The organism is Streptomyces sp. NPDC055749 (genome assembly GCF_053617235.1).
On sequence record NZ_JBSHFH010000010.1, the window covers coordinates 115,022 to 171,574 of the forward strand.

General features: G+C 71.5%; 48 protein-coding genes (2 of these 48 only partly in view). 18 read left to right on the forward strand and 30 right to left on the reverse strand.

Translation table 11 applies throughout. The features are described from left to right. The 12 genes from ACWGO0_RS10380 to ACWGO0_RS10435 form a co-directional block, all read right to left on the reverse strand. On the reverse strand, positions 1-428 hold the 5' portion of the coding sequence (locus tag ACWGO0_RS10380; protein WP_453530989.1) for a TatD family hydrolase. It extends 421 nt beyond the left edge of the window; 428 of the gene's 849 nt are visible here — the first part of the coding sequence; it begins with the start codon at positions 426-428; the stop codon falls past the left edge of the window. Beyond that, positions 428-1,096 carry an EboA domain-containing protein gene (locus ACWGO0_RS10385; RefSeq protein ID WP_453530992.1) on the reverse strand — a complete coding sequence of 223 codons (669 nt, stop codon included), beginning with the start codon at positions 1,094-1,096 and terminating at the stop codon, positions 428-430. Before ACWGO0_RS10385 ends, ACWGO0_RS10380 begins: the two co-directional genes overlap by 1 nt. Positions 1,097-1,128: 32 nt before the next feature. Next, positions 1,129-1,977 carry a sugar phosphate isomerase/epimerase family protein gene (locus tag ACWGO0_RS10390; RefSeq protein ID WP_453530995.1) on the reverse strand — a complete coding sequence of 283 codons (849 nt, stop codon included), beginning with the start codon at positions 1,975-1,977 and terminating at the stop codon, positions 1,129-1,131. Next, positions 1,974-3,398, reverse strand: coding sequence for a UbiA family prenyltransferase (locus tag ACWGO0_RS10395; RefSeq protein ID WP_453530998.1), 1,425 nt, complete (start codon positions 3,396-3,398; stop codon positions 1,974-1,976). The genes ACWGO0_RS10390 and ACWGO0_RS10395 overlap by 4 nt, the downstream gene beginning before the upstream one ends. After that, positions 3,395-4,519 (reverse strand): inositol-3-phosphate synthase, encoded by a 1,125-nt coding sequence (locus ACWGO0_RS10400; RefSeq protein ID WP_453531001.1) that lies wholly within the window; start codon positions 4,517-4,519, stop codon positions 3,395-3,397. The genes ACWGO0_RS10395 and ACWGO0_RS10400 overlap by 4 nt, the downstream gene beginning before the upstream one ends. 129 nt (positions 4,520-4,648) lie before the next feature. Further along, positions 4,649-8,383: a ThuA domain-containing protein gene (locus ACWGO0_RS10405; protein ID WP_453531004.1), complete on the reverse strand. Its 3,735-nt coding sequence runs from the start codon at positions 8,381-8,383 to the stop codon at positions 4,649-4,651. A gap of 285 nt (positions 8,384-8,668) precedes the next feature. Beyond that, positions 8,669-9,673 carry a sugar phosphate isomerase/epimerase family protein gene (locus tag ACWGO0_RS10410; RefSeq protein ID WP_453531007.1) on the reverse strand — a complete coding sequence of 335 codons (1,005 nt, stop codon included), beginning with the start codon at positions 9,671-9,673 and terminating at the stop codon, positions 8,669-8,671. A 12-nt stretch (positions 9,674-9,685) separates the two neighbouring features. Further along, positions 9,686-10,918 carry a Gfo/Idh/MocA family protein gene (locus ACWGO0_RS10415; protein ID WP_453531010.1) on the reverse strand — a complete coding sequence of 411 codons (1,233 nt, stop codon included), beginning with the start codon at positions 10,916-10,918 and terminating at the stop codon, positions 9,686-9,688. A 71-nt stretch (positions 10,919-10,989) separates the two neighbouring features. After that, the gene (locus ACWGO0_RS10420; RefSeq protein WP_453531012.1) at positions 10,990-12,027 is read right to left on the reverse strand and encodes a substrate-binding domain-containing protein; all 1,038 of its coding nucleotides are present in this window, start codon (positions 12,025-12,027) and stop codon (positions 10,990-10,992) included. Between the two features lie 78 nt (positions 12,028-12,105). Then, on the reverse strand, positions 12,106-13,155 hold the full coding sequence (locus tag ACWGO0_RS10425) for an ABC transporter permease (RefSeq protein WP_453531015.1): 1,050 nt from the start codon (positions 13,153-13,155) through the stop codon (positions 12,106-12,108). Next, positions 13,152-14,648 (reverse strand): sugar ABC transporter ATP-binding protein, encoded by a 1,497-nt coding sequence (locus ACWGO0_RS10430; RefSeq protein WP_453531167.1) that lies wholly within the window; start codon positions 14,646-14,648, stop codon positions 13,152-13,154. Before ACWGO0_RS10430 ends, ACWGO0_RS10425 begins: the two co-directional genes overlap by 4 nt. A gap of 176 nt (positions 14,649-14,824) precedes the next feature. Beyond that, positions 14,825-16,006: an ROK family protein gene (locus ACWGO0_RS10435; protein WP_453531018.1), complete on the reverse strand. Its 1,182-nt coding sequence runs from the start codon at positions 16,004-16,006 to the stop codon at positions 14,825-14,827. 247 nt (positions 16,007-16,253) lie between these two features. Here ACWGO0_RS10435 and ACWGO0_RS10440 point away from each other — a divergent pair, with 247 nt between their 5' ends. Next, complete coding sequence (locus ACWGO0_RS10440; protein WP_453531021.1) at positions 16,254-17,828, forward strand: right-handed parallel beta-helix repeat-containing protein; 1,575 nt, start codon at positions 16,254-16,256, stop codon at positions 17,826-17,828. Positions 17,829-17,915: 87 nt separating this feature from the next. Here the strand turns inward: ACWGO0_RS10440 and ACWGO0_RS10445 are convergent, their stop codons facing one another. Together ACWGO0_RS10445 and ACWGO0_RS10450 are read right to left on the reverse strand one after the other, a co-directional pair. Next, complete coding sequence (locus ACWGO0_RS10445) at positions 17,916-18,593, reverse strand: GntR family transcriptional regulator (protein ID WP_453531024.1); 678 nt, start codon at positions 18,591-18,593, stop codon at positions 17,916-17,918. A gap of 64 nt (positions 18,594-18,657) precedes the next feature. Continuing rightward, positions 18,658-19,608 (reverse strand): beta-ketoacyl-ACP synthase III, encoded by a 951-nt coding sequence (locus tag ACWGO0_RS10450; RefSeq protein ID WP_453531027.1) that lies wholly within the window; start codon positions 19,606-19,608, stop codon positions 18,658-18,660. A gap of 214 nt (positions 19,609-19,822) precedes the next feature. Between ACWGO0_RS10450 and ACWGO0_RS10455 the strand changes: the two genes are divergently transcribed. The 5 genes from ACWGO0_RS10455 to fdhD are packed head-to-tail and all read left to right on the forward strand — an operon-like array spanning position 19,823 to position 26,325. After that, positions 19,823-20,812 carry a 2-dehydropantoate 2-reductase gene (locus ACWGO0_RS10455; protein ID WP_453531030.1) on the forward strand — a complete coding sequence of 330 codons (990 nt, stop codon included), beginning with the start codon at positions 19,823-19,825 and terminating at the stop codon, positions 20,810-20,812. Further along, positions 20,809-22,773: a molybdopterin oxidoreductase family protein gene (locus ACWGO0_RS10460; RefSeq protein ID WP_453531033.1), complete on the forward strand. Its 1,965-nt coding sequence runs from the start codon at positions 20,809-20,811 to the stop codon at positions 22,771-22,773. Before ACWGO0_RS10455 ends, ACWGO0_RS10460 begins: the two co-directional genes overlap by 4 nt. Next, positions 22,764-24,614: an NAD(P)H-dependent oxidoreductase subunit E gene (locus ACWGO0_RS10465; RefSeq protein WP_453531036.1), complete on the forward strand. Its 1,851-nt coding sequence runs from the start codon at positions 22,764-22,766 to the stop codon at positions 24,612-24,614. The genes ACWGO0_RS10460 and ACWGO0_RS10465 overlap by 10 nt, the downstream gene beginning before the upstream one ends. Further along, positions 24,611-25,471: a 2Fe-2S iron-sulfur cluster-binding protein gene (locus ACWGO0_RS10470; protein ID WP_453531039.1), complete on the forward strand. Its 861-nt coding sequence runs from the start codon at positions 24,611-24,613 to the stop codon at positions 25,469-25,471. Before ACWGO0_RS10465 ends, ACWGO0_RS10470 begins: the two co-directional genes overlap by 4 nt. Before the next feature lie 5 nt (positions 25,472-25,476). Further along, positions 25,477-26,325 carry a formate dehydrogenase accessory sulfurtransferase FdhD gene (gene fdhD, locus ACWGO0_RS10475; RefSeq protein WP_453531041.1) on the forward strand — a complete coding sequence of 283 codons (849 nt, stop codon included), beginning with the start codon at positions 25,477-25,479 and terminating at the stop codon, positions 26,323-26,325. 129 nt (positions 26,326-26,454) lie between these two features. Here fdhD and ACWGO0_RS10480 read toward each other — a convergent pair whose 3' ends face one another. Further along, a complete protein-coding gene (locus tag ACWGO0_RS10480; RefSeq protein WP_453531044.1) occupies positions 26,455-27,474 on the reverse strand; it encodes a bile acid:sodium symporter family protein in 1,020 nt (339 codons plus the stop codon). 116 nt (positions 27,475-27,590) lie between these two features. Between ACWGO0_RS10480 and ACWGO0_RS10485 the strand changes: the two genes are divergently transcribed. The 5 genes from ACWGO0_RS10485 (at position 27,591) to ACWGO0_RS10505 (ending at position 32,681) form a co-directional block, all read left to right on the forward strand. Beyond that, positions 27,591-28,478 carry a LysR substrate-binding domain-containing protein gene (locus tag ACWGO0_RS10485; RefSeq protein WP_453531047.1) on the forward strand — a complete coding sequence of 296 codons (888 nt, stop codon included), beginning with the start codon at positions 27,591-27,593 and terminating at the stop codon, positions 28,476-28,478. A 227-nt stretch (positions 28,479-28,705) separates the two neighbouring features. Next, the gene (locus tag ACWGO0_RS10490) at positions 28,706-30,505 is read left to right on the forward strand and encodes an AMP-dependent synthetase/ligase (RefSeq protein WP_453531050.1); all 1,800 of its coding nucleotides are present in this window, start codon (positions 28,706-28,708) and stop codon (positions 30,503-30,505) included. A gap of 89 nt (positions 30,506-30,594) precedes the next feature. After that, positions 30,595-31,431 (forward strand): aldo/keto reductase, encoded by an 837-nt coding sequence (locus ACWGO0_RS10495; protein WP_453531053.1) that lies wholly within the window; start codon positions 30,595-30,597, stop codon positions 31,429-31,431. A gap of 100 nt (positions 31,432-31,531) precedes the next feature. After that, positions 31,532-32,005: an RICIN domain-containing protein gene (locus ACWGO0_RS10500; RefSeq protein WP_453531056.1), complete on the forward strand. Its 474-nt coding sequence runs from the start codon at positions 31,532-31,534 to the stop codon at positions 32,003-32,005. 79 nt (positions 32,006-32,084) lie between these two features. Next, positions 32,085-32,681: a hypothetical protein gene (locus tag ACWGO0_RS10505; RefSeq protein ID WP_453531059.1), complete on the forward strand. Its 597-nt coding sequence runs from the start codon at positions 32,085-32,087 to the stop codon at positions 32,679-32,681. Between the two features lie 34 nt (positions 32,682-32,715). On the opposite strand, the gene ACWGO0_RS10510 is transcribed toward ACWGO0_RS10505, so the two are convergent. Then, positions 32,716-33,615 carry a class I SAM-dependent methyltransferase gene (locus ACWGO0_RS10510; protein WP_453531062.1) on the reverse strand — a complete coding sequence of 300 codons (900 nt, stop codon included), beginning with the start codon at positions 33,613-33,615 and terminating at the stop codon, positions 32,716-32,718. Positions 33,616-33,635: 20 nt separating this feature from the next. After that, on the reverse strand, positions 33,636-34,625 hold the full coding sequence (locus ACWGO0_RS10515) for an AraC family transcriptional regulator (RefSeq protein ID WP_453531065.1): 990 nt from the start codon (positions 34,623-34,625) through the stop codon (positions 33,636-33,638). An 81-nt stretch (positions 34,626-34,706) separates the two neighbouring features. Between ACWGO0_RS10515 and ACWGO0_RS10520 the strand changes: the two genes are divergently transcribed. Then, positions 34,707-35,558: an NmrA family transcriptional regulator gene (locus tag ACWGO0_RS10520; protein ID WP_453531067.1), complete on the forward strand. Its 852-nt coding sequence runs from the start codon at positions 34,707-34,709 to the stop codon at positions 35,556-35,558. 25 nt (positions 35,559-35,583) lie between these two features. Here the strand turns inward: ACWGO0_RS10520 and ACWGO0_RS10525 are convergent, their stop codons facing one another. After that, positions 35,584-36,324 carry a class I SAM-dependent methyltransferase gene (locus tag ACWGO0_RS10525; RefSeq protein WP_453531070.1) on the reverse strand — a complete coding sequence of 247 codons (741 nt, stop codon included), beginning with the start codon at positions 36,322-36,324 and terminating at the stop codon, positions 35,584-35,586. Between the two features lie 91 nt (positions 36,325-36,415). On the opposite strand from ACWGO0_RS10525, the gene ACWGO0_RS10530 reads away from it, so the two are divergent. Continuing rightward, positions 36,416-37,378, forward strand: coding sequence for a LysR family transcriptional regulator (locus ACWGO0_RS10530; RefSeq protein WP_453531073.1), 963 nt, complete (start codon positions 36,416-36,418; stop codon positions 37,376-37,378). Positions 37,379-37,416: 38 nt separating this feature from the next. On the opposite strand, the gene ACWGO0_RS10535 is transcribed toward ACWGO0_RS10530, so the two are convergent. From ACWGO0_RS10535 to ACWGO0_RS10560, 6 genes are all read right to left on the reverse strand, one after another. After that, the gene (locus tag ACWGO0_RS10535) at positions 37,417-37,722 is read right to left on the reverse strand and encodes a 4a-hydroxytetrahydrobiopterin dehydratase (RefSeq protein ID WP_453531076.1); all 306 of its coding nucleotides are present in this window, start codon (positions 37,720-37,722) and stop codon (positions 37,417-37,419) included. A 92-nt stretch (positions 37,723-37,814) separates the two neighbouring features. Further along, on the reverse strand, positions 37,815-40,109 hold the full coding sequence (gene secD, locus ACWGO0_RS10540) for a protein translocase subunit SecD (RefSeq protein WP_453531078.1): 2,295 nt from the start codon (positions 40,107-40,109) through the stop codon (positions 37,815-37,817). A 637-nt stretch (positions 40,110-40,746) separates the two neighbouring features. Next, positions 40,747-41,550, reverse strand: coding sequence for a rod shape-determining protein (locus ACWGO0_RS10545; protein ID WP_453531081.1), 804 nt, complete (start codon positions 41,548-41,550; stop codon positions 40,747-40,749). A 105-nt stretch (positions 41,551-41,655) separates the two neighbouring features. After that, positions 41,656-43,743 (reverse strand): NAD-dependent DNA ligase LigA, encoded by a 2,088-nt coding sequence (gene ligA, locus ACWGO0_RS10550; RefSeq protein ID WP_453531084.1) that lies wholly within the window; start codon positions 43,741-43,743, stop codon positions 41,656-41,658. Between the two features lie 54 nt (positions 43,744-43,797). Continuing rightward, on the reverse strand, positions 43,798-45,849 hold the full coding sequence (locus ACWGO0_RS10555; protein WP_453531170.1) for an alkaline phosphatase family protein: 2,052 nt from the start codon (positions 45,847-45,849) through the stop codon (positions 43,798-43,800). A gap of 149 nt (positions 45,850-45,998) precedes the next feature. Beyond that, the gene (locus tag ACWGO0_RS10560) at positions 45,999-46,403 is read right to left on the reverse strand and encodes a hypothetical protein (protein ID WP_453531087.1); all 405 of its coding nucleotides are present in this window, start codon (positions 46,401-46,403) and stop codon (positions 45,999-46,001) included. A gap of 193 nt (positions 46,404-46,596) precedes the next feature. On the opposite strand from ACWGO0_RS10560, the gene ACWGO0_RS10565 reads away from it, so the two are divergent. Next, complete coding sequence (locus ACWGO0_RS10565) at positions 46,597-47,379, forward strand: MBL fold metallo-hydrolase (protein WP_453531090.1); 783 nt, start codon at positions 46,597-46,599, stop codon at positions 47,377-47,379. Then, positions 47,376-47,996: a DedA family protein gene (locus tag ACWGO0_RS10570; RefSeq protein ID WP_453531173.1), complete on the forward strand. Its 621-nt coding sequence runs from the start codon at positions 47,376-47,378 to the stop codon at positions 47,994-47,996. Before ACWGO0_RS10565 ends, ACWGO0_RS10570 begins: the two co-directional genes overlap by 4 nt. Here ACWGO0_RS10570 and ACWGO0_RS10575 read toward each other — a convergent pair. The 4 genes from ACWGO0_RS10575 to ACWGO0_RS10590 form a co-directional block, all read right to left on the reverse strand. Beyond that, a complete protein-coding gene (locus ACWGO0_RS10575; RefSeq protein ID WP_453531093.1) occupies positions 47,990-49,018 on the reverse strand; it encodes an MBL fold metallo-hydrolase in 1,029 nt (342 codons plus the stop codon). The genes ACWGO0_RS10570 and ACWGO0_RS10575 overlap by 7 nt on opposite strands. 12 nt (positions 49,019-49,030) lie before the next feature. Next, entirely contained in the window at positions 49,031-50,257 is a 1,227-nt protein-coding gene (locus ACWGO0_RS10580; protein ID WP_453531096.1) for an aminotransferase class I/II-fold pyridoxal phosphate-dependent enzyme, read from the reverse strand. 446 nt (positions 50,258-50,703) lie between these two features. Then, positions 50,704-51,552: an SMP-30/gluconolactonase/LRE family protein gene (locus tag ACWGO0_RS10585; protein ID WP_453531099.1), complete on the reverse strand. Its 849-nt coding sequence runs from the start codon at positions 51,550-51,552 to the stop codon at positions 50,704-50,706. Next, a complete protein-coding gene (locus ACWGO0_RS10590) occupies positions 51,549-52,322 on the reverse strand; it encodes an IclR family transcriptional regulator (RefSeq protein ID WP_453531102.1) in 774 nt (257 codons plus the stop codon). The genes ACWGO0_RS10585 and ACWGO0_RS10590 overlap by 4 nt, the downstream gene beginning before the upstream one ends. Before the next feature lie 156 nt (positions 52,323-52,478). Between ACWGO0_RS10590 and ACWGO0_RS10595 the strand changes: the two genes are divergently transcribed. The 3 genes from ACWGO0_RS10595 to ACWGO0_RS10605 all read left to right on the forward strand — a co-directional run bounded on the left by ACWGO0_RS10595 (position 52,479) and on the right by ACWGO0_RS10605 (position 55,279). After that, a complete protein-coding gene (locus tag ACWGO0_RS10595; protein WP_453531105.1) occupies positions 52,479-53,972 on the forward strand; it encodes a phosphatase PAP2 family protein in 1,494 nt (497 codons plus the stop codon). A gap of 93 nt (positions 53,973-54,065) precedes the next feature. After that, complete coding sequence (locus tag ACWGO0_RS10600) at positions 54,066-54,875, forward strand: methyltransferase domain-containing protein (RefSeq protein ID WP_453531108.1); 810 nt, start codon at positions 54,066-54,068, stop codon at positions 54,873-54,875. A 50-nt stretch (positions 54,876-54,925) separates the two neighbouring features. Then, on the forward strand, positions 54,926-55,279 hold the full coding sequence (locus tag ACWGO0_RS10605) for a VOC family protein (RefSeq protein WP_453531111.1): 354 nt from the start codon (positions 54,926-54,928) through the stop codon (positions 55,277-55,279). A 5-nt stretch (positions 55,280-55,284) separates the two neighbouring features. On the opposite strand, the gene ACWGO0_RS10610 is transcribed toward ACWGO0_RS10605, so the two are convergent. Both ACWGO0_RS10610 and ACWGO0_RS10615 read right to left on the reverse strand, forming a co-directional pair. Further along, positions 55,285-55,824, reverse strand: coding sequence for an AAA family ATPase (locus tag ACWGO0_RS10610; RefSeq protein ID WP_453531114.1), 540 nt, complete (start codon positions 55,822-55,824; stop codon positions 55,285-55,287). Continuing rightward, positions 55,821-56,553, reverse strand: the 3' end of a protein-coding gene (locus ACWGO0_RS10615) for a DUF5107 domain-containing protein (RefSeq protein ID WP_453531118.1). The gene runs 1,238 nt beyond the window's last position; the window shows 733 of its 1,971 coding nt (coding positions 1,239-1,971); its start codon lies off the right edge, out of view; the stop codon is at positions 55,821-55,823. Before ACWGO0_RS10615 ends, ACWGO0_RS10610 begins: the two co-directional genes overlap by 4 nt.

Here is a 56,553-nt window from a genome sequence, read left to right on the forward strand (position 1 = left end):
AGCTTGTCGCGGTGCGGGGTGTGGACGAGGGCGGGCAGGCCGTGGTCCGCGGCGAGCTGGAGCTGCGTGGCCAGGGCGATGTCCTCGGCCGGGGTCATGGAGTCGTAGCCGATCTCACCGACGGCGACGACGGAGTCCTTGACGAGGTAGCGGGGCAGGGCGTCCAGGACGGGGAAACAGCGGGGGTCGTTCGCCTCCTTGGGGTTGAGGGCGAGCGTGCAGTGGTGGGCTATGCCGTACTGGGACGCGCGGAAGGGCTCCCAGCCGAGCAGGGCGTCGAAGTAGTCGAAGAAGCTGGCGGGCGAGGTGCGGGGCTGACCGAGCCAGAAGGAGGGTTCGACGAGGGCGCGGACTCCCGCGTCGTACATCGCCCGGTAGTCGTCCGTGGTGCGGGAGGTCATGTGGATGTGGGGGTCGAAGATGCGCATCAGGACTCCTCCGAGGGGACCGTGGGGGCGGGAGCGGTGAAGCTGAGCACGTGCGCGAGACCGGCGGGTACGTCACGCCCGGCCGCGGTGCGTTCGGCGGCGAAGTCGCCGAGCATGCGGGCGAGTTCCGCGTCCCCTCGTGAGCGGCGGGCCAGTGCGTCGACGCAGTCCACGGGGACACCGGTGAACAGACACTTGAGGACGGCGTGGCGCCACTGGTGCGCGTCGAGGTGCGCGGCGGCGTACGGGCCGACGGCGGCTGCGACGAGCCGGGTGTCGTTGGTGCGCAGGGCGTCCTCGACCAGGGGCAGGGCGGCGGAGCCGATATCCAGCCTGTGCAGGGTGCGGAGCACGGCGCGCCGTTCGGCCGCGGTGCCCTGTTCGTAGAGCCTGGTCAGGGCGGGCAGCCCGGCCCGGGCTTCGAGGAGCAGCAGGGCGCGTACGGAGTCGGCGTGGTCGAGCCCGCAGTAGCGGCCGGCGGCGGCGTACCGCAGTTCCCAGGGTGGCACGGCGAAGGCTGTGCCGGTGTCTGCGTGTTCGGCTGCGTGCTCGGCTGCGTGCTGGACCGCGTGCTCGGCTTCGGCGAGGGCTTCGTCGAGCCAGGCGCGTGCGGCTCCGCCGAGCTGTACGTCGAGTTCCTTGCGGGTCAGCAGCGGGGTCATCGGCATGGCGTTGCTCCCTTCGACGGATTCAGCGGGTTTCAGCGGCTCGACGGACTGTGCTTGCGCAGGAACTCGATGGAGGTGCGGGCGAGTTCGGGACCGGCGTGCGAATGGCGGGGCAGTTCGACGACGGTGAGGCCCTGGTAGTCCGCTTCGGCGAGTGCTTCGAGAACGGGCGGGAAGTCGATCTCGCCGTCGCCGAAGGGGAGGTGCTCGTGGACCCCGCGGCGCATGTCCTCGATCTGGACGTGGCGCAGCCAGGGCGCGGCGTCCTTGACGCAGTCGACGGGCGAGGCGGGTTCCAGGCACTGGCAGTGGCCGATGTCGAGAGTGAGGCCGAGTGGTTCCGGGTCTCCCAGGAGGGTGCGGAGGTGGTGGAAGTCGGCGAGCGTGGCGAGGAGATGGCCGGGCTCGGGCTCGATGGCGAGCGGGATGCCGGTGCGGGTGGCGGCTTCGAGGACGGGGGCGAGCGCGTCGCCCAGTCGTTGCCAGGCGGTGTCCGGGGTGGTGCCCGGCGGGGTGATGCCGCTGAAGCAGTGCACGGCGTGCGCACCGAGATCGGCGGCGACGTCGAGGGCCTTCACGAGCAGTCCGGTACGGGTTGCTCGGGCCTCGGGGTCCGGGTCGAGCAGGGACGGGCCGTGCTTGCGGCGCGGGTCGAGGACATAGCGGGCGCCGGTCTCGACGGTCACGCCGAGCCCCAGCTCGGAGAGGCGGTTCGCGACGTGGCGGGTGCAGGCGGCGAGGTCGGGGGCGAGGGGATCGAGGTGCATGTGGTCGAGGGTGAGTCCGACGCCGTCGTAACCGAGGTCGGCGAGGAGACCGAGGGCGTCGTCGAGCCGGAGGTCGGTGAGCCCGTTGGTGCCGTAGCCGAAGTGGAACGTCATGTGGGGCTCACCTTCCGTGCGAGCTTGCGCGCCAGGGGGACGAGCCCCATGAGGACCAGCCCGCTGACGGGCGCGCCTGCGCGGGTGGCGAGGGCGGCCTGGAGCGGGATCATGGCGCGGATCCCGCCGCCGACGGCGCGTTGCGTGAGCGGTGGGGAGGGGTTGAGCGCGGCGTGCAGTTGGGGGCGCGCGGCGGTACGGAGGTAGGCGCCGGCGAAGGCGGTGAGGAGGAGGCGGGCGGGGGCGCCCGCCGTCCGGCGGAGGTATTCCCCTGACCCGCCCCTTCCTGAAGCCGGGGGCAGGCCCCCGGACCCCCGTTTCTCGCTCGCGACGGCGGCACCGAGCGCGACCGTCGCCGCTAGCGCGGCGAGCGGCGCGACGGTGGAGCCGCCCTGCGCCTCGTGCCGGGAGACGGCGGTGACGGCGTAGGTATGGGCGCCCAGCAGCAGGGCCGCGGGGAGCGCGGCGCGGAGGGCGGGGGCGGCGGCCCGGGTTCCGGTGCCCGTGCCGCGACCCGGGCCGGAACCGGCATGGGTACGGGTGCTAGTGCTGGGCCTGGTGCTGGCGCCAAGGCTCCTGCCGGTGCCAGCTCCGCGTTCCGTGCCGGGAGGGGCATGGGTGCTGGTGCTGGTGCTGGTGCTGGTGCTGGTGCCAAGGCTCCTGCCGGTGCCGGGTGCGAAGTCAATGGCGGTGGGCCCGTGGGCCGAGTACAGGTGCGCTCGCCCGCCCGGGCGGCGCGGTGCTGCCGGTGCCGCGGCCGACGCCGCCAGCGTCGCAGTCGCCGTCGCCGCCGCGCCCAGGAGTATGTCCAGCGAGCGGGCCGCGGCCATCGCTGCCGGGCCTGCCTGCGTGTGCTTCAGGTACAGGTCGTAGGACCACACCGTGGCCGCGAGAGCCGAGGCCACCGCGAACGGGCGGCGGCCTGCCCGCGATGCCAGTGTCAGGCCCGCCGCCGTCAGCGCGCCCGCCGCTGCCAGCGCCGCGCCGGGGGTGATCCGGCCCGAGGGAATCGGGCGGTGGGGGCGGTCGACGGCATCCTCTTCGCGGTCCGCCCAGTCGTTGAGCGCCATCCCCGCCTCGTACAGGCAGAGCGAGGCGCCCACGGCCAGGGCGGTGCCGCGGTTGGGCCGGCGGCCCATCGCGGCTGCTCCGGCCAGGGCGTCGCCGGGGACGGTGAAAAGGGCTGACACCCGCAGCAGTTCCGCCCACGCGCCCGCCCGTTCGCGGAGCGCGACCGGGCCCGTCGTAGTGGGAGGCCTGTCCGGTGCGGGCGCAGTCCCGCCCGCACCGGACAGGCCGTCTGTGGGCACAGCGGTGCCGGGCGCGGAACCGGACCGCCCGGCGCGGGCGCCACGCACGGCGCCGGCCGCCGTCAGTGCCAGCAGCAGTCCGGCCACGCCGCCCCAGCGGCGGAGCCTCACCGTTCACCCCGCTCGCGCAGCAGCTCGCCGAAGGCCAGCAGGGCCGCGTACTGCTCGGACAGCGCGGCAGGACCGCCGTCCGGGTCCTTGAAGTAGAAGCCCAGCTCGGGGCGCGGGCCCGTGAGGCCGGTCTCGTGGGCGCGGGCCAGCAGCCGGGCCAGGTCCAGGACCAGCGGGGCGGCCAGCGCCGAGTCGCAGCCCTGCCAGATCGTCTGGAGGATCATGCGCGAGCCGAGGAAGCCGTCGAAGGCGATGTGGTCCCACGCCGTCTTCCAGTCCCCCATCGCCGGGACGTCGTCGATGTGCACCTCGCCCTCGGGGGCGGTGCCCAGCGTGTCGGCCAGTACGCGTTCCTTGCCCGCGTTCTTGGCCGCTGCCGCCGCCGGGTCGGCCAGCGCCGCTCCGTCCCCGCCGCCCAGGAGGTTGGTGCCCGACCATGCCCGTACCGGCAGGGCGCGTTGCACGAACATCGGGGCGAGCACGGAACGGAGCAGCGTCTGACCTGTTTTGCCGTCGCGCCCCGCGTGGGGAAGTCCGCAGGTGGCGGCGGCGTACTGGAGGGCCGGGCTGCGCAGGCCCGTGGAGGGGGTGAAGTTGACGTACGGGCAGCCGGCGCGGAGGGCCGCCGCCGCGTAGAGGGAGCTGGCGGGCAGGCGTGCCTCGCCCTCCTGGGGAAGCGGCTCCGTGGACGCCACGTTGATCACGACCGTGCGGGCCAGCTCGTGGCGGCGGGCGAAGTCGGTGAGGTCCGCGGCGAACGCGCTGATGAGCTCCTCGTCGGTGCGCGTGTCACCGGGCAGGGGCCCACCGGTCCGTATCTCCGCGTCGGCGGCGGTGAGTTCGGAGCGTACCGCCGACGGCAGACCGTAGGGCAGGACCTCCCCCGCCGCGAGCGCCTCGGCCCGCTTCGGCAGGGGGCAGTCGATGGTGTCGTGGCCGCCGAAGACCAGGGAGTTCAGCGGTGGCAGCCCGCTGTCGGCGAAGGGTGGCGTCTCGGTGACCATGCCGGTCGCCGGGTGGAGCCCGGCCGCGATGGCGGCGCACCCCGCGGTGGCGGTGGTGGCGACGGAGCCGCGTGCTCCGATGAACCAGACTCCGGTACGGACGGCTTGTGCGGTCACGGGCTGCCTCCCTGGCTGGGGCTCCTGACGGGGTGGAGCGGGGTGAAGCGAGTGGGTACGAGGTGATGTGGTGGAGGACGGCGGGCGGGGGGCCTCGAACTCCCCCGCCCGCCGTCGGCCGGGGCCGCCCTACGCCGAGGGCAGCTGCTTCAACTGGATGTCACGGAAGGACACCTGGTCGTCGGCTCCGTGGTTCTGGAGACCGATGTAGCCGTTCTTGAGACTGCGTACCGGATCGGTGTTGGTGTAGTCGTTGATCTTCACGCCGTTGAGGTAGACCCGGAGGCGTTCGCCCTCGACCCGGATCTCGTAGCTGTTCCACTCCCCCGGCGGCTTGAGGACCTCGTCACGGGCGGCGAGGTCGGCGGACTTGAAGCCGTAGACGGCTCCCGTGGTCCGGTCGGCCGCGTCGGTGGCGTCGATCTGGACCTCGTAGCCGTTGTTCACGGCGGACCAGGGGTCGTCGGACGCCGGGAAGCCGACGAAGATGCCGGAGTTGTCGTCTCCAGCCATCTTCCAGTCGAGCTTCAGGGAGTAGGACTTCAGCTCCTTGGCCTGGTACCAGAGCATCCCCATGCCGCCCTCGGTGCGCAGCTCGCCGTCGGCGACGGCGAACTTCCCGGGGCCGGCCTGCTTCCAGCCGTCGAGCGTCTTCCCGTTGAAGATGGTCCGGTAACCCGTGTCGGGCGTGCAGTCGGCCGCGGCCTGACCGGTCGTGTAGCGCATTCCGCCCAGGAGGTGCTTGCGGAAGTCCGGTTCGGTGTAGGACTCCTTGGTGTGGCCGAGGCCGGTGTAGAAGGAACGGCCGCCCTGGTAGGTCTGGCACCAGGAGATCGGGTGGTCGCCCTTCATCGTGCCGCCGGTGTAGCTGGTCTCGTCCAGCGTGGCGAGCACCTGGGCCTTGTCCCGGGGGTTGGTGCGGTAGTTGTACCACTCGTCGGTACGGTCCCACGCCTCGCCCAGGTGGGCCGTCGCCGGGTGGTCGTGGTTCTCGACGCGCACGGTGGCGGGCTGGATCTGCGGGTGCGAGGCGAAGTACGCGCCGACGAGTCCGCCGTAGAACTCCCAGTCGTACTCGGTGTCGGCGGCGGCGTGGACGCCCATGTACCCGCCTCCGCCGGCCACGTAGTCCTCGAACGCCTTCTGCTGGTCGCTGTTGAGCACGTCACCGGTCGTGGAGAGGAAGACGACGGAGTCGTAGCGAGCCAGGTTGGCCGGGGTGAACTGTCCGGCAGCCTCGGTGGCGTCGACGGTGATGCCGGTCTCGGCGCCCAGTTCCTTCAGCGCGGTGATGCCCGCCGGGATGGAGTCGTGACGGAATCCGCCGGTCTTGGAGAACACCAGGACCCGCTTGGCGTCCCGGTCGGGGGCCGCGGACGACAGTTCGAAGTCGTCGACGTCGTAGAGCGCTCCGGCCCCGCCCGTGAAGACGAGGAAGAGTTCGGTGGTCCGCCTGGGAACGTTGCGCAGGGACACGTCGACGTTCTGGAAAGTGTCCCAGCTGCCCGTCACCGGGACGGTCGTGGAACCCAGCAGGGTGCCGGTGGGCGAACCGGTCCGTACTTCCAGGGTGCCGCCGGCTCCGCCGGAGGAGACCCGGGCGGTGAGCTTGGTCGCGCCGGTGAGCAGGTAGGGCTTGAAGGAGATCCAGTCGTTGTTGTGGATGTCCCCGACGGTCTTGCCGCCGTGTGCGCTCGTCTTGTTCTGCGGTGCGACCCCGGACTGGGCGGTGTAGTGCTCCGCCTGCCGGTGGCGCGGCTGGAGCTGCGCCTGGTCGCTGCCGGTCAGCGCAGCCTGGCCGCCGCCTCCGCCGTCCGTGTAGGAGGCGTCGACGACTCCGAAGATGTTGGCGTTCGGGTCGTGCCCGCCGTCCGCCTCGGTCTTGATGACGCCGCTGCAGCCGTTGACCGTGGTGACGGGGTGGCCGTGGCTGTCGTGGCCGAGGATGAAGCGGACCGCGACCTTGGAGCAGTCGACGGTGCCGTCCTCGGGATCGGTGACGGTCACCTTGAACGGAATCTCGTCCCCGAAGGAGAACAGCTTGCCCTCGCCGGGGAGTTCGAGCTTCACGGTGGGCGCGGTGTTGCCGACGGTCACATGGACGCTCGCGGAGCCGGTCCGGCCGCTCGGGTCCTTGGCGGTGACGGTGGCGGTGTAGGTGCCGTTCTTCTTGTACGTGTACGTGGGGTTGGCGGCCGTCGACTTTCCGCCGTCGCCGAAGTCCCAGGCATAGGTGAGGGCGTCGCCGTCGGCGTCAGCGGTACCGGCCGAGGAGAAGGCCACCCTGAGCGGTGCGGTGCCGGAGGTCTTGTTCGAGCTCGCCTCGGCGACGGGTGAGCGTCCGCCGGTGGCGTTCTCGATGCGGTAGAGACCGGCGTTCTCGTCCCCGCCGAACCAGGCGGTGCCGTAGTCCAGGACGTACAGCGCCCCGTCCGGCCCGAAGGCCATGTCCATGACCTGGGTGCCGCTCCACGGAATGGAGCTGATCGACTGGACGGCGCCGTTGCTGTCGTGCTCGATGCGCTTGATCCAGCGCCGGCCGAACTCTCCGGCGAAGAAGTCCCCGTCGTACGCCTCGGGGAACTTCACCGGCGAGTCGAGGTTCGGGTCGTAGTCGTAGACGGGCCCGCCCATCGGGGACTCGGAGCCGGTGCCGAACTCGGGCACGGAACCGCCGTCGTACGGAATCCAGGCGGCCTCGGCCGGGGGCAGGTCGACCAGACCGGTGTTGTGCCGCGAGGTGTTCTTCGGTGCGGCGCAGTCGAAGGCGGCGCCGGACGTCTTGGTCGCGAAGTCGTAGTCGATGTACGGGTCGTTGTCGCCCGTGCAGAACGGCCAGCCGAAGTTGCCGGGCTTCGTCACCCGGGCGAACTCGACCTGACCGGCCGGTCCGCGCTTCGGGTCGGCCGCACCCGCGTCGGGGCCGTAGTCACCGACGTAGAGGATTCCGGTCGACTTGTCGACGGAGAAGCGGAACGGGTTGCGGAAGCCCATCGCGTAGACCTCGGGCCGCGTCTTGTCCGTACCGGGTGCGAAGAGGTTGCCCTCGGGCACGGTGTACGAGCCGTCCGCGGCGACCTTGATCCGGAGGATCTTGCCGCGCAGGTCATTGGTGTTGCCGGAGGTGCGCCGGGCGTCGTACGCCGGGTTGCGGTCCGGGCTCTCGTCGATGGGGGTGAAGCCGTCCGAGGAGAACGGGTTCGTGTCGTCGCCCGTCGAAAGGTAGAGGTTGCCCTGCGCGTCGAAGTCGATGTCGCCGCCCACGTGGCAGCAGATCCCGCGGGTGGCGGGAATGTCGATGACCTTCTTCTCGCTGGCGTTGTCGAGGGTGCCGTCCGCCTTGAGCACGAAGCGCGAGAGCCGGTTCACTCCGTCGAACTTGGCGAACTCCGCGGCCGTCCCGTTGGCCGGTGCGTCACCGGCGGGGGTGTCCAGCGGGGGTGCGTAGTAGAGGTAGATCGCGCGGTTCTGGGCGAAGTCGGGGTCGATTCCGACGCCTTGGAGCCCTTCCTCGTCGTGCGAGTAGACGGGGATGGTGCCGGCGATCCTCGTGTTGCCCGCACTGTCGGTGATGCGCAGCTCGCCGTTGCGCGAGGTGTGCAGGACGCTGCGGTCGGGGAGGACTGCCAGCGACATGGGCTCGCCGGTCTCGGCTCCGCCCTTGGCGAGGGTGACCTGCTGGAACTCCTCGGCCAAGGCGGCTTCTTCGGCGGTGGTGTTCTGCGGCCGCGGATCGGCCGAGGCGCCGGGTGCGGCTCCGAGGGCGAGGGTCGTCGCGGTGAGCAGACCACCGGTCAGCAGGGCGAGCGACTTGCGGAATCCGGTATGCCGTCGGCCGCGATATCGGGTTCGGGTTCTGTGCACGAGTGTCCTCCGGAGAGTGCCGGTTGTACGGGCGGGTGGAGCCGTGGCCGTGCAGCGCGGGGACTGCCGCGCACGTCGTCGGGGCCGGACGGGCCCCGCCGACGCGAGTCATGTCGTGTACACCAGTGGGACGGTAGACCTGATCGTCCAGGACGGAAAGCCCTTGCGCAGGAGGGAAGTTGAACTTCTTCCTGCGAGAGGACAAAGGCGGGTTCCGGGCAGCGGTGAGCAACCCGGCGGGGCTCGGGCCCCCTACTCCATTCCTGGGGCGGAGCCCCGTATCGCTCAGTCCGCGTTGCCGAACGCCGCGTCGAAGGACGCGGTGGGCGGGTCGAAATCGAACCGCTTCAGCGCAGCAAGCGCTTCCGGCGCGCCGGTCAGCCGGTCCATCCCCGCGTCCTCCCACTCCACGGAGACCGGACCGTCGTAGCCGATGGACCGCAGCATCCGGAAGACGTCCTCCCACGGGACGTCACCATGACCGGCCGAGACGAAGTCCCAGCCGCGCCGCGGGTCGCCCCACGGCAGGTGGGAGCCGAGCCGGCCGTTGCGGCCGTCGAGGCGCTTGCGTGCCTCCTTGCAGTCCACGTGGTAGATCCGGTCCCGGAAGTCGTACAGGAACCCGACCGGGTCGAGGTCCTGCCACACGAAGTGGCTCGGGTCGAAGTTCAGCCCGAATGCCGCCCGATGGTCAACGGCCTCCAGCGCGCGGTGCGTTGTCCAGTAGTCGTACGCGATCTCGCTGGGGTGCACCTCGTGGGCGAAGCGCACGCCCTCCGCGTCGAAGACGTCGAGGATCGGGTTCCAGCGCTCGGCGAAGTCCTCGTAGCCCCGTTCGATCATGTGCGGCGGGACCGGCGGGAACATCGCGACCAGGTGCCAGATCGACGACCCGGTGAAGCCGATGACGGTCCGCACCCCGAAGGCCGCGGCGGCGCGTGCGGTGTCCTTGATCTCCTCGGCGGCCCGCCTGCGTACCCCTTCCGGCTCGCCGTCGCCCCAGATCCTGCCGGGCAGGATCGCCTGGTGACGCTCGTCGATCGGGTTGTCGCAGACCGCCTGGCCCACCAGGTGGTTGGAGATCGCGTAGCACTTGAGCCCGTACTTCTCGAGCAGCTCGTGCCGCCCGTCCAGATAGCCGGGGTCGGAGAGTGCCTTGTCGACCTCGAAGTGGTCTCCCCAGCAAGCGAGTTCGAGACCGTCGTAACCGAAGTCCCGGGCGTGCTTGCAGACCTCCTCGAGCGGCAGGTCGGCCCACTGGCCGGTGAAGAGCGTGAAGGGACGGGGCATGCGCGGGACCTCCTAGAAGGGGACCGGGGTGTGGACGGAGTTCTTCTCGGCGCTCTCCTCGACGGCGGCGAGCACCCGCTGCACCTGGAGCCCGTCGGCGAACGACGGCATGGGCGCCGCGCCCGCCGCGATCGTGCGGACCACGTCCGCTGCCTGGTGGACGAAGGTGTGCTCGTAGCCGAGGCCGTGGCCCGGCGGCCACCACGCCTCCAGATAGGGGTGCTCGGGTTCGGTGACGAGGATCCGCCGGAACCCGGCGCTGACCGCCGGTTCGGTGTGGTCGTGGAAGGACAGTTCGTTGAGCCGTTCCAGATCGAAGGCGAGCGAGCCGAGCTCCCCGTTGATCTCCAGGCGCAGTGCGTTCTTGCGGCCCGCCGCCATCCGGGTCGCCTCGAAGGAGGCCAGCGCCCCGGAGGCGAGCCGGCCGGTGAACAGGGCCGCGTCGTCGACGGTGACCTCCCCCCGTACGGTGACGTCCCCTGCGCCCGAGAGACCGGCGCCGGGACCGGCGAGCACGGGCCGGCTCCGTACGAAGGTCTCGCTGACCGCCGACACCCCCACCAGCAGCTCCCCCGTCAGGTACTGGGCGAGGTCCACGATGTGCGCCCCGAGATCGCCGAGCGCGCCGGACCCGGCCTGCTCGCGCTTGAGCCGCCAGGTGAGCGGCGATTCGGGGTCGACCAGCCAGTCCTGGAGGTAGGTGGCTCGTACGTGCCGCAGGGTGCCCAGCCGGCCCGCCGCGATCAGTTTGCGGGCGTACGTGATCGCCGGAACCTTGCGGTAGTTGAAGCCCACTATGGCGATCTGACCACGGGCGGCGGCCCGTTCCGCGGCCTCCGTCATGGCCTCCGCCTCGGCGACCGTGTTGGCGAGCGGCTTCTCGCACAGCACGTGCTTGCCCGCTTCGAGAGCGGCGATGGCGATTTCCGCATGGCTGTCACCAGGGGTGCAGATGTCAACCAACTGCACGTCGTCCCTGGCGATCAGGGCGCGCCAGTCGGTCTCCGCCGCCGCCCAGCCGTGTCTGGCGGCGGCGGCGTCGACCGCGGTCCGGTCGCGTCCGCAGATCGCGGCGAGAGCCGGCCGCATCGGCAGGTCGAAGACGTGTCCTGCGGTGCGCCACCCCTGTGAGTGGGCGGCGCCCATGAACGCGTATCCGACCATGCCGACTCCGAGCGTCGCCGTTTCCGGCGCCTGCGTCGGCGGCGCTGCGGCCTCCTGCTCCGTCTCTTCCCTACGGGACATCCGGGCTTCCTCCTCGTCGGTCGTTCGGTGGGCACGGCAGGAGGGGCGGTCAGCTCCCTCCTACGGCCGGATCAGCTGAAGCCCGTCGGCAGGTACTGGTCGATGTTCTCCTTGGTGACCACGGCCGAGTAGAGGGTGAGGGAGGTCGGGATCTCCATCTCGGAGAGGCCGCCGACGCCCTTGCTCTGTCCCAGGGCGCGCGCCAGGTCGATGGCGGAAGCGGCCATCGTCGGCGGGTACAGGACGGTGGCCTTGAGGACGCTGTTGTCGGCCTTGATGGCGTCCATCGCCGACTTGGCCCCGGCCCCGCCGACCATGACGAACTCGTCGCGGCCCGCCTGCTGGATGGCGCGCAGTGCGCCGACTCCCTGGTCGTCGTCGTGGTTCCACAGGGCGTCGATCTTCTTCTGCGCCTGGAGGAGCTGGGCCATCTTGGCCTGCCCCGACTCGACGGTGAAGTCGGCCGCCTGACGGGCCACCAGCTCGACGTTGGAGTAGTTCTTCAGCGCGTCGGCGAAGCCCTGGCTGCGCTGCTTGGTGAGTTCCAGGCTGTCGATGCCGGCCAGCTCGACGACCTTGGCGTTCGACTTCCCCTTGAGCTGCTCGCCGATGTAGTGGCCGGCGTTCAGCCCCATGCCGTAGTTGTCGCCGCCGACCCAGCAGCGGTACGCCTGCGGGGAGGCGAAGATGCGGTCCAGGTTGATGACGGGGATGCCCGCCTTCATCGCTTCGAGGCCCACCTGGGTGAGCGCCTTGCCGTCGGCGGGAAGGATGACGAGGACGTCGACCTTCTTGTTGATGAGGGTCTTGACCTGGCCGATCTGGACGGCCGTGTCGTTGGAACCCTCGGTGATCTCCAGGGTCACCTCGGAGTACTTCTCCGCCCGTGACTTGGCGTTGACGTTGATCGCGTTGAGCCAGCCGTGGTCGGCCTGGGGTCCGGCGAAGCCGATGGTGACGGGCTTGCCGGGCTTGTCGTCGGCGGCGGGCTGATTGCTCTGCGCGACCGCCTTCTCCTTGGGCTCGTTGCTGGTGCAGGCGGTGAGGAAGGCGCCCGCGGAGACGGCTGCGGTGCCGAAGAGCAGGCCTCTGCGGCTGGTTTCTGGCATGGCTGTCAAACCCTTCATCCGGTGCGTTGCATACGGAACAGCGGGTGGTGGTGGGGAGAACCCTGTATCAGGTCTCGATCAGGTCTCTCCGTTGCGCAGCGTGCGGCGCTGGACCAGGACGGCGGCGACGATGATCGCGCCCTTGGCGATCTGCTGGACATCGCTCTGCAGATTGTTGAGCGCGAAGATGTTGGTGATCGTGGTGAAGACGAGGACCCCGAGGACGGAGCCGACGATGGTGCCGCGCCCGCCGCTGAGGAGGGTGCCGCCGATGATGGCCGCGGCGATGGCGTCGAGCTCGTAGAGGTTGCCGTTGGTGTTCTGGCCCGAGCCGGACAGGATGATCAGCATGAAGGCGGCGATGCCGCAGCAGAGTCCGGAGAGCAGGTAGAGGTAGAGCCGCTGGCGGCGTACGTCGATGCCGGCCAGCCGGGCTGCTTCCGCGTTGCCGCCGACCGCGACCGTACGGCGTCCGAAGGTCGTCCGGTTCAGGATCAGCCAGCCGATGACGGTGACCGCGGCGAACACCATGACCAGGGGCGGAATCCCCAGGATGTAGGAGTCGGGCAGGCCCAGGTCGAGGACGGACTGCACGGTGACGATCTGCGTCTTGCCGTCGGTGATCTGGAGGGCGAGTCCACGGGCCGAGGCGAGCATGGCCAGTGTCGCGATGAACGGCACCAGTCCGCCGTACGCGATGAGGAGCCCGTTGACGAGCCCCGCCGCGAGTCCGACGACCACGGCGGTGAAGAGGATTCCCGCGAAGCCGTACTCCTGGGTGGCGAGTGTCGTCGCCCAGACGGAGGCGAGTGCCACCATCGCGCCGACCGACAGATCGATGCCGCCGCTGGTGATGACGAAGGTCATGCCGACGGTGACGACGCCGATGACGGATGCCTGCGTCAGGATCAGCTGGAGGTTGCCGGTGTCCAGGAAGGCATCGGGTTCGGTGATGCCGCCGACGGCGATCAGTACGGCGAGTACGCCGAGCAGCGACAGGTTGCGGACGTCGGCGCGCAGGCCGAAGGCGCGCGGGCCCCTCTCCTTCGAGGGCGGTGCGTCGGCCGGGCCGGTCAGGACCCCCTTGTCCGGCCCGTTGTGCCGCGCCGATGAGACGGGCTGCGTCATGATGCCGGGCTCCCTTCCATCACGAGATCGAGTACGCGGTGCTCGTCGAGCTCCTGGGCGTCGGCCGTGTGCACGACGCGTCCCTCGCGGAGCACCAGCACCCGGTCGGCGAGGCCCAGCACTTCGGGTACCTCGCTGGAGACGAGCAGAACGGCGAGGCCGTCGTCGGCCAGCCGGCGGATCACGGCGTAGAGCTCGGCGCGGGCGCCGACGTCGACACCGCGGGTGGGTTCGTCGAGGAGCAGGACCCGGCAGCCGCGCAGCAGCCAGCGGGCCAGGACCGCCTTCTGCTGGTTGCCGCCGGAGAGCGTACGGACGGCGGCGTCCGGATTGTCGGGCCGCAGGGAGAGCTCCCGGGTCGCGGTCCTGGCCGCCTTCCGTTCGGCGCCGCGGTCGATCCAGCCGCCGCGGGCGAAGCGGGAGAGCGAGGAGACGGAGACGTTACGGGTGACCGATTCCGTCAACAGGAGGGCCTGCGCCTTGCGTTCCTCGGGCGCCAGGCCGATTCCGGCGGCCACCGCGGCACGGACGCTGCCGGGGCGGAGCGGCTTTCCGTCGACGGTGACGCGTCCTGTGGTGGGCCTGCGCGCACCGAAGACGGTCTCCAGGATCTCGGAGCGGCCGGAGCCGACGAGTCCTGCGAGGCCGACGATCTCGCCCGGCCGCAGTTCGAGGTCGAGCGGTTCGAACTCGCCCTTCCTGGACAGCCCTTCGACCGTGAGCACGGGCTGTGCGGCGGCGCGCTCCGCCGTGGCCGTCTTCTCCGGGAAGACGTACTCGACGTTGCGTCCGGTCATCATGGCAACGATGTCGCGCGTCGGCGTGGTCTTGGCATCGAGCCCCACGGCGACGGCCCGGCCGTCCTTCAGTACGGTCACCCGGTCGCCGATCCGGCGGATCTCCTCCAGCCGGTGGGAGATGTAGACGACGGCGACACCCTCGGCGGTGAGCCCGTCGACGATACGGAAGAGGTTGTCGACCTCGTCGGGGTCGAGGGCGGCCGAGGGCTCGTCCATCACGATGAGCCGTACGTCGTGGGAGAGCGCCCGTGCCATCGAGACGATCTGCTGCTGGGCTGCGGAGAGTTCACCGACCGCGCGGGCCGGGTCGATCTCCGGGTGGCCGAGGCGCTTGAGGTGGTCGCCTGCCGCCGTGCGGGCCTCGCGGGTGCGGACGACGAAGCCCGCGGTCGTCGGCTCGTGGCCGAGGAAGATGTTCTCGGCGACCGACAGGCCCTCGACCAGGTCGAGTTCCTGGTAGATGGTGGCGATCCCGAGGCGCATCGCGGCGATGGGCGACTTGAGCGCGACGGGTGCGCCGCGCCAGGTGATCTCGCCGTCGTCGGGTTGGTGGGCGCCGGCCAGCACCTTGATCAGGGTGGACTTGCCGGCGCCGTTCTGCCCGAGGAGACAGTGGACTTCGCCTGCCTGTACCTCCAGGTCCACGCCGTCGAGGGCGCGGACACCGGGGAAGGACTTGGTGATGCCGGACATGGTGAGCAGGGGTGGTTCCGGCACTGGTGCCGGTTCTGGTGCCATGACAAATCCCCTCGGTGCGGGACCGGTGAGCGGGCAGGGCGAGGTGCGGGCGGTGCTGTGGTGCTGGACGTGCCGTGGTGCGGGATGTGCGGGACGTGCGTGCTGTGCCGTGGTGCTGACCGGACCGAGGTTCAGGCCGGTGAGAACAGGTGGTCGCTGATGAGCCGGGCGGCGCCGATGACTCCGGCGGCCGGTCCCAACTCCCCCAGGACGATGGGGAGGTTGCCGGTGGCGAGCGGCAGGGACTGCCGGTACACCTGGGTCCGGACACTGGCGAGGAGGTTGTGGCCGAGGCCGGTCACACCGCCGCCGATCACCACCAGGCCCGGGTTGAAGAAGCTGACGAGTCCGGCGATGACCTGGCCGACCCGGTTGCCGCCTTCGCGGATCAGGTCGAGTGCGGCGGCGTCACCGGCCGCGGCGGCGGCGGCCACGTCGATGGCGTTGAGCCTCCCGGCCGCTTCCAGCCGGGCCGCGAGCTCCGCCGACCGCCCGGAGCGCGCCGCGTCCTCGGCGTCGCGGGCGAGCGCCGCGCCGCTGAAGTGGGCTTCCAGACAGCCCCGGTTGCCGCAGGCGCAGGCCCGGCCGTCCGGTTCCACCTGGATGTGCCCGATGTCTCCGGCGCTGCCGGTCGTACCGCGGTAGACCTCGCCGCCGACGACGATGCCGCAGCCGATGCCCGTACCGATCTTGACGCAGAGGAAGTCGCCCACGGAGCGTGCGACGCCCGCGTGCTGCTCACCCATCGCCATGAGGTTCACGTCGTTGTCGACCATGACGGGGCAGCCCAGCTCCTGGCTGAGCGCCTCGCGGACCGGGAACCCGTCCCAGCCGGGCATGATCGGCGGCGCGACCGGCACGCCTTCGGGAAAGCGGACGGGACCCGGTACGCCGATACCCGCGCCGTCGAAGCCCTCGGCGAGGCCGGAGGCCCGGAGCTTGGCCGCCATCGACAGCACCTGCTCGAAGACGGCGACGGGACCCTCGCGTACGTCCATGGGGTGGTTGAGGTGCCCGAGGACCTCCAACTCGGCGTTGGTGACGGCCACATCGATAGACGTGGCGCCGATGTCGACACCGAGGAACCGCAGTGCGGGAGCGAGCCGGATGTTGTGGGAACGGCGTCCGCCGCGCGAGGCGGCGAGCCCGTCGGCCACGACCAGGCCGGTCTCCAGCAGCCGGTCCACCTCGACGGCGAGCTTGGAGCGCGAGAGGTCGACCTCGTCCCCCAGCTGCGCACGGGAGTTGGGGCCGCCGTCGCGCAACAGCCGCAGCAGCCGCGCCTGATGCGCGTTCGCGGGTCGAGCCGTCATTCGTCTCACACGTCCCTCCCCGCCACATCGGACAGTCCGTCGGGCTTTGGAGGGGAACGTAGCAGCGCTTTCCCGGAGTGGGAAGAAGTTGCGCAGGAATCCGCTCCAACTTTCTCCACACCCAGGACAAAGGAAAGTCCATGCAGCCCCTTGATCGCGTCCATGGCCGACCGGCGGGGCGATATGCGCAGACTGGCCGCCGTCATCCGACCCCGCGTCAGAGATACCCATGAAGGAGCTGAGGATCGTGATCGGACATCGCCGTATCAGGGAACTCACCGCACTGTGCGTCCTGCTCACTCTCGGCACCGCGGCGCCCGCGGCTGCCGCGCACGGTGAAGGACGCACGGTCCACCACGTCGACTGCCGGACGGCGGACGGTCACCGCAACGGTTCGGCCGACCGTCCCTGGAACAGCCTGAAGCAGGTCAACTCCCTGCCGCTGAAGGCCGGTGACAAGGTCCTGTTCGCCCGCGGCTCCCGGTGCACCGGAACCCTGGCACCGCGTGGGGCCGGCGCGGAGGGCAACCCCCTGACGATCGGCGCCTACGGTACGGGCGCCAAGCCGGTGATCGACGGCGCCGGTGCGCCGGACGCCGTACTGCTGCGCAACACCGAGTGGATCGAGGTCTCCGGCCTGGAGATCACCAACGCGGGTGCGCCGGGCCGGAACAAGCGCGGTGTCCATGTGGTGCTCGACGACTACGGCACGGGTTCCCACTACCGGCTGACCGGCCTCGACATCCACGACGTCCTCGGTGACGACACGAAGCACACCGGCGGCTCCGCGGGCATCCTCTTCTCCGTCACCGGGTCCGCGGTGGAGACGAGGTTCGACGACGTTCGGGTCGAGGGCAACACGCTGAGGACGGTGGACCGCGAGGGCATCTACTTCGCGTCCAGTTGGAACAACCGTCCCGCGATCACCGACTACGACCCGGCGGGCCCTCGCTGGATTCCCGCCACGCGCGTGGTCGTACGGGGCAACACACTGGAGGACCTGGGCGGTGACGGCATCGTCATGACCGCAACCGACGGGGCGCTCGTCGAGCGGAACACGGTCCGCGGCTTCCAGCGCCGCTCCGCCGGGTACAACGCGGGCATCTGGCCGTGGAACGCCGACAACACCGTGTTCCAGCACAACGACGTCTCCGGCGGCGAGACCACCCGGGACGGCATGGCGTACGACGTCGACGAGGGCTCGTACGGCACGGTGTTCCAGTACAACTACAGCCACGACAACGCCGGCGGGTTCTTCCTCGTCTGCACGGCGGGCGGCCATCTCGGCGATGCGGTGATCCGGCACAACATCAGCCAGAACGACCGCTTCCGGGGCATCGAGACGTGCTCGGGCTCCTTCGACGACGTCCGCTTCCTGAACAACACGATCTACATCGGCCCGGGCATCAGCCAGACCGTGGTGAACGAGAACACCACCAACAAGCACCAGATCGCCTTCCGGAACAACCTGGTCGTCAAGGAGGGGGCGGGCACCGCCGGCTTCAGCCTCCGCTCCGGCGCGGTCACGGCGTCCCACAACACCCTGCGCAACATCACCGGCGCCCCCGCCAACCCGGGCGGCAGTACGGCCGACCCGCTGATCGTCGGCCGCGGCACGGCCACCTCGTCGGCGGACGCCGGTGCGGCGTACGCACTGCACGCCGACTCCCCCGCGATCGGCGCCGGCATCGCCCTCGCGGACGCCGGGGACCGCGACTACTCCGGCAACCCGATCACACCGGGCTCCGCCCCCAACGTCGGCGCGTACAACGGCGCCGGAATCACCGGGCCCCTGCCCACACCGGTCGGCCTCACCGGCTGAGCGGCGCGCCGATGGGGGCGCCGGGTGATCCTGCCGCCCCCATCGGTGCGGTCCGGCCCGCACGGCGGGCCGGATCAGCTTTCTTCGTTACGCCTCTTCGCGCCGGTGGTACGTCTCGCGCGTGTGCTCCGTGTGCGCGCGCATGACCTCTGTGGCCCGCTGCTCGTCCCGTGTGGAGATCGCCGCGATCAGTTCGCGGTGCTCGATCCACGACTGGGTACCGCGCTGGCGGGCCACCGGCGTGTAGTACCAGCGGACCCTGCGGTCCACCTGTCCCGCCAGTTCGGCGAGGACGACATTGCCGGCCAGCTCCATGACCTTGGCGTGGAACGCGGCGTTGGTGGCAACCGCCAGGTCCACGTCGTCTCCGGCGACGGCCTGCTCGCCCCTGGCGCAGAGCTCTTCGAGCGCCGCGATGCCCGCGGTGCCCGAGTTGGCCGCGGCGAGCCTGGCCGCCTCGGCCTCCAGGAGCGTCCGGACCGAGAGCAGCTGGTCCGCCTCCTGCTCGGTGGGCTCGTGGACGAAGGCGCCCTGCGCGGGACGCAGGTCGACCCAGCCCTCGGTGTTCAGCCGCTGGAGCGCTTCGCGCACCGGCTGCCTGGACACCCCGAGATGCCCCGCGAGTTCGCTCTCGACCAGATGCTGGCCGGGTCGCAGTGCTCGCGTGGTGATCAGTTCGAGCAGCGCCTCGTAGACGCGCTCGCGCAGCGGGCCGGGCCGTTCCAGCCTCGGCACAGCCCCTTGCGGCAGTCCTGTGGACAACATCGCGGTCCCCCTCCAGGCGACGAGCAATTGCTTATCGTCTACAGTCTACCGAGCACAATGCGGGTCAGGGACAGCGGATCACTTGACCGGCGTACGAGAGATTGCCGCCGAAGCCGAAAAGCAGCACCGGAGCACCGCTCTCGATCTCCCCGCGCTCCACCAGTTTGGACAGCGCCATCGGGATGGAAGCGGCGGATGTATTGCCGGAATCCACCACATCCCGGGCGATGATCGCGTTGACCGCGCCGATCTTCTTCGCGACCGGTTCGATGATCCTCAAATTGGCTTGATGCAGCACCACCGCGGCGAGGTCCTCGGGGGCGATACCTGCCTTTTCGCACACCTTGCGAGCAATCGGCGGCAGCTGCGTGGTGGCCCAGCGGTAGACCGACTGTCCCTCCTGGGCGAAGCGCGGGGGCGTGCCCTCGATGCGCACCGCGTTGCCCATGCCGGGCACCGAGCCCCAGAGGACAGGACCGATCCCGGGCTGCTCGTCGGCACCGGTGTCCGCGACGACGACCGCGGCGCCCGCGCCGTCACCGAGCAGGACGCAGGTGGTGCGGTCGGTCCAGTCGGCGATGTCGGCCATCTTGTCGGCGCCGATGACCAGGACGCGTGTGGCGGCCTCTGCCCGGATCGCGTGGTCCGCGGTCGCGAGGGCGTGCGTGAACCCGGAGCAGACCACGTTGATGTCCATCACCGCGGGCGAGCCCATACCGAGCCGTGCCGCGACCCGCGCCGACATGCTCGGCGAGCGGTCGATGGCGGTGGAGGTCGCCACGAGGACCATGTCGATGTCCGAGGGCTGCAGGCCGGCGGCGGCCAGCGCCTTGGCTCCCGCGTGTGCGGCCATCTCGTCCACCGGCTCGTCGGGACCACCCACGTGACGGGTCTTGATGCCGACGCGGCTGGTGATCCACTCGTCACTGGTGTCCACCATGGCGGCCAGATCGTGATTGGTGAGCACCTTGGCGGGCTGATAGTGGCCGAGCGCCACGACACGTGAGCCGGTCATGTACGGGTTCCCCTCGCTACGTATGGCAGGAACCATCCAGTCTTGGTCGCTACTGCCCGGTACGGGGACACGTAACCCCACAGGATTCCGGGCCGAGGCTTGGAGCCTTGACAACAGCCGTGACTACAGTCTTGACCCCCCAGACGGCATACTGTAGACAATATTCTGTCGACTTGACACCCTCGCTCGGTCCTCTCACCGAACGGAGAGCCCCGTGAAAGTCGCAGTTGTCGGTGCCGGAGCCATCGGCGCCTATGTAGGGGCCGCGCTCCACAGAGCCGGCGCCGAGGTCCATCTCATCGCCCGAGGTCCGCACCTGGCGGCCATGCGCCGCGACGGTGTGCGCGTCCTCAGTCCACGCGGCGACTTCACCGCGCGCCCCGCGGCCACCGACGATCCTTCGGAGGTCGGACCCGTCGACTATGTGTTCCTCGGCCTCAAGGCCAACTCGTACGCGGTTTCGGGCCCCTTGGTCCATCCGCTGATGCACGACCGCACCGCCGTGATCGCCGCGCAGAACGGCATTCCCTGGTGGTACTTCCACGGCCTCACGGGACCGCACACCGGGCGCCGACTCGACAGCGTCGACCCGGCCGGTGCGGTCAGCGCAACCCTGCCGCCCGAGCGCGCCATCGGGTGCGTCGTCTACGCCGCGACGGAGATCGAGGCACCCGGCGTCGTGCGCCATCTCGAAGGCACCCGGTTCTCCATCGGCGAACCGGACCGCTCCGTCTCGCGGCGCTGTCTCGACTTCAGCGAGGCCATGGTAGCGGGTGGACTCAAATGCCCGGTCGAACCCGACCTGCGCAACGACATCTGGATCAAGCTGCTCGGCAACATCTCCTTCAACCCGATCAGCGCGCTGGCCAGAGCCACGATGGGCCAGATCTGCCGCCATCCGGACACCCGCGCGCTCGTGGAGTCGATGATGCGCGAAACCCTCGACGTGGCGGCCGCTCTCGGCTGCCACCCCGCGATCTCCGTGGAGCGGCGTATCGCGGGCGCGGAGCGCGTCGGCGACCACAAGACCTCCACCCTCCAGGACCTGGAGAAGGGCAAACCCCTCGAACTCGACGTGCTGCTCGCCGCCGTCGTCGAGCTGGCCGGACTGGCCGGGACGCCCGTACCGACGCTGCGCGCCGTGCACGCGCTCGCCGACCTCCTCGCCACCACCTCCTCGGCCCCAGCAGGGAGCGCACCATGAACAACGGCCGCACCACAGGCAACGACGGCAGGCGCCGCAAGGGCCGGCAGCCGAAGAGTTACGAACGTCTCACCCACCCGCTCGTACGCGACGAGGGCGGAAGCCTGCGGCGCGCGAGCTGGGACGAGGCGCTGACGCGGGCGGCTGCCGGATTCCGGCAGACCCGTGAGGCGTACGGCCCCGATGCCTTCGCGATGCTCTCCTGCGCCCGCGCCACCAACGAGATGAACTACGTGGCCCAGAAGTTCACTCGGGTCGTGATGGGCACCAACAACGTCGACTCCTGCAACCGCACCTGCCACGCCCCCAGCGTCGCCGGCCTCTCGGCCGCCTTCGGCTCGGGCGGCGGCACCTCCTCGTACGAGGAGGTCGAGCACACCGACCTCGTCATCATGTGGGGCTCCAACGCCCGCTTCGCGCACCCGATCTTCTTCCAGCACGTCCTGAAGGGCATCCACAACGGGGCCCGGATGTACGCCGTCGACCCGCGCCGCACCTCGACCGCCGAGTGGGCGGAGAGCTGGCTCGGCCTCAACGTCGGCACCGACATCCCCCTGGCGCACGCCATCGGCCGCGAGATCATCCACGCGGGACTCGTCAACACCGCCTTCGTGGACCGCGCGACGACCGGTTTCGAGGAGTACGCGGCGCTCGTCGAACCCTGGACGACGAGCGCGGCGGAGAAGGTGACCGGAGTCCCCGCCGAGGCGATCCGGGACCTGGCACACGCCTACGCCACCGCCGAACGCGCCCAGCTGTGCTGGACCTTGGGCATCACGGAGCACCACAACGGCACCGACAACGTCCGTGCGCTCATCAACCTGTCGATGCTCACCGGCCATGTCGGACGGTACGGCTCCGGGGTGCAGCCGCTGCGCGGCCAGAACAACGTGCAGGGCGGCGGCGACATGGGCGCCATCCCGAACAAACTGCCCGGCTTCCAGGACATCCTCGACCCGGAGTCGCGGGGGAAGTTCGAGCGGTCCTGGGACACGGTGATCCAGCCCCGGTACGGCAAGACGCTCACCGAGATGTTCGAGGCGATGGAGAGCCGCGAACTGCGGGCCGTGTACTGCATTGGCGAGAACCCGGCGCAGTCCGAGGCCGACAGCGAGCAGGCCGTGCGCCGCCTCGCCTCGCTCGACCATCTGGTGGTGCAGGACATCTTCCTGACGAAGACCGCCGAGATGGCCGATGTCGTCCTGCCCGCCGCCGCCGCGTGGGCGGAGACGGACGGCACGACGACCAACAGCGAACGGCGCGTGCAGCGGGTCCGGGCGGCCCTGGTCCCCCCGGGCGAGGCCCGCGAGGACATCGACATCATCTGCGCACTGGCCGAACGACTGGGACACGACTGGAAGTTCGCCGACTCCGAGACCGTGTGGAACGAGCTCCGGGCCCTGTCCCCCGACCACTTCGGCATGACGTACGACCGGCTGGCCGAGCACCAGGGGCTCCAGTGGCCCTGCCCGGACACGGAGAAACTGCCGTCGACGTTCCTGCACGCCCGGCTGTGGGAGACCGACCCGGAGCGACGGGGCCCCGCGGCCCCCTTCGGCCTGGTGGCGCACGATCCGCCGGTCGACCTCACCGATGAGACGTATCCGCTGCGCCTCACGACGGGCCGGCGCCTCGACTCGTACAACACCGGTGTCCAGAGCGGCAGTTACGCCTCGCCGTTGCGTCGCGGCGAGTACATCGAGCTCTGCCCGGAGGACGCCGAGGCGTACGGCGTGACGAGCGAGGAGCGGGTACGGGTCTCGTCCCGGCGGGGCAGTGTCACCGCGCCCGTGTGGATCGACCACGGGCTGCGGCCCGGACTGGCCTTCATGACGATGCACTTCCCTGACGAGGTCGACACCAACCAGCTGACGATCGAGGCGAACTGCCCGATCGCCGGCACCGCCGAGTTCAAGGCGTCCGCCGTACGGATAGAGAAGCTGGTGCCCGCATGGACCTGAGATTCACCGGTGCCGCACCGTCCGATGCCGAGCGCGCGGCCGTGGACGCACTGCTCGGTCCCCCGCCCTCCGGCTGGGAGGGGGCCGCCGAACGCACCGACGAGGATCTGCGCTGGGCGACAGGCGGCGCCTCGGCCGCCAAGGACCGGCGCGACCAGCTCCTGCCCGCCCTGCACGCGGTGAACGACCGCGTGGGGTGGATCAGCGAAGGGGCGCTGGACTACATCTGCCGACGGCTGACGGTGGCTCCGGCGGAGGCGTACGGAGTGGCGACGTTCTACTCCATGTTCTCGGTGAAGCCCCGCCCGGCGAAGGTCCTGCACGTCTGCACGGACCTGGCCTGCGCGGCCCGCGGCTCGGGGGCACTGTGCGCGAGTCTGCGGTCGGAGCTGGGCGAGCCGGGCACTCCGGTGGAGGGTGCGGTCTGGCAGGAGAGCCCCTGCCTGGGCCTGTGCGAGAGGGCCCCGGCGGCGCTGCTGCTCCAGGCGGGCCCTCCGATGCTCCAGGACCGCCACGCGGTCATCGCCCCCGCCACCGCACCCGCCATCGCCGCAGCCGCCCGCTCCCCCGAATCCGCCCCCACCGAACCCCCCGCCGAATCCGCCGTCCCCCAGGCCGGATCCCCGGACCTCGTCCTCCTCAAGCGCATCGGCACGGTCGACCCCACCTCCCTGGACGACTATCGGGCCACCGGCGGATACACCGCCCTGCGCCGGGCGTTCACCCTCGGGCCCGCCGCAGTGATCCGCGAAGTGCTGGACGCGGGCCTGGTCGGCAGGGGCGGCGCCGCGTTCCCCACCGGGCGCAAGTGGCAGGCCACCGCCCAGCAGGCCGACGGCCCGCACTACCTGGTCTGCAACGCCGACGAGAGCGAACCGGGCACGTTCAAGGACCGCGTCCTGATGGAGGGTGACCCGTTCGCTCTGATCGAGGCGATGACCGTCGCCGGGTACGCCATCGGCGCCGAGCGGGGCTACCTCTACCTGCGTGGCGAGTACCCGCGCGCGTACGAACGGCTGAGCAACGCGATATCGGCCGCCCGCGCCCGCGGCCTGCTGGGTCCTGACGTCCTCGGGCAGGGGTACGCCTTCGACATCGAGATCCGGCGCGGGGCGGGCGCGTACATCTGCGGTGAGGAGACCGCGATCTTCAACTCGATCGAGGGGCAGCGCGGCGAACCGCGGTCCAAACCGCCGTTCCCGGTGGAGAAGGGCCTGTTCGGCAAACCGACCGCCGTCAACAACGTCGAGACGCTGGTCAACGTCCTGCCGATCCTGGAGCACGGAGCCGCCGCCTACGCGGCGACGGGCACCGGTTCGTCGACCGGCACCAAGCTGTTCTGCGTTTCGGGACAGGTGGACCGTCCCGGCATCTACGAGCTGCCCTTCGGCGCGAACCTGCGGGAGCTGCTCGACCTCGCGGGCCCCGCCCGGAACCTGCGGGCGGTACTGCTCGGCGGCGCGGCCGGCGGCTTCGTACGCCCCGACGAGCTGGACATCCCGCTGACCTTCGAGGGGACACGGGCGGCGGGCACGACCCTCGGTTCGGGTGTCGTGCTGGTCCTGGACGACTCCGTCGAACTGCCGCGCATCCTGCTGCGGATCGCGGAGTTCTTCCGCGACGAGTCGTGCGGGCAGTGCGTGCCGTGCCGGGTGGGCACCGTCCGCCAGGAGGAGGCGCTGCACCGGATCGTGGACCGGACCGGCGCCGGGGCCGCCGAGGACATCGCGCTCATGAGAGAGGTGGGCGAGGCCATGCGGGACGCCTCGATCTGCGGTCTGGGTCAGACCGCCTGGAACGCCGTGGAGTCCGCCATCGACCGTCTGGGGGTCTACAAGTGACCGCTGTTCCGCTCCAACTGCCGCGCCGTCTGATCGAGTTCACCCTGGACGGGCAGGAGACCCGGGTCCCGGAGGGTTCGACGATCCTGGACGCCTGCCGGGCCGCGGGCAAGGACATCCCGACCCTCTGCCAGGGCGACACGCTCACACCCAAGAACGCCTGCCGGGTGTGCGTCGTCGAGGTGGAGGGGGCCCGCACCCTCGCACCGGCGTGCTCACGGCGGGCGGAAGCGGGCATGACGGTGCTGACGGACACCGACCGGGCCAGGCACAGCCGCAAGGTGGTCCTGGAACTGCTCGCCTCGTCCACGGACCTGTCCACGACGCCCCGCGCGGCGGAATGGATCAAGGAGTACGAGGCGAAGCCGGACCGTTTCGGTCCGGACGCGGCCCGGGTCAACGAGGAACCCAAGGTCGACAACGACCTCTACGTCCGCGACTACGACAAGTGCATCCTCTGCTACAAGTGCGTGGACGCCTGCGGCGAGCAGTGGCAGAACACCTTCGCCATCGCCGTGGCGGGGCGCGGCTTCGACGCCCGTATCTCCACCGAGCACGACGCCCCGCTGACCGATTCGGCGTGCGTCTACTGCGGCAACTGCATCGAGGTGTGCCCCACCGGGGCGCTCTCCTTCAAGAGCGAGTTCGACATGCGCGCGGCCGGTACCTGGGACGAACCGGCCCAGACCGAGACCACCACCGTCTGCGCGTACTGCGGCGTCGGCTGCAACGTCACGCTCCATGTGCAGGACAATGAGATCGTCAAGGTCACCTCGCCGCACGACAACCCGGTGACCCACGGCAACCTCTGCATCAAGGGCCGCTTCGGCTACCAACACGTACAGAATCGGGTTTAACCGCCATGGGACGGGTCACCGAGCGCCGCCGCACCATCCGCATCCGGGACGGGGCGGTCACCACCCGCCCGGACACACTGGTCGCCGAGGAGCCGCTGGAGATCCGGCTGAACGGCAAGCCGCTAGCCATCACGATGCGCACCCCGGGCGACGACTTCGCGCTGGCGGCGGGCTTCCTGGTGAGCGAGGGCGTGCTCGGTGAGGGCTCCGAGGTGCAGTCGATCGTGTACTGCGCCGGAGCGACGGCCGACGGAGTCAACTCGTACAACGTGGTCGACGTGCGACTCGCGCCGGGCGTCGTGGTCCCCGACATCACGCTCGAACGCAACGTCTACACCACGTCGTCGTGCGGCCTGTGCGGAAAGGCGAGCCTCGACGCCGTCCGCACCACGACCCGTCATCCCGTCGCCGATACTCCCCCGGTCCGGGTGACACCCGAACTCCTCGCCGGCCTCCCCGACCGGTTGCGCGAGGCACAACGGGTGTTCGACCGGACCGGGGGTCTGCACGCGGCGGCGTTGTTCTCGGAGGCGGGCGAACTGCTCGACATCCGGGAGGACGTCGGCCGGCACAACGCGGTCGACAAGCTCGTCGGCCGGGCCCTCACCGACGACCGGCTGCCGCTCTCACGGGCGATCCTGCTGGTGTCCGGGCGGGCGTCGTTCGAGCTGGCGCAGAAGGCGGTGATGGCCGGCATCCCGATGCTCGCGGCCGTCTCGGCGCCTTCGTCGCTGGCCGTGGATCTGGCGGCCGAGACCGGACTGACCCTGGTCGGCTTTCTCCGGGGTCCGTCCATGAACGTGTACGCGGGTGAGCACCGCATCGCCCTTGAGGCGACGGCCGGCAAGGGCTGAGGCGGCCCCGCCCGCTGCACGGGTCAGGGGTCCGGCCGGCGGGGAGCGCCCCCTGCGCCGGCCGGTCCCTCCTGCCCGCCGGACGGGCTCATGCATGCCGTCCCGTGCCGTCCTGTGCCGTCCTGGGGATCACCCCACCACAACGGCCTCCTGTGACACGGCCGGGCTCGTCGGCAGCGGATCGCGTGCGCGTCGTTTCGCGATCACCGCGCAGACCATCAGCTGCATCTGGTGGAAGAGCATCAGCGGCAGCACCGCGAGGCTCGCGTGCGCACCGAACAGGACGCTCGCCATCGGCAGTCCGGCGGCCAGGCTCTTCTTCGACCCTGCGAACTGGATGGCGATGCGGTCCCCCCGGTCGAACCCGAGCCGCTTCGCCCCGTACCAGCTCAGCGTGAGCATCAGCGCGAGAAGCACCGCTTCGGTGGCGAGGAGCGCGCCGAGGCGTACCGGGGTGACCTGGTGCCAGATGCCGGCGACCATGCCCTCGCTGAACGCCGTGTAGACGACCAGCAGGATCGACCCGCGGTCGACGTACCCGAGGACCTGCTTGTGCCGGGCGAGGAAGCCGCCGATCCAGCGGCGCAGCACCTGCCCTGCGAGGAACGGCACCAGCAGCTGGAGCACGATCTTCAGCAGGCCGTCGGCCGAGAATCCGCTGCCGCTGCCGCTGATCAGCAGGCCGGCGAGCAGCGGGGTGAGGAGAATCCCGGCGAGGCTGGAGAAGGAGCCCGCGCAGATCGCCGCGGGCACGTTGCCGCGGGCGATCGAGGTGAAGGCGATCGAGGACTGAATGGTCGAGGGGACCAGGCAGAGGAAGAGCAGGCCCTCCTGGAGCTGGGGCGTCAGCACGTGCGGGACGAGTCCCCCGCTCGCCAGTCCGAGCAGTGGGAACGCCACGAACGTGCAGGCCAGGACCGTGAGGTGGAGGCGCCAGTGCTTCAGTCCTTCGAGCGCTTCGGCGGTGGAGAGCCGGGCTCCGTAGAGGAAGAACAGAAGGGCGACCGCCCCGGTGGAGGCCCCGCCCGCCACGTCCGCTGCGGTTCCCGATGCGGGCAGCAGCGCCGCCAGCACGACCGTGCCGATCAGCGCCAGGATGTACGGGTCGATCGGCAGCCAGGACGGCAGCTTCGGTGTGCGGCGGCTCATGTGCTCCACGTGTCTCTCGGTCAGGTCGTGCCCTCCCCATCGTGCTCTTGATCACCGCAATCGGGAATCCGGTATACCGCTCTGACTGTCATCACGGATCGCGATAACCTGCCACCATGTACGACCCCGCCCAGCTCCGTACCTTTCTCGCCGTCGCGCAGACCCTGAGCTTCACGCAGGCCGCCCGCAGACTCGGCGTCCGTCAGTCCACGGTCAGCCAGCATGTGCGGCGGCTGGAGGACGCGACCGGCAGGCAGCTGTTCTCCCGGGACACCCACAGCGTCGATCTCACCGAGGACGGCGAGGCGATGCTCGGCTTCGCCCGGTCGATCCTTCAGGCGCACGAGCGGGCTTCGGCCTTCTTCACCGGCACCCGGCTGCGCGGCCGGCTGCGTTTCGGCGCCTCGGAGGACTTCGTCCTCACCAGGCTCCCGGAGATCCTGGAGTCGTTCAGGCGTGACCACCCGGAGGTCGAGCTCGAACTGACCGTGGAGCTGTCCGGGAAGCTGCACCAGCAGCTGGAGGCGGGCCGGCTCGACCTCGTGCTCGCCAAGCGGCGCACGGGCGACACGCACGGGGAGCTCGTCTGGCGGGACGCACTGACCTGGATCGGCGCGCCGCAGCTCCGGATCGATCCGGAGCGCCCGGTGCCGCTGATCGTCTTCCCGCCGCCCGGCATCACACGGGCCCGTGCCCTGGAGGTCCTGGAGGAGCACGGCCGCTCCTGGCGGGTGTCGTGCACGAGCACGAGCCTGAGCGGGCTCATCGCGGCGGCGCGCGCGGGCCTCGGCGTCATGGCGCACACCCGTGGGCTGATCCCGCCCGGGCTGGCCCCGGTCCCCGCGAGGGCGGGCCTGCCGGAGCTCGGCGACGTGGACTTCGTCCTGCTGCACGGCCGGCACCGGGGCGGGGCACAGGAGGCGGCGGACGCCCTGGCCGCGGCGGTCCTGGCCGGCGGGACCATTGGCAGAGAAAGGCCGCATAACCACACAGAGTGGGAGTGATCGCGGTGTACAGATTCGGTGGAGATTCGGGCGCAAGCCACTTACTCCGCGGTCAGAAGTCTGCCCGTGCCTGGCCCATCTGGCCGGATTTCTGCGGCTGACCTGTGCAGATGCCACGCTTTACGAATGCTTCACGCTCTCCCGCCACGGCGCCCGGTGGGGTAGCGTCGCGGCGCTGTGCGGAGGCCACGAGGAGCAGTTCATTGCGCGAGTTCACTGTCCCACCCATGGCGACCGCACCCCAAGTCGGCGGTCTCGCCGATGCTGTGTTCGACAACGCCGAGGACGATCCGCACCGGATCGCGCTCGGGCGCAAGGACGCGGCCGGGCAGTGGCGCGATGTCACCGCCGCGAGCTTCCGCGACGAGGTGCTGGCCCTGGCCAAGGGGCTGATAGCCCACGGCGTACGGTTCGGCGACCGCATCGCCCTGATGTCCCGTACGCGCTACGAGTGGACGGTCTTCGACTTCGCGGTGTGGACCGTCGGTGCCCAGTCCGTACCGATCTACCCCACGTCATCGGCCGAGCAGGTGCTCTGGATGCTCCACGACGCCGAGGTCACGGCCGTCATGGTCGAGCACGAGGACCACGCCATGACCATCGGCTCGGTGGTCGACAGACTCCCCCATCTGAAGCGGCTGTGGCAGCTGGACGCCGACGCCGTGGGCGAGCTGGTCGCGGCGGGCGCGCAGATCGACGACGAGGTGGTGCACCGGCACCGGCGCGCCGTGACGCCCGAGTCCGTGGCGACGGTGATCTACACCTCGGGCACCACCGGCCGCCCGAAGGGCTGTGTGACCACGCACGCCAATTTCATGTTCGAGTCGGACACCATGGTCAGCAGGTGGGAGCCGGTCTTCCACTCCAAGCCGGGCGACGAGGCCGCGACCCTGCTCTTCCTCCCGCTGGCCCACGTCTTCGGACGGATGGTGGAGATCGCCGCGATCCGCGGCCGGGTGAAGCTGGGACATCAGCCCGAGCTCTCGGCGAGCGCCCTGATGCCGGACCTGGTCTCGTTCCGGCCGACGTTCATCCTCGCCGTCCCGTACATCTTCGAGAAGGTCTTCAACGGAGCCCGGCGCAAGGCCGAGGCGGAGGGCAGGCTCGGACCGTTCGAGAAGGCCGTCGAGGTCGCGGTGAAGTACGCGGAGGCCATGGAGCACCGGGCGTTCGGCACGGGCCCCGGGCCCTCCGCCGGACTGCGGATGCAGCACCAGTTCTTCGACAAGGTCGTCTTCAAGAAGGTCCGCGACGCGATGGGCGGCCGGGTGCGGCACGCGATGTCGGGCGGCTCGGGCATGGACCGACGGCTCGGACTGTTCTTCGCGGGCGCGGGCGTCGTCGTGTACGAGGGGTTCGGCCTGACCGAGTCCACCGCGGCGGCGACCGCGAACCCGCCGGAACGCACCCGGTACGGCACCGTCGGGCAGCCGATCCCCGGCACGTCCGTGCACATCGCCGAGGACGGCGAGATCTGGCTGCACGGCGACAACGTGTTCTCCGGCTACCTGGGCGATCCGAAGTCCACCTCCGCGGTGCTCCACGACGGCTGGCTGGCCACGGGCGATCTGGGTGCGCTCGACGAGGACGGCTATCTGACGATCACCGGGCGGAAGAAGGAGATCCTGGTGACCTCGGGCGGCAAGAGCGTGTCGCCGGCCGGTCTGGAGGAGCGGGTGCGGGCGCATCCGCTGGTGGCGCAGTGCATCGTCGTCGGCAACGACCGTCCGTACATCGCGGCGCTGGTGACCGTGGACCAGGAGTCCGTGGACCACTGGCTCGCCATGCAGGGCCGGACGCCGCTGAACCCGGGCGAACTGGTGCGGGACCCGGATCTGGAGATGGAGGTCCGCCGCGCCGTGGTGGCCGCCAACACGGCGGTGTCGCAGGCCGAGTCGATCCGTACGTTCCGGATCCTGGCGCACCAGTTCACCGAGGAGCGCGGTCTGCTCACCCCTTCGCTGAAGCTGAAGCGCAAGGCGATCGAGACGGCGTACGCGGCCGAGGTCGACGCGCTCTATCACTGAGGGAATGGACGGGCGCCGAGGGAATGTGCGTGCTTCCCTGATCGTTGGAATACGGAGTACCAACCGACCAACGTAAGGATCGACCGCTCGTGAGCCAGGTCCCCTCCATCACCCTCAACAACGGCGTCGAAATGCCGCAGCTCGGTTTCGGTGTCTGGCAGGTGCCGGACGACGAGGCGGAGAAGGCGGTGGCCACAGCCATCGAGTCCGGGTACCGGAGCATCGACACCGCCGCGATCTACGAGAACGAGACGGGCACGGGCAAGGCCGTCGCCGCCTCCGGTGTCGCCCGCGAGGAGCTGTTCGTCACCACGAAGCTGTGGAACAGCCAGCAGGGATACGACAAGACGCTGCGCGCTTTCGACGCCTCGCTCGACAAGCTCGGTCTCGACTACGTCGACCTGTACCTGATCCACTGGCCGCTTCCGGTCAAGGACGCGTACGTGGACACGTACAAGGCCCTGGAGAAGATCCACGCGGACGGCCGCGCCAAGGCCATCGGCGTGTCGAACTTCCTGCCCGCGCACCTGGAACGCCTGATCGCCGAGACCTCCGTGGTCCCCGTGATCAACCAGGTCGAGCTCCACCCGCAGCTCCAGCAGGCCGAGCTGCGCGCCTTCCACGCCAAGCACGACATCGCCACCGAGGCGTGGTCGCCGCTGGGTCAGGGCAAGGGCCTCCTGGAGGTCCCGACCGTCCTCGCGATCGCCCGGAAGCACGGCCGGACGCCCGCACAGGTCGTCCTTCGCTGGCACCTCCAGACGGGCAACGTGGTGATCCCGAAGTCCGTGACCCCGTCGCGGATCGTGGAGAACCTGGACGTGTTCGGTTTCGAGCTGGACGCCGACGACCTGGCAGCGTTCGCCGCACTGGACGAGGGCAAGCGCCTCGGCCCGGACCCGGCCGAATTCGCCTACGACGCCTGAGTCACGCATCCCGGCGCCCCCACCGTGAAGACGGTGGGGGCGCCGTCGCACGGGCGGATACCGAACGCCGCTGTCCGAACACGCCGAAGGAGACCTGAACATGAGCGGGGACACCGCGCCCGTCGTGGAAGCGGGCCTGTACCGCCTGCGCAATGTGGCCAGCGGGCTGCTGCTGGAGGTGTACGGCGCGGCGAAGGGCGGCGGCGCCAATGTGCAGCAGGGCAAGGAGACGGGGTCGGCCGCGCAGCACTGGGAGCTCTCGCCCGTGCACGAGGGTGCGGCCCTCTACCACCTGGTCAACGCGAACAGCGGCAAACGCCTGGACGTCGCCAACGCCTCCATGGAGAACGGCGCGAACATCCAGCAGTGGCGGGCCAACAACTTCGGCGCCCAGGAGTGGCTGATCGAACAGCACCTGGAGACACCGGGCACGGTGACCCTGGTGAGTTTCATCAGCGGACTCGTCCTGGAGGTCGCCGGAGGAAGCACGGACGACGGGGCCAACGTCCAGCAGTGGGAGGACACCGACTCCCCCGGCCAGTGGTGGCAGTTGGAGCCGGTGGCACACCCCTGAGTACGCGTACTCATGACCGCGACAATCCGTTCGTCCCACAATCGAGCGGCCCTTGTCGTACGGGAAATGGAGTGCCTCCGTGAAACGTCTACCGCTGGCCGTGGCTGCCGGTCTGCTTCTGCTGACCGGCTGCGGCTCCGAACGCGTCGATGGTTCACCAGGTGCCTCGTCGACCGGCGTGCAGCCGTCCGCGTCGCAGGACTACGAGAAGCAGGCCGAAGAGGCCCGCGCGAAGCACGACCGGACGTTCCCGGATGTGGCGGCCCGCTGTGCGGACAGCAGCCCGAGCCCGTCGCCCAGCCGGACGGGAGCCACGGAGCCCGCGAACCCCGAGGCGGACCGTTACGCCGAGAACCACGCGTTCAAGCGGCAGATGCCGCTCAAGCCGGAGGCACAGTGCCGGGGGAAGGCCCACGCCGACCGGATCACCGACGCCCTGCGCGAGACCGGCGGGTCGGGCCCGTCGAACGAGCAGGCCGTGCGAGCCGTCCTGGAAGACCTCGGCTATCCGGCCGAGGGCACCCAGGTCTACGGCTCCGGGCACGCGCTCGGCTTCAGCCTGTCCGTTCCCGGTGGCGTCCCGTGCGTCAGCGGCGGAGTGGGCCCGCCCCTGAACGTCGAGGCCCACGGCCCGTACATGGAGGGCGGCTGCGTCGAGCCGCGGGGCGGGCACTGATCCCCTGAACGGCAGTCGCCAGGGAGTGTCCGGCCTACGCCTTCCTGGCCAGGTGCACCGTCCGGGCCGAGAGTACGAAGACGTCCTCGCGGTGGTGCAGCCCGGCCGGGTCCTCCGGGTCGAGGAGCCGGTCGAGTACGGCGATGTCCTCGGCCGACAGCCGTTCCGCGAATCCCTCGCGCTGGCGGGCGAAGCTCGCGACGACGTACTCGCGGGCGGTCGCGGAGATCGGCGCCGGCAGGTCGAGCAGGAAGCTGCGCGGGGCGTGCGGCTCCAGGCCGACCGCGGTGAACAGGGCGTTCCAGTCCTCGGTCTCCTGCTTTGCGTCCGGCAGCGACGCCCGCATGTCCGCGAACCAGTCCGCCTGGACCGCGTCGAGCCGGGCCTCGAGACCTGGCCTGCCGAAGCCGATGTCGCGGGGCAGCTGACGGGTCGGCAGCCCGCCCTCGACGAGCGCGACGGCGCCGCCGGGGCGCAGCAGTCCGGCGAAGCCGGCCAGGACGCCGCGCTGGTCGCCCATGTGGTGCAGGGAGTTGCCCGCCCAGATCAGATCGGCCTCGTCCAGCTTGCCGAGATCTTCGGGGAGTTCGGCGTGGAGGGTCCGGACCCTGTCCCGCAGGCCGAGCCGCCGCGCACGGGCGCTCGCCCGCTCCAGGAGGGCCGGGGTGCCGTCCACGGCGACGACCTCGGCCTCCGGGAAGACCTCGGCGAGCAGACAGGTGACGACGCCGGGGCCACTGCCGACGTCGAGGACGCGGCGCACCGTCGGGGCCGAGGGGAGACCGGCGATCCAGCGTGCGGCTTCCCGGTACTGCCCCATGCCGAGCTCGCCCTCCTGCTCCAGCCTGGGACCCATCACGTCCCAGTCGAAGTCGACGGAGTCGTGGCTGTGGCTGTGGCCGTGGCTGTGGCTGTGCTCCGTGTGCTTGGTCATGGCGTCAGCGTGCCCGGGATTCACGCCCCGGTCGAACTTTGTTGCCGGTTCGGCAAGCCGTGATCCAGGGACTCGGGCGGCCCGCCGCGGTACTCCTGCGGGCTCATGCCCCGGACGCGTTTGAAGGCGGCGCTGAAGGCGAAGGAGCCGCTGTAGCCGACCTTCCGTGCCACGGCCTCCACCGTGGCGTCGGTCCCCCGCAGCAGATCGGCGGCGACGGCGAAGCGCCAGCCCGTCAGATACGCCATCGGGGGCTCCCCGACCAGTTCGGTGAAGCGGCGGGCCAGCGCCGCCCGGGAGACTCCGGTCGCGGCGGCCAGGCCCGCCACCGTCCACGGATGGGCCGGATCGTTCTGGAGCAGCCGCAGCGCGTGTCCGACGACCGGGTCGCCCATGGCCACGTACCAGGCCGGAGCCTCGCCTCCCGGCCGGGCGAACCAGGTGCGGAGGCCGGCGATCAGCAGCAGATCCAGCAGCCGGTCCAGGACGACGCTCTGGCCGGGCTCGTCCTGGGAGATCTCGTCGTCGAGGAGACGCAGCAGCGGCCCGGTCCTGGCATCGGCGCGCAGGACGAGCAGCGCGGGCAGGGAGTCGAGGAGCCGCCGGCTGATCTCGCCCTCCAGGAGGTAGGTCCCGACGAGCATCGTCGCCGACCCGTCGGGGGCGTTGCCCCAGGTGCGTACGCCGAGACTCATGGACTCGGCGAGCGGCTCCCCGTACAGCGTGGTGCAGACGCCGCCCGGACCGATGCGGGACCGCGGGGAGGTGCCGGGCTCATCGGCCACCGTGTACGGCTCCGGGCCGCGCGCGATCGCGATGTCTCCGGGGCGCAGGAGGACGGGCGCCGCCCCGTCGGCGGGGACGATCCATGCCTCGCCCCGGGTCATGGACATCAGACAGAGCGGGGCCCGGTCCTCGATCCCTACCGACCAGGGCGGCTCCATGACCATGCGCAGCAGGAAGGCGCCTCTGGCCCGTGGCCCGTCCAGCAGTCCGGCGAGTGCGTCCATGCGCGCCAGCGTAGACGCACGCGCATGGAGGCGAGACGGTCGAGGATGTCGCGGGCGGCGCCGCCCCGCGAGTCTTGAGTCATGACGAAGAACACGGAGAACCTGAAGCAGGAAACAGTTCTGGTGACGAGCGGCACGGGCAAGACCGGCCGCCGGGTGGTGGAGCGGCTCACCGCTCTCGGAGTCCCGGTGAGGTCGGGCTCGCGCAGCGGCGGGGTGCCGTTCGACTGGGAGGACGAGTCCGGCTGGGAGGCGGCGCTGCGCGGCGCGGATGCGGCGTACGTGACGTACTACCCGGATCTCGCGGCGCCCGGCGCGGCGGAGGCCATGGATGCTTTCGGCCGGATCGCGGAGCGGAGCGGTGTACGGAGGGTGGTGCTGCTTTCCGGTCGCGGCGAGCCGCAGGCCGTGGTCGCGGAGGAGGCGTTGCGTGCGGCGGCTCCCGGCGTGGCGCTCACCGTCGTGCGGTCGGCGTTCTTCACGCAGAACTTCAGTGAGGGCGCCCTGCTGGACGGGGTGCTGGGCGGCGAGCTGGTGTTCCCGGGCGGGACCACCGCCGAGCCGTTCGTGGACGCCGACGACCTGGCGGACGTGGTCGTCGCCGCGCTCACCGGAGACGGCGGGGCCGAGGCCGTGCACGAACTGACCGGCCCCCGGCTGCTGACCTTCGACGAAGTTGCCGCGGAGATCGCCGCCGTGACGGGGCGTGAGATGCGGTACGTGCCGGTGAGCGGGGACGAGTACGCGGCGGGGCTGGTGGAGTACGGCATGCCGGGACCCGAAGCGGGCTTCCTGGCCGAGCTGTTCACGATGCTGCTTGACGGGCACAACGCAGTGACGACGGACGGGGTGAAGCAGGCTCTCGGCCGGGACCCGAAGGACTTCGGCACGTTCGCACGGGAGGCCGCGGAGGACGGCGTCTGGCAGGTGTGAGAAGGGCGGCGGGCCCCGGGTGCTGTCAGCTGCGGCGGAATGCCAGCAGCCGGTACTCGGGGTCGGTGCGCGGTCTGTCGGGCTCCGGCAGGCCGGTGAGCCGCATCGCGAGCCGTTCGGCCGCGTCCCCGGGAAGGTGGAGGCGCGAGGCGAACTTCCCACGGCGCACGGCCCGCGCCGTGTCGAGCGGTGAGCGTCCCTGGCCGTGGCCGGAGAACCGCGCCTCCCCCACCGGCTCCAGGCCGTACAGCGCCCCGTATCCGCCGACCCTCTCCGCACCGTCCGAGGGGTCCGAGGTGAGGTACGGGGCGAAGAGCTCGTCGATGTCGCTTCCCACGTCGTGCCCCTCGTCCTTGTCGACCGTGGTGACGAAGACTCCGCCCGGCCCCAGGACCCTGGCCGCTTCCGCCACCACGGCCCGCACGGCGCCCTCGGACCTCAGCAGGTGCAGCAGCCAGACCGCGCTGACGGCGTCGACGGACCCGGCGGCCAGCGGAAGCCGCCGTACGTCTGCGAGTGCCACCGCGCCGACCCGCTGGTGCGCCATCCGCGCCATGCCGGGCGAGGCGTCGGCGCCGATCACCCGGAGTCCGGGGCGGCCCAGCGCTATGCGCTCGGTCACGAGCCCCGTACCGCAGCCGATGTCGAGCAGGATGCGGGCCGTGGGCGGGATCAGGCCGAGGACGGCGCGAGCCGCTGCCTCGGCGCGGGGCACGCCGCCGCGCGTGGTGTCGTAGACCGCTGCCTCGGTGTTGTAGTCCAGCACGTGAATGACTCTAGAACACAGGTCTGACATCGCGGGGCAGAAAGGACACGCGCATATTGCCGCCGCGTCGCCCTGACCATAACTTGCGTTTATGGAGCTGGAGTTGCGCCATCTGCGGACCGTACGTGCCATCGCCGACACCGGAAGCCTGACCAAGGCCGCCGCCTCCCTGGGGCTGGCGCAGCCGGCACTCAGCGCCCAGTTGCGGCGGATCGAGAAGGCACTCGGCGGACCGCTCTTCGACCGGGACCACACGGGCTCCCGGCCCACGCCGCTGGGCGAGCTGGTGCTCGAACGGGCCAGGGTGGGGCTGCCGGCAGTGAGCGAACTCCAGGAGGAGGCGGTGCGGTTCGCCCACGCCTGGGGTGCGATGGAACGCTTCCGGCTCGGCGGGACGCACGGCCCGCTGCTCGGCGGACTCGTCGACCGGCTGGCCGCCGCCCACCCGACGGCGCCCGTGTCCACGTACACCACCTGGTCGGTGGCCGAGATCGCCACGCTGCTGATCGGCGGACGGCTCGACTTCGCGCTGATCGGCGCGTGCGGCGAGAGTCCGCCGCCCGAGCCGGACCGGCTCAGCTGGCAGGTCGTCGGCGTCGACCCGGTGTTCGTGATGCTGCCGGAGACCCATCCCCTGGCGGGCAGGACCGAGCTGGAGCTGTCCGCGCTGGCCGACGAGTGCTGGGCGGACGTCCCCGGTGACGGCTGCTTCGCGGACTGCTTCGCGACCGCGTGCGCCCGGGCCGGATTCACCCCGATGTCGGTGTACGAGACGGACACGGCGTCCGTCGTCCATCTGGTGCAGGTGGGGCGGGCGGTGGGGCTGTGCCGGGCGACGTTCCCGCCGACGCCCGGTCTCGTCACCCGGCCGATCGCCGGTTCCCCGCTGAGCTGGCGTCATCTGCTCGGCTGGCATCCGCGTTCACCGGCCGCCGACGCCGCGGCCGTCGCGGTGATCGGCCACACCCGGGCGGCGTACGCGGAGGCGGTGGCGCGCAGCGACAGCTATACGGGCTGGCTCGCCGCGCATCCCCGGTTCGGCGCCACGCCCTGAGTCACGAGCACGCGTGACGTGGGGCGCGGCGCCGGGTGTCACTGGGCGCCGTGTGCGGGGGCGATGGCCTCCACCCGCGTCGCCAGGGTCAGGTCCTTCTCGGTGACCGCGCCGCCCGCGGAGTGGGTGTTCACGGACAGGGCGACGGTGTTGTAGCCGAGCGTGAGGTCCGAGTGGTGCCCGAGCTCCTCCTGGATCTGCGCGACATGGACGGTCATGGCAGCGGCGGCGAAGTGCGAGGGGAGCCGGTATCCGCGGGTGATCCGGCTCCCCTCCAACGCCCAGCCTGGCAGGTCACCAAGGCGTGCCTCGATCTCTTGCTGCGACAGCGGTTCATCGGGCATGACACGGCTCCCTGACTGCGACGGCGGATCAACGGTGCCCGTGACGTTACGGTCTCCGTGCGGCAGCCGCCGCGATTGACACGGCGACGGCGTCAGACCCTGGCACCATTGTCGAGCGGGTCACGGCGCGCCGCCGGTGCCGTCCGGCGCTTGGAAGCGCCGACGGGCGGCGGGGCCTTGCTGCTCCTTTCCAGGACGAGGGCGAGCGGCACGGCGGTGAGCACCGAGGAGTACGTACCCACGCAGACCCCGATGAGCAGGGCGAGCGCGAAGTCCGCCAGCGAGTCGCCGCCGAGGACGGCGAGCGCGATGAGGATGAAGAGCGCGCCCATGCCGGTGTTGACGGTTCTGGGGACGGTCTGGAGGACCGCCCGGTCGGCGACCGTGGCGAGCGGCAGGCCCCGGTTCTTCGCCCACAGTTCCCGGACCCGGTCGAAGACGACCACCGAGTCGTTGACGGAGTAGCCGATGACGGTGAGCAGGGCCGCCAGGAAGATGCCGTCGACGGTACGCCCAAGCCAGGCGAAGGCGCCGACGAGTACGACGATGTCGTGGACCAGTGCCCCGACCGACGCCACGGCGAACGTCCAGCGGAACCGGACGGCCAGGTAGGCGAGCTGGACGCACACGGCGACGGCGAGGGCGATCAGGGCGTTGCGCCGCAGTTCGTCCCCGAGGCTGGGGCCGATCAGCTCGTCGCGCACCTTGACCGTCTGCCCGCCCTCCTCGGCCAGCGCGGCACGCAGTGCGTGCTCCCCGTCGTTGTCGAGTTCCCCGGTGCGTACGGAGAGGTCCCCCGCGCCCGCTGTGGTGACCTCGGCGTCGCCGAAGCCCGCGGCGGCGAGGGCCGTGCGGGCGGTGTCCACGTCGACGGGACGGCTGGTGGAGTACTCGACGAGACGGCCACCGGTGAACTCGACGCCGAGGCCGACCCCGCGCACGACGATGCCGAGCACGGCGAGGGCGACGAGCGCCGTGGAGATCATCAGCCACCGGCGCGGTGACGCGAACAGCCGCGGATCACGGCGGGTCAGCCACGTCCGTACGCGGCCGGGGCGTGCGATGCCGTTGACGCCCCGGAAGTCGCTGACGAACCGCGAGCGGGCGGCCGTCTCGGTGAGCGCGCGGGCGATGACGAGCGCGGAGAACATCGAGGCGAGCACACCGATGGCGAGCGTGACGCCGAAGCCCTTGACGGGTCCTGAGCCCAGGAGGAAGAGGAGTCCCGCCGCGATGAGGGTGGTGATGTTCGAGTCGGCCACGGCGCTGCGGGCGTTACGGAATCCGGCGGCGAGCGCGGAGCGCAGGGAACGCCCCGGGCGGGCCGCGCACTCCTCGCGGGCCCGCTCGAAGACAAGGACGTTGGCATCGACCGCCATCCCGATCGCGAGGACGAATCCGGCGAGCCCGGGGAGTGTGAGGGTGACGCCGAGGGCCACCAGCGCGGCGTACGAGATGACTCCGTACGCGGCGAGGGCGACGGCGGCGAGCGCGCCGAAGAGCCGGTACACGAAGGTGATGAAGAGGGCGGTGGCGGTGGCTCCGATGAGGGCCGCGGCGGCGCTGGCCTCGATGGCGGCGGCGCCCAGCGTCGGACCGACGGTCCGCTGTTCGACGATCTCGACGGGGACGGGCAGTGCGCCGCCCTTGACGAGCAGCGCGAGTTCGCGGGCCTCGTCGGCCGAGAAGGAACCGGTGATGCGGGTCGATCCGGACGGGATGCCGACGTCGCAGCCGACCGAGGGGTCGACCTGCGGCGAGGAGATCACCTGCTGGTCCAGGACGATGGCCACCCGGCGCCGGTCGTCCTGGACGGGGTGGCAGGCGGCCTGGCCGGTCAGCCCGGTCCAGTGCCGGGCCGCGTCCTTGTGGAAATCGAGGTCCACGGTCCAGCCGGCGCCCTGCTGGGCGTCGAAGACGGCGGTGGCGTCCTTCACTCCGGCGCCGGAGAGCTGTGCGGGGCCGAGCGCGAGGAGGCGGCCCTGTTCGTCGGGCAGGGACACCGTGCCCTTGTCGCCCTCCTTCGCCGGGGTACCCGCTCCTTGCACGGCGTGGAAGGTCAGCTGGGCGGTTCTGCCGAGTACGTCGGCGGCCTTGCGGGGGTCCTGTACGTCGGGTAGTTCGACGATGATCCGGTCCTCGCCGGAGCGGGTCAGCGTCGGCTCGGCGACGCCGAGGGAGTCGATGCGCTGGCGGAGCACCTCCAGGGTGCGGTCGGTGCTCTCCCGGTCCGCGACCGCGGTACCGGAATCCTTGGCCTGGAGCACCATGCGGGTGCCGCCCCGCAGATCGAGGCCGAGTGCGGGTGACATGGTCAGCGTGATGTACACGGAGACGAGCAGTACGGCGGCAGCCAGAACCGCTCGCACCGTGGTGGCGCGAGTCATGGGAATCCTCCGAGGGGGCGCCGGCCGCCCTCACCTCAGCGAGGACGGAACGGCTGCGCGATGGAACAGGTCCGTGGACCGGTCGGCCGACCGGTGGAACCTGCGGGAGGACCCCGTACACCGGGCAGCGCGGCGCAGGCGCGGCCGGGAGCGAGGACGGGAGCGTCGGCCGTCCGCGGCCCGGTGGCGCGCGGCACGGCCGTACGGTGCGGACACGGCGGCAGGGCGAGGTGGCCGGGCGCCGGAGGACATGGGGAGGTGTGGGGGCGTTCGGTGCCGGCGCGGGGCGGTCCCGCCGGGTCGCCGCCGGGTGCGCCTGCGCGACGGGGCAGGGACGCTGCCGAGGGCTGCGGTTGGCGGGGCTCCTGGGCAGCCGGTGCGAGCGTGCGGGAGCGGCGGGTGTCGTGGGGGTGTCCCGGGCGCGCCGTCCGGTCGGTGTGCTGGGCCGGCGGGTGTGCGGCGGGTGCGTGGGCGGTGGATGCCGGGCCCGCGGAGGCGTGGGCCGGGAGACCGGCCGCCGCTGCTGCGGGGGCGCCGCCGACGAGTGCGAGGACGGTGAGGAGGAGCGCGGCCAGGATGTGCCGGGCGCCCGCGGTCCGGGATTGGGGTCTGCCCGGGGACGCCCCCGGGAGGGGGGTCACCTCGGTCGGCCGGGAAGGGCGGCGGGCGTCGTGCCCGGATGGCGCAGGACGGAGCCGAGAATCAGTCCGGCGCCGCGCACGACCGCGGTCGACGGGTCGTCGGCGAGGCGGACCGGCACCCCGAGGCGGACCGCGATCCGGTTGGTGATGTCGGGGCGCATGGCCCCGCCGCCGGCCAGCAGAGGTCCCTTGCGCAGGGCGCCGCGGAGCGCTCCGTGCCGGTCCTGCCGCCACATCGACATGATCATGTCCAGTACGGAACGGACGACTGCGCCGGGCACGGAGTCCGCCGCCGGATCACTGAGGCCGGACTCCGCCTGCCGGGCGTCGGCGACCATCCCGTCGACGAGCAGGGTGACTTCGGTCAGTTCGGCGCCCATGTCGATGACGAGCAGCGGACCGCCGCCCCGGGGGTCGGCGTACGCTGCGGCGGCCCTGGCGCTGTCGAGTACGACGACGCGGGCCGGACCGAGCGCGGTGAGGAGTTCCCGCGCAGCCGCCCGGTGCCCGGCTCCGGCGAGGACCGGATGGCTGAGGACCATCACGGTGTCGCTCCGGTCGGGCCCCAGCGCCGCGTCGGCGATGCGGCCGAGCAGTCTGCCGCAGGATTCGGGGTCGACGATGCGCCCGCGCCGGACGGGCCGCCCGGAGGGGTCTTCCGTCACGGGGTCGAGGACGAGCCCACGCCCCGGGACCCATGCCCGGGTCCGGGAGCTGCCGAGATCGATGGCGAGGCCCCGCATGGCCTGCCGCCGGTGAACCGGCCGGCCGTGTCGCCGCCCTTCGCGCAAAGAACTCATCGCCCCTCACCCCCGGCCCGCTGATAGCGAGGCTTGATCGATCCTTCACTATGCAATACCGGGGCGAAGAACGCCACTTCCTCAAGGAATCAAAGGGCTGCTCCCTCAGACCTCCGTGGCGAGAAACGCCTCGACCAGCTCGGCGAACTCGTCCGGAGCCGCGATCCGGACCCCGAGATCCTCTGCCTTGGTCCGCTTGGAACCGGCCTTCTCCCCCGCGACCAGGAGACTCGTCCGCTTGGAGACACTGGATGAGGACTTCCCGCCCGCACGCTCGATCAGCTCGTTCATCTGGTTGCGGGACAGCTTCTCCAGCGGACCGGTCATGGCCCCGGTGACCACCACCGTCATCCCGTCGAGCGGCAGCTCCGACCGCGTTTCACCCGCGTCCTGTTCCGATCCGGGCTCCGGCGGCGGCGTCGCACCGGGCTCCGTCATGTTGACCCCGGCGTTCACCAGCTTCCCGATCAGCGGGGCGAGCTCGGCCAGCTCCACGACCACGCCCGCCGCCTTCTCCTTGCCGATGCCGTCGACCAGTTGAAGCGTCTCGACGTCCGCGGCGACGATGCGGTCCATGGTGGCGAAGTACCGGGCGATCCGCCGGGACATGGAACGCCCCGTGCCGCGTACCCCGAGGGCGCAGAACACCCGGGACAGCGGGCGGCTGCGGGCCGTCTCGATGGCGGCCAGCAGATTGTCCGTGGACGTCTCGCCCATCCGGTCCAGGGCGAGCAGCTGCTCGCGTTCCAGGGTGAAGAGGTCGGCGAAGTCGGCGACCAGTCCGGCGTCGACGAGCTGCACGACCCGGGTGGAGCCGAGGCCCTCGATATCGAGCTGGTCGCGGCCCGCCGCGTACGAAACGGAGGCGACCAGGCGGCAGTTACGCCCGCGCGTGCACCGCCAGCGCTGCTCGCTGGTGTCGATCTCGGAGCCGCACTGCGGGCAGGTCTCCGGAAACTCGATCGGCTGCTCGTCGCCGGTCCGCAGATGGGCGACGGGCGCCTCGATACGGGGGATGATGTCGCCCGCCTTGTAGACCATCACCTGGTCGCCCAGGCGCAGATCCCGCCGGGTGATGTCGGCCGGATTGTGGAGGGTCGCGAAGCTGACGGTCGATCCGTCGATCTCGACCGGCTCCAGGACGGCGCGCGGCGCGATGATGCCGGTACGGCCGACATTCCACTCGACGCCCAGGAGCCGGGTGACCTTCTCGACGGCCGGAAGCTTGTACGCGATGGCCCAGCGCGGCGCCCGCGTGCCGGAACCCGCCTCGCGCTGATCGGCTGCCGAATCCGCCTTGATCACGATGCCGTCGATCCCGAACGGCAACGAGGCGCGCAGCGCGGCGACTTCCTCCACCCTGGCCTGCACCTCCTCGACCGTGGTGACGGTGCGCGGCGCCACCTCCGTGTCCCCCGCCGTGTGCACGCCGAGCCCCGAGACGTACGCGAGGACCTCGCTGTGCGGGAGTTCGGCCAGGGTGCCGGTCAGTTCGCCGGAACCGGGCAGCGGGAGCGCGCCGTACGCGAAGAACGTCATCTCGACGCGGTAGGGCCGGTCCTTGGCGCGCAGGGTGCCGGCCGCGCCGTTGCGCGGGTTGGCGAAGGGGGCGCCGCCGTGCTCCGTACGCACCGTGTTGGCCTGTTCGAACTGCTCGTCGGTCATGAGGATCTCGCCGCGCACCTCGATCGTCACCGGGGTGCCGAGCCGCTCGGGCAGGCCCATGACGGTGCCGATCGCATGCGACACGTCCTCGCCCGCGGTCCCGTCGCCCCGGGTGATCAGCCGTTCCAGCCGGCCTTCCTGGTAGCGCGCGGCGATGGCCAGACCGTCGAGCTTCGGCTCCACGCTCCAGGCGGCGACGGGTCTGCCGATGCGCCGCTCCAGGGAAGCGGTCCAGGTGACGAACTGCTCGGCGGAGAAGACGTTGTCCAGGGAGAGCATGGGGACGGTGTGGGGTACGTCCCCGACGACGGCGCCACCCGCGACCTTGCCCGTGGGGGACGCGTCCAGCACGTCCTGGGGGTGCTCTTCCTCGTAGGCGGCGATCCCCCGTGCCAGGCGGTCGTACGCGTCGTCGTCGAGCGTGCTCTCGCCCGTGGCGTAGTACGCGGCGGCGGCCTGCGCGGCCTGGTCGACAGCGGCGGCGTACGCGGGCGCGTCGGCGAGCACAACAGCTGAGTTCGTCGTCATGCCCCTATCCTGCCGCCCACCACTGACAATGCCCCTGAGCCGCCGGCCCGCCCCTCAGCCCAGGGCGCCGGGCACAGCCTCGCCCGCGGGCAGCGGCACCTGCGGTCCGGACGCCTCGCGCAGCCAGCAGGCCAGGACCCGGTGCACGGCTTCGGCGCCCACCAGGTCTCCCCCGGTCCCGGCGGCGTCGAGCGGATCGGTCATTTCGGAGGGCCAGAGCAGGAACGGCCGCGACTGCTCGCCGCCCAGCCCGCCGTGCGAGCCGATCTGTTCCTCGAAGGCGTGCACGGTCCCCGCACCGGGGTCGAACATCGAGTTGACCATGACGTCGGCGACATGCGGAAACGTGTCGGTGCGCCGCACCGCGTCCGCCGCGCCCGGACCGAAGACGGCGAGCGGACCTTCCCCGTCCGTCAGCTCCGACACCGGGATCTCGGCGCCGGCCCCCAGCACCACCGAACCGTGCTCCTCGCTCCGTACGAGCAGGAAGCCGATCCCCGGATGACTGGCGAGCGTGCCCAGGAGCGCGGGGTGGCGGCGGTCGATCTCCTCGCGCGAGGCCCGTCCGGTGATGTCCGGGAAGGACAGCAGCCCGAGGTTGCCCGAAGCGAGCACGACCGGGTCGGACGCGGTGGCGGGGTGCTCGGCCTCGCCCGCGTCGACGGGCCTGTGCAGGGCGATCCGGACCGCGTCACGGGCCTCCGAACCACTCTTCGTACGCTGCGCCCTCCGGGGCACCGGAAGTCCGCAGCCCGCCCGCACCAGGTCCTTCAGGGTCAGCCCGTACTTCCCGGCGAAGGTCTCGCCGGGGCTCTGGCCGTGGTCGGAGAGCAGCACGATCCGGTAGGTGCGCGGGGCCTGTTCGGCGACCTTCGTGATGAGGGCGAGGGAACGGTCGAGCCGTTCGAGGACCTTCTCCGTGTCCCTGCTGTGCGGCCCCGAGTGGTGCGCGACCTCGTCGTAGGCGACGAGGTCGGCGTAGACGGCGGTGCGTCCGGCGAACATGTCGCCGATGACGGCCGCGACCACCACATCGCGTTCGACGACGGTGGCGAAGGCCCGGATGAAGGGGTAGAGGCCGCCGCGCTTGATCCGCGGTGTCTCCTTCCGTACCCGTGCCCGCGTCGACTGGCCCATCTCGCGGCCGACTTCCGCGACGAAGGACAGCGCCGTACGCACGGCGTTGGCGGGGTCGGAGAAGTACGCGAAGTAACCCGCCCGTGAGCGCCGTCCCTTGCCGCGCCTGGCGGCCATCGACAGTACGAGGGCGAGCTGGTCGGCGCCGCCGCTGAAGAGATTGCCGCGGCTCGCTCCGTCGACGGTGAGCAGACCTCCGTCGTGGGTGCGGGCGATGGCGCGGCGCTGGAGTTCGAGCGCGCTCGCGGGTCTGCTGGAGACCATGACGGTGCCGGTCTCCTTCTCGTACCACCGGAAGGCGGGCACGTCGTGGTTGCTGCCGTGCAGGATGCCCAGCTGGCTGGCGCCCGTCTGGCTCGACCAGTCCGTGCGCCACGGCATCAGCCGGTGGCCCGTCCCGTCGGACAGCCACCCGGCGACCGTCGGCATCAGCCCGTCATCGGCGGCCCGCGTCAGCACGTCGTGGCCGACCCCGTCGAGCTGGATGAAGACCGTGCCGGGCGGCCCTCCCCGGCCGCCGTCCGCGGTGCCCGCCGTGCCTCTGCGGCGGCGGCGCCGGTCGGCGAGCCGGGAGAGCCGGCGCCGGTAGGCGTCGTCGTCACGGACGGCGAGGGCGGTGGAGGTCGCGGAGGCGACGGCCGACATCACCGCGGCGACGACGACCGCGGTCTCGGGATCGGCGGCCCCGCGGTCGTCCGGGATGAGGCTCAGCGCGATCAGCAGGAGCGAGCCGTTGAGGAAGAAGACCAGCGCGCCCAGGACGAGGGCGGGCACGATGAGCAGCGCCCGCACGAGCACGGGCCAGACCAGCGCCGAGAGCAGACCGAACGCTCCCGCGCCCCAGGCCGCGGTGAACGCGGTCTTGGTGACGGTGTCACCGTTGTCCGACTGGAGCTGGAACTCGGGCAGGATCCCGGCCAGCGCGAGCATCGTCAGGGTGGAGACCGCCCAGACCGCCAGCACCCGCATCAGGGCCCTGCCCGCCGTACGCCATCGCCCGTCTCTCACGCCGCCCCACCTCACCCGTCCGGGCCCGGCATCTCGTCACTGGGCCCATAAACAGCCTTTCACAGCGGGCTTCGTCAGGCCCTGACTCCGGATCCCGGCGGGGGGGGCCGTCAGCAGCCGTCGTATCCGGCGGTCGGCATGGAGAGTCTGCGGTGGACGCGCGCCTTCGACCGGGAGGTGTACACCGGTTCGTCGAGGCCCGTCAGCTCCAGTCCTATGCCACGCCGCTCGCACTCCGCGGTGAAGTCGGGCACCGAGGTGAGGGCCTGCGCGAGAACCCGGTCGTTGGGTGCCACGAACAGGTCGATCTCCCCGCCCTCGACATCCGCCCACAGGGAGCGGTGGTCGGGCCGCAGCCGGTAGACCCCCAGCCTGCGGATGACGACGTACCCCTGATCGGCCGCCCAGCGGGCGCACATGGCCTGCTGACTGCGCGTGTCGACGAGAAACGGGTCGGCGTCGAGCTCTTCCAGCGGTGTGAGGCTGGCGATGGCCGCCACCCGTACGTCCCTCATGACCGGTCCCCCCGAACCTCGGACTCTGCCACCGACCCTACCCAGCGGTCGCGGTCCGTAGCCGTCCGTACCCGGGCAGGAACGGACCGACTGGTGTGCTCCGGCGTGCGAAGGGCTCGGGGCGCATAGTCTCGTACGGGACAGTGCGCGGGGCTGAATGCGTGCGGGGCGGGGAAGAGCGAGGAGGCGACGCGTGCCGGTGGAGGTCACCTGGTGGGGTCATGCCACGTGCACGATCGAGGATTCCGGGGTCCGGGTGCTGACCGATCCCCTCTTCGTACGCCGCTTCGCGCATCTGCGCCGCCGTCGCGGCGCGGTGCCGCCGCCGGAGGCCGCCGCCGCCGAGCTGGTGCTCGTCTCGCATCTGCACTCCGACCATCTCCATCTCCCCTCGCTGGCGCGGCTCGCCCCCGGCAGCCGGCTGGTCGTGCCCGCCGGGGCGGTCCGGGCAGTGCCGGGGCTGCGCGTGCTGCGGCGGGTACGGGGGCTGCAGATCACCGAGGTCGAGGCGGACGACGAGGTGAAGGCGGGCGAACTGCTGGTGCGCGCGGTCCCCGCCCGGCACGACGGCCGCCGGCTGCCCGTCGGTCCGCACCGTTCACCGGCGCTCGGTTACGTCGTCGAGGGCGAGGCGCGCACGTACTTCGCCGGGGACACCGGCCTCTTCGACGGCATGGCCGAGGCGATCGGTCCGGTGGACGTGGCGCTGCTGCCCGTCGGCGGCTGGGGCCCCTGGCTGGGGCACGGCCATCTGGACGCCACCCGGGCCGCCGAGGCGCTGACCCGGCTCGGGCCGCGCTCCGCCGTCCCGGTGCACTACGGCACGTACTGGCCGGTGGGGATGGACGGGATCCGGCCCCACGAGTTCCACGCGCCCGGGGAGGAGTTCGTGCGGCAGGCCGCCCGGCTGGCCCCCGAGGTGGCGGTGCACCGGCTGGAGCACGGTGAGCGTGTACGTCCGGAGACCGCGTGGTGATCGTCGAGGTGGTCCGGCAGCTGCCGCCGGAGTCGACCCAGCAGGCCGTCGGCTATCCGTCACTGTTTCTCCTGGTGGCGCTGGGCTCTCTGGTGCCGGTGGTCCCGACGGGGGCGCTGGTGAGCTCGGCGGCCGTGGTGGCGTTCCATCAGACGGACCCGTTCGCCCTGCTCGTGGTGTTCGGGGTGGCGTCGGCCGCCGCGTTCCTCGGCGACATCTGTCTCTACTGGCTGGGTCAGCGAGGGGTGCGGTCCAGGAACGGCTCCAAGTGGCTGAAGGCGCTCAGCGCCAGGGCCGCTCCGGAGCGCCTTGCGCAGGCACAGCGGAAGCTGGACGAGCGCGGCGGAACCGTGCTCGTGCTGTCCAGGCTGGTGCCCGCGGGCCGGATCCCGGTGATGCTGGCGTGTCTGCTCGGCCGGATGCCGCTGCGCCGATTCGCCCGCGGGGACATTCCGGCGTGTCTGGCCTGGGCCGCGACGTACCAGCTGATCGGGATCCTGGGCGGGTCCCTCTTCCCCGAGCCGTGGCAGGGCGTCGTCGCGGCGGTGGCCCTGACCCTGCTGATCAGCGCGGCACCGGCGGTGTGGCGCAGGCTGCGGTTGCGGTTCGGTCAGTGAGCGAACACGCGTGAGGCGCCGATCGGCAGGTCCCAGAGCCGCTCCCGCGGATGCCCGGCCCGCTGCCACTCGGTCCGGAGCCGGGTGAGCGGTTCGAGGACCGGCTCGGCCGAGAGCAGGAACGTCGCCCAGTGCATGGGGGCCATCGCCCGGGCGCCGAGGTCCTCGTACGCCCTTACGGCGTCCTCCGGGTCGGTGTGCACGTCGCGGAGCCACCAGCGCGGTTCGTACGCCCCGATCGGCAGCATCGCCAGGTCGAGGCCGGGGTGGCGGCGGCCGATCTCCTTGAACCAGTGCCCGTAGCCGCTGTCCCCGGCGAAGTAGATCTTCTGCCCGCCGTCCTGCTGGTCGCCGAACACCCAGCCGCCCCAGAGGGACCGGCAGGTGTCGGTGAGCGTCCGCTTGGACCAGTGGTGCGACGGGACGAAGTCGAAACGGACACCGTTCAGCTCCGCCGACTCCCACCAGTCCAGCTCCGTGACACAGCTGAAGCGGCGTCGCCTGCACCAGCGGCCGAGGCCGGCCGGGACGAACAGCGGTGTGTCCCTGGGCAGCCTGCGCAGGGTGGGGGCGTCGAGGTGGTCGTAGTGGTTGTGGCTGATGACGACCGCGTCGATGCGCGGGAGGTCCTCCCAGCGGACACCGACGGGAGTGATCCTGGCCGGGGTGCCGAGTATGCGGCGTGACCACACCGGGTCGGTGAGGACCGTGAGCCCTCCGATGCGCACGATCCAGCTGGCGTGGCCCACCCAGGTCACCGCGGTCGTAGCGGTGTCCGTCGCGGGCAGCGGGGCGGGGGCGAACGGCAGCCGGTGAATGCCGCGCACGCCCTCGGCGTTGGGCCGCATGGCGCGCTCACGGGCCAGGCGCGTCATGCCCCTGATGCCGGGCAGCGGCGAGGTGAGACGGTCGGCGAAGGTGCGGGGCCAGACGCGGACCTCGCCCAGCGGGCGTGTCGCGTTCGTGCGGTCCGGGGCCGCGGTCCCGGTCTTCCGCAGGGGGCGCTGCGTCTGTTCCGTCATCGAGCGGCTCCTTCATCGGAGTTCGTCGAGGGCGCTTGCGAACTTGCTCAGCGCCTGGGCGACATGCGGCAACTTCAAGGGCTCCACCGCAGTGAGGGACTCCAACTGCTCCTCCTGGGTTGCTCCGAGCAGCGGCCCGGTGCCCAGCCGCACCCGCAGCGCGCCCAGTTCGTCCCCGAACCGGTGCCCGCCGGGCGTCGGCGCGCCGAGCCGGTCCGTGAGGTACTCCTCCAGCTCCATGGAGTCCGTGACGCCCCGCGCCGCCAGCCGGGACCGCAGCGGGCCCAGGTCCGCGTACAGATGACGGCCCGCCTGCGGGGGCCTGGCCAGGGCGCCGGACCTCAGCACGGCCCGGTGGGCGGCGGCGGCGACGCCCGCCTGGAGCTCGGCGGCCTGCCGCATCCTGAGCGTGACGGCCTCCGGTTCGCGCAGCGCGTGGGCGGCGGCGGGGGCGACGGGTCCGGCGACCAGTGCGCCGAGCGCGGTGAGGACGTCGAGCGTACGGGCACGGCGCGCCGCGGCCCGTTCGGTGGCCGGGAAGCGGGCCACCGCGACCGGCCAGGCCGCCGGGGTCAGGGCGCCGGCCAGGTCGGAGAGCACGGTGACGTCGTCGGGGCACATCTCGGCGGGGCTGAGCAGGACCGTGTCGTGCGGGCGGTGCAGCGTGTCGCGCCAGGTCTCGTCGCTGATGATGTGGAGCCCCTCGGCGACGGCTGCCTCGCACGCCTCGCGGACCAGTTCGGGCGGGGCGACGGTGGCGGTCGGGTCGTCGACCACGGAGATCAGCAGGAGCCGGGGCAGGCCGCCCTCGGCGCGGACCCTGCGGACGGTTTCGAGCAGGGCGTACGGATCGGGGATGCCGCCGCACTCGGCCGGGGTCGGCACATGGTAGGCGGGGCTGCCGAGGAGGCGGGCCTGCGGTGTCCAGGTGGCGGGGCAGGGGCGCGGCATGAGCACATCGCCGCCGTGGGCCGCGATCAGCGCCAGGAGCAGGGGCTGTGCTCCGGGTGCGGCGACGATCTCGTCCGGTGCGGTGTGCAGCCCGCGCCGCGCCCAGTAGGAACCGGCCGCCTCGCGCAGGACGCTTCCGCCGCCGGGGGGTTCGGGGTGGGTACGGGCGGCGGCTGCGGCGAGCACGGCGGCGAGTTCCGGGAGCACGGGGAGGCCGGGGTCGGGGGCGGGCGGGCCGTACCGGACGGGGCCGTGGTCCTCCCGCCTCACACGCTCGGTCCCCTTCATCCCGGGCCTCCTTCGCCGGTGGTCCCCTGTGTCGCTCTCAGGCCCCTTTATACGGAGGTTTCCCCACCGGCGCCCGCGCACGGGTCCGGGCGGGGGCCGCGTAACCGGGTCGCCGCTTCACCCGTGGGTGGTTGGGTGGGGCCCCTCCGGAGTGTCTCCTCGGGACGGGCGCGGCACCCGGGTACGGAGCGAACGAACCCGGGTCCTACGCCCGCCCCTGCGGGGACCCTCCTGCACGGCCCCACCCACGTCTCGCCGACCCCTGCGGCCCGGTGGCACGGCCCGCAGCTCCCGCTCCGGCCGGTCCGGGGCCGTGCAGGAGGGTCCCCGCAGGGTGACGAACAGATACCCGGGCTCCCATCCGGACCCGCCGAACGTTCGTTGCCCGAGGAGACACTCCGGAGGGGCCCCGGACCAACCACGGACGGGCAACCAAGGGACCGCGGTCACCCCGCGAACGGAGTACCCGGCACGCCCACCCCCGCATCCGGCAGGACCAGCAGCGACCCCGACAGCGGATGCGGCGCCACAAGCCCCGTACGCGCCGTCGAGACGTACAGGTCACGCAACCCCGCCCCACCGAACGCACAGGACGTGGGCCGCCGCACCGGCAGCGCGACCGTCCGGTCCAGCCGGCCGTCGGGCGCGTACCGCCGCAGTGCCGCACCGTCCCACAGCGCGACCCACACGCACCCCTCGGCGTCGACCGTCAGGCCGTCCGGCGTACCGGCCCCCGCCTCGATCACGGCGAACGGGCGCCGGTTCACGGCGCGGGTGCCGAGGAAGTCGAGGACGTCCACGCGCCCCGTGCCCGAGTCGATGTAGTACATCAGCCGGCCGTCCGGGCTCCACCCGGTGCCGTTGCTGCACGCCACGACGCCCAGCGCGTCCGTCACCGATCCGTCCGCCGTGACCCGCGTCAGGCGACCGCCGGCCTCGTCCTCGTCGTAGCGCATGGTCCCCGCCCACAGCGCCCCGTCGGGCGCCACCGCCGCGTCGTTGCCGCGCCGCCCCGGGACGGGATCGTGGACCAGCCACGTGAACGCGCCCGCGGCGTCGTACAGCCCGATGCCGTCGCGGAGGTTGACCACAAGGCCCCCGCCCGCCCGCGGCTTCGCCGCTCCGACGTGCTGCTCGGTGGCCAGGACCGTACGGCGGCCGGATTCCGGGGCGTACGTGTGGATGCGCGAGGCGAGGATGTCGACCCAGATCAGGCGTCCGGTCGCCGCGTCCCAGGTGGGGCCCTCGCCGAGCTCCGCCTGTTCCCGTACGGCTGTTTCGACGGCGGGCTTCATGCCTGCACCGTGCGGTGTCCGAGCCGGGCGGAGAGCGCGTCGGCGCCGCCTGCGGCGAGCCGGGCCAGTTCCTCTTCGCGCTCCTCGTTCCAGCGGATCATGGGTACGGAGATGGAGAGCGCGGCGACGATACGTCCCCCCCTGTCGCGTACGGGCGCGGCCACGCAGCTCACGTCCGGGTTCGACTCCCGGTGCTCGACCGCGATGCCGCGCTCGCGGACGACGGCGAGCGCGGCCCGCAGCTCGGCGGCGTCGGTGACGCTGTTCTCCGTCATAGCGACGAGTTCGCGGCCGTCGAGCCTGGCGTCGAGCTCGGCCTCGGGCAGGGCGGCGAGCAGGAGCTTGCCCACGGAGGTGCAGTGCGCGGGGAGTTTCCGGCCGGCTGCCGAGACCATCCGGACGGCGTGCGTGGAGTCCACCTTGGCGATGTAGATGACCTCGGTGTCCTCCAGGATCGCCACGTGGACCGTCTCCCCGCAGCTCTCGGCGACCTCCCGGGCCACCTGCTGGCCCTCCGCGGCGAGGTCGAGCTGTTCGGCGTACCGGCTGCCGAGCTGGTACGTCCGTACGCCCAGCCGGTAGCGGCCGGGCTGCTCCGGGACCGTCACCAGGTAGGAGCGGGCGGCGAGGGTGGTGAGCAGCTCGTGGACGGTGGTGCGCGGGAGCTGTAGCTTGCGGGTGACCTCGGGGGCCGAGAGGGTTCCGTCACCCTGGAGGAAGAGTTCCAGTACATCCAGCGCCCTGGTGACCGCTGGGACGAGTCGTCCCATGTTCTCCAACCCATTTCGTTGTTCGACACTCCGGCCAATGACCGGAATCACGAACGCAGGCTAACCGGAGCACACTTGCCCGGGCAACGGCGATGACCGGTCCGCCGCGTGCGCGCCTCCTGGTTCGGCAGGGCTCGACGGGGTATTCGCTGTGCTATGCCGTCATTGAGAACCACTTCGACCGTCCGCCTGGGGGCCTGGCTGCGGAGACGCGATCTCGCCGTCTTCGAGAGCGTGGCCGGCCGGCACTGGCCGGGCGCGGAGCCGTTGCTGCCAAGGCTGAGCCACAGTGCGAACCACGGGCTGCTGTGGTTCGGCGCGGCGGCGGGCATCGCCGCGCTCGGCGGCAGTCCGCGGGCCCGTCGCGCGGCGCTGCGCGGAGTCGCGTCGCTGGCCCTCGCATCGGCCGCGATCAACACCGTGGGCAAGGGCGCCGTGCGCAGGAAGCGGCCGGTGCTGGACACGGTTCCGGTGATACGGCAGCTGAAGCGCCAGCCGTTCACCACGTCCTTCCCGTCCGGGCACGCCGCGTCCGCCGCCGCGTTCGCCACCGGTGTCGCCCTGGAGTCGAAGGGCTGGGGCGCGGTTGTCGCCCCGGTCGCGGCGGCGGTCGTCGCCTCACGGGTCTACACGGGGGTGCACTATCCGAGCGATGTACTGGCCGGTGCGATGCTCGGCGCCGGTGCGGCCCTCGCGCTGCGCGGGGTCGTGCCGACCAGGGGGCAGCTGCCCGCACCGGGGCGACCGCCCGCCGAGGCTCCCGTGCTGACCGGTGGGGAGGGGCTGGTGGTGGTCGTCAACCGGGAGTCGGGGTCGGCTACTGCGGCTGCCTCACTGGTACGGGACGCGCTGCCCCTCGCCGAGGTGGTGGAGTGCGCCCCTTCCGACCTGGCGGGGGCGCTGGACGAGGCGGCCGGGCGGGGTCTGGCACTCGGGGTCTGCGGGGGTGACGGGACGATCAACAGCGCGGCGGCCGTCGCCACCGCGCACAAAGTTCCGCTGGCGGTGTTTCCCGGTGGAACGCTGAACCACTTCGCGTACGACCTGGGTATCGAGACCGTGCAGGACACGGTCGCCGCGCTTGGTTCCGGCAGTGCGGTGAGGGTGGACCTGGGGCGTATCCGGCCCGGTCCGGAGGGACCGGACGGGCCCGACGGGTATTTCGTCAACGCGTTCAGTCTGGGCGTCTATCCGGAACTCGTACGGACCCGGGAGCACTGGGCCCCGCGGATCGGAGGCTGGCCGGCGGGTGTGCTCGCGGCGTTCGAGGCGCTGCGCGGCAAGAGCCCGCTGGAGGCCGAACTCCAGGGGCGTCGCAGGCGGTTGTGGCTGGTGTTCGCAGGCAACGGCACGTTCCAGCGGATGGGCCCGATGCCCGGACGCCGGCACAACCTGGCGGACGGCCTGCTGGACGTACGGGTGGTGCACGGTGGCCGCACTCCCGGGCTGCGGCTCCTGGCGGCGGCGTTCGCCGGTCCGCTGACCCGGTCCCCCGTGCACGCGGCCGTGCACCGGCGCCGGATCCGGCTCTCCGGGCTCGCACCTGGCACCCCGTACGCGTACGACGGTGAAGTGGCCCACTCGGGCACCGAGTTGATGATCGACAAGCTGCCGGAGGCGCTCACGGTCTACTGCCCGATGACCATTTGACCATATCGTGAGACGGCTATCTCATTATTCGACATTGCCGAGTAGCGTTTCCTCCACTGCTGCCGAAGCGTTTCCGAGAGAGGACGTGCGGTCATGTCGAAGGAGACAGCCGTCTACACCCACGGCCACCACGAGTCCGTACTGCGTTCGCACCGCTGGCGGACCGCGGTCAACTCGGCCGGATATCTGATCGGTGAACTCCGGCCGGGGATGGCCGTACTGGACGTCGGATGCGGTCCCGGCACCATCACGGCGGACCTGGCGGCCCTGGTCGCTCCGGGCCGGGTGACCGCAGTCGACATCACGGACGACATCCTCGGACAGGCCGCCGAGGTGGCCGCCGAACGGGGCCTGGAAAACGTCGAGTTCGCGACGGCCGATGTGCACGCTCTGGATTTTCCCGACGACTCCTTCGACGTGGTCCACGCCCATCAGGTTCTCCAGCATGTGGGCGATCCCGTCCGGGCGCTGAGCGAGATGCGCCGGGTGTGCAGGCCGGGCGGCGTCGTGGCGGCGCGTGACAGCGACTACGCGGCGATGACCTGGTTCCCGGAGGTCGCGGGCCTGCCGGAGTGGCTGGAGCTGTACCGGCGGGTGGCCCGCGCCAACGGTGGTGAGCCGGACGCCGGACGGCGGCTGCTCTCCTGGGCCAGGCAGGCCGGCTTCACCGACATCACCCCGACCGCTGCCGCCTGGTGTTTCGGCACACCGGAGAGCCGTGCCTGGTGGAGCGGCCTGTGGGCGGACCGTACGACGGCTTCGGTGTACGCGAAGCTCGCGGTGGACGGCGGCCACGCGAGTGCGGAGCAGCTGGACGCGATCGCCGCCGCCTGGCGCGGCTGGGGCGAGCAGGGCGATGCCTGGTTCATGGTGCCGCACGGCGAGATGCTCTGCCGCGTCTGAGGCGCGGGAATCGATCACATGCCCCGGGTCGGCCAACTACCCTCGTGGGCATGGAAATCCTCGGAACCACGCTGCGTATCTGCGTCGACGACCTGGACGCATCGGTGGCCTTCTACGAAGGTCTCACGGGCGCCCCGGCGCTGCGCTTCGAACGCGGCGGGGTCTCGGTCGCCGCGATCGGCTGCTTTCTCCTGATGAGCGGCCCGGAGTCGGAGCTGGAGGTGCTGCACAAGGTCTCGGCGACGATCGCGGTCAAGGACGTCGACGAGGCCCACGCGGCGCTGACCCGCGTGGGCGCCCGTATCGTCGCCGGTCCGGTCCCGACCCCGGCGGGACGCAATCTGATCGCCCTGCACCCCGACGGCTCGGTCTTCGAGTACGTCGACCGCAACGTGGCCGCCTGACGGCTTCAGTTGCCGGGGAGCGCGTGCGCCAGCACCTCGTCGGCGAGTTCGCCCGTGGGCCGGCAGCCGTCCAGCAGGACGGTTCCGGCCCGCAGCGTGCCGACGGCGGTCACGCACCGGGCGATCTGGTCCTTGCACCACTTCCGGGCGGCCTCGTCGCGCGCGGCGTCGTCGGGGTGCAGGACCCGCTCGTCGAGCCGCCGTTCGAGCTCTGGGGCGGGCACGTCGAGGTAGAAGTGGCGCGCCGCCGTCCCGGCCGCGTCGAGCTCGCCGAAGATCTCGTCGGCGTACCGGGGCTCGACCACGGTCATGGGGACCAGGACCGGTTTCCCGTACTCCTGCGCGAGGCCCGTGGCGAGACCGGCGACCTGGCGCCTCCAGAGCGGGCGGTCCTGGAAGTCGCCCGCCGGGATGCCGGGGATGCGTTGCAGTACAAATCCGGTGAGCTCGGGATCGTAGACGAGGGCCTCGGGCAGCCGCCGGTGCAGTTCGGCGACGAGTGTCGTCTTGCCGCTGCCGAAGGCCCCGTTCACCCAGATGATCACGATCGGCTCTCCGGGCGCATCCGGTAGTTGTACGCGTCCGGCAGCGGGTCGTCGGTGACCGCCTTCCAGATCTCGCCGAGGATCTCCGCGCCTTCCTTCAGATCGGCGACCTCGAAGCCCGTGTCGAAGAGGGCGCGGGTCGCGGTCGTATCGCCCTCGGCGAGCAGGATGCGGGCCTCCAGGAGGCGGAAGCGGCCCCGGCCGCGGTCCGCCGCGTCGAGGGAGGCCCAGGTGCGGCGGGCCGCTTCGGGGCGTCCGGCGGCGAGTTGGGCCTCGATCGTCTCGCGGGCGAGCGCGTCCTTCGCGGCGGCCCACGTGGCGCCGTCGGCTTGTGCGCGCAGGTCGTCGAACGCCTCGCCGTAGTGGTCGGCGGCCCGGGCGGTCTGGCCGCTGTCCTTGGCAGCGACGGCCAGACAGCGCAGCAGGGGCCAGCGGGAGGACGCACTGGGCAGGCCGCGCTCCCAGCTGCGGACGGCCTGGGCACGGTCGTCGGCATGCCACTGGGCGACGCCGAGGTGGTATTCGGTGAGCGGGTCGGCGGGGGCCGTCTCCAGCATGTCGCGCCAGTGCGGGGAGACCAGCGAGGGGCCGGGCGGGGCCGGGCTGTGCGGCTGGGGGAAGGTGCCGGTGCGCAGCAACTCCAGCCAGGGTTCCTGCTGTTCACCGAGTGTGGACTCGGTGAACGGGGTGCCGGGGAGTTTGTACCCGGCCCGCTGGACTTCGAGCGCT

What these genes read in the sequence shown, in the direction of transcription:
- ACWGO0_RS10410 (WP_453531007.1), bottom strand. Translation starts at nt 9,673, where the DNA reads ATGCCCCGTCCCTTCACGCTCTTCACCGGCCAGTGGGCCGACCTGCCG.
- ACWGO0_RS10435 (WP_453531018.1), bottom strand. Translation starts at nt 16,006, where the DNA reads ATGACGGCTCGACCCGCGAACGCGCATCAGGCGCGGCTGCTGCGGCTG.
- ACWGO0_RS10465 (WP_453531036.1), top strand. Translation starts at nt 22,764, where the DNA reads ATGGACCTGAGATTCACCGGTGCCGCACCGTCCGATGCCGAGCGCGCG.
- ACWGO0_RS10515 (WP_453531065.1), bottom strand. Translation starts at nt 34,625, where the DNA reads ATGGACGCACTCGCCGGACTGCTGGACGGGCCACGGGCCAGAGGCGCC.
- ACWGO0_RS10425 (WP_453531015.1), bottom strand. Translation starts at nt 13,155, where the DNA reads ATGACGCAGCCCGTCTCATCGGCGCGGCACAACGGGCCGGACAAGGGG.
- ACWGO0_RS10585 (WP_453531099.1), bottom strand. Translation starts at nt 51,552, where the DNA reads ATGAAGCCCGCCGTCGAAACAGCCGTACGGGAACAGGCGGAGCTCGGC.
- ACWGO0_RS10530 (WP_453531073.1), top strand. Translation starts at nt 36,416, where the DNA reads ATGGAGCTGGAGTTGCGCCATCTGCGGACCGTACGTGCCATCGCCGAC.
- ACWGO0_RS10600 (WP_453531108.1), top strand. Translation starts at nt 54,066, where the DNA reads ATGTCGAAGGAGACAGCCGTCTACACCCACGGCCACCACGAGTCCGTA.
- ACWGO0_RS10590 (WP_453531102.1), bottom strand. Translation starts at nt 52,322, where the DNA reads ATGGGACGACTCGTCCCAGCGGTCACCAGGGCGCTGGATGTACTGGAA.
- ACWGO0_RS10520 (WP_453531067.1), top strand. Translation starts at nt 34,707, where the DNA reads ATGACGAAGAACACGGAGAACCTGAAGCAGGAAACAGTTCTGGTGACG.
- ACWGO0_RS10545 (WP_453531081.1), bottom strand. Translation starts at nt 41,550, where the DNA reads ATGAGTTCTTTGCGCGAAGGGCGGCGACACGGCCGGCCGGTTCACCGG.
- ACWGO0_RS10460 (WP_453531033.1), top strand. Translation starts at nt 20,809, where the DNA reads ATGAACAACGGCCGCACCACAGGCAACGACGGCAGGCGCCGCAAGGGC.
- fdhD (WP_453531041.1), top strand. Translation starts at nt 25,477, where the DNA reads ATGGGACGGGTCACCGAGCGCCGCCGCACCATCCGCATCCGGGACGGG.
- ACWGO0_RS10450 (WP_453531027.1), bottom strand. Translation starts at nt 19,608, where the DNA reads ATGACCGGCTCACGTGTCGTGGCGCTCGGCCACTATCAGCCCGCCAAG.
- secD (WP_453531078.1), bottom strand. Translation starts at nt 40,109, where the DNA reads ATGACTCGCGCCACCACGGTGCGAGCGGTTCTGGCTGCCGCCGTACTG.
- ACWGO0_RS10390 (WP_453530995.1), bottom strand. Translation starts at nt 1,977, where the DNA reads ATGACGTTCCACTTCGGCTACGGCACCAACGGGCTCACCGACCTCCGG.
- ACWGO0_RS10420 (WP_453531012.1), bottom strand. Translation starts at nt 12,027, where the DNA reads ATGCCAGAAACCAGCCGCAGAGGCCTGCTCTTCGGCACCGCAGCCGTC.
- ACWGO0_RS10485 (WP_453531047.1), top strand. Translation starts at nt 27,591, where the DNA reads ATGTACGACCCCGCCCAGCTCCGTACCTTTCTCGCCGTCGCGCAGACC.
- ACWGO0_RS10575 (WP_453531093.1), bottom strand. Translation starts at nt 49,018, where the DNA reads ATGACGGAACAGACGCAGCGCCCCCTGCGGAAGACCGGGACCGCGGCC.
- ligA (WP_453531084.1), bottom strand. Translation starts at nt 43,743, where the DNA reads ATGACGACGAACTCAGCTGTTGTGCTCGCCGACGCGCCCGCGTACGCC.
- ACWGO0_RS10490 (WP_453531050.1), top strand. Translation starts at nt 28,706, where the DNA reads ATGGCGACCGCACCCCAAGTCGGCGGTCTCGCCGATGCTGTGTTCGAC.
- ACWGO0_RS10595 (WP_453531105.1), top strand. Translation starts at nt 52,479, where the DNA reads ATGCCGTCATTGAGAACCACTTCGACCGTCCGCCTGGGGGCCTGGCTG.
- ACWGO0_RS10510 (WP_453531062.1), bottom strand. Translation starts at nt 33,615, where the DNA reads ATGACCAAGCACACGGAGCACAGCCACAGCCACGGCCACAGCCACAGC.
- ACWGO0_RS10415 (WP_453531010.1), bottom strand. Translation starts at nt 10,918, where the DNA reads ATGTCCCGTAGGGAAGAGACGGAGCAGGAGGCCGCAGCGCCGCCGACG.
- ACWGO0_RS10385 (WP_453530992.1), bottom strand. Translation starts at nt 1,096, where the DNA reads ATGCCGATGACCCCGCTGCTGACCCGCAAGGAACTCGACGTACAGCTC.
- ACWGO0_RS10445 (WP_453531024.1), bottom strand. Translation starts at nt 18,593, where the DNA reads ATGTTGTCCACAGGACTGCCGCAAGGGGCTGTGCCGAGGCTGGAACGG.
- ACWGO0_RS10480 (WP_453531044.1), bottom strand. Translation starts at nt 27,474, where the DNA reads ATGAGCCGCCGCACACCGAAGCTGCCGTCCTGGCTGCCGATCGACCCG.
- ACWGO0_RS10535 (WP_453531076.1), bottom strand. Translation starts at nt 37,722, where the DNA reads ATGCCCGATGAACCGCTGTCGCAGCAAGAGATCGAGGCACGCCTTGGT.
- ACWGO0_RS10430 (WP_453531167.1), bottom strand. Translation starts at nt 14,648, where the DNA reads ATGTCCGGCATCACCAAGTCCTTCCCCGGTGTCCGCGCCCTCGACGGC.
- ACWGO0_RS10605 (WP_453531111.1), top strand. Translation starts at nt 54,926, where the DNA reads ATGGAAATCCTCGGAACCACGCTGCGTATCTGCGTCGACGACCTGGAC.
- ACWGO0_RS10555 (WP_453531170.1), bottom strand. Translation starts at nt 45,849, where the DNA reads ATGCGGGTGCTGGCGGTCTGGGCGGTCTCCACCCTGACGATGCTCGCG.
- ACWGO0_RS10500 (WP_453531056.1), top strand. Translation starts at nt 31,532, where the DNA reads ATGAGCGGGGACACCGCGCCCGTCGTGGAAGCGGGCCTGTACCGCCTG.
- ACWGO0_RS10560 (WP_453531087.1), bottom strand. Translation starts at nt 46,403, where the DNA reads ATGAGGGACGTACGGGTGGCGGCCATCGCCAGCCTCACACCGCTGGAA.
- ACWGO0_RS10580 (WP_453531096.1), bottom strand. Translation starts at nt 50,257, where the DNA reads ATGAAGGGGACCGAGCGTGTGAGGCGGGAGGACCACGGCCCCGTCCGG.